Source organism: Arthrobacter sp. Bi26, from assembly GCF_918697925.1.
Lineage (GTDB): Bacteria > Actinomycetota > Actinomycetes > Actinomycetales > Micrococcaceae > Arthrobacter.
In genome coordinates this window covers 1-56,305 of sequence record NZ_CAKKMF010000024.1, presented here as the reverse complement: position 1 = coordinate 56,305, position 56,305 = coordinate 1, and the positions used below count along the sequence as shown (strand labels likewise).

General features: G+C 66.4%; 53 protein-coding genes and 3 tRNA genes (1 of these 56 cut by a window edge). 23 read left to right on the top strand and 33 right to left on the bottom strand.

Translation table 11 applies throughout. The features are described from left to right. The 3 genes from LQV16_RS08715 to LQV16_RS08705 all read left to right on the top strand — a co-directional run. Window positions 1–2,186, top strand: partial view of a PEP/pyruvate-binding domain-containing protein gene (locus LQV16_RS08715; RefSeq protein ID WP_229993495.1) — the 3' portion only. The gene continues 604 nt to the left of window position 1, outside the view; only the last 2,186 of its 2,790 coding nucleotides appear in the window; its start codon lies off the left edge, out of view; its stop codon occupies window positions 2,184–2,186. A 26-nt stretch (window positions 2,187–2,212) separates the two neighbouring features. Continuing rightward, window positions 2,213–3,166 (top strand): alpha/beta hydrolase, encoded by a 954-nt coding sequence (locus tag LQV16_RS08710; RefSeq protein WP_229993494.1) that lies wholly within the window; start codon window positions 2,213–2,215, stop codon window positions 3,164–3,166. A gap of 147 nt (window positions 3,167–3,313) precedes the next feature. Next, window positions 3,314–3,517: a cold-shock protein gene (locus tag LQV16_RS08705; protein ID WP_009357211.1), complete on the top strand. Its 204-nt coding sequence runs from the start codon at window positions 3,314–3,316 to the stop codon at window positions 3,515–3,517. A gap of 135 nt (window positions 3,518–3,652) precedes the next feature. On the opposite strand, the gene LQV16_RS08700 is transcribed toward LQV16_RS08705, so the two are convergent. Beyond that, on the bottom strand, window positions 3,653–5,629 hold the full coding sequence (locus LQV16_RS08700) for an amino acid transporter (RefSeq protein ID WP_229993493.1): 1,977 nt from the start codon (window positions 5,627–5,629) through the stop codon (window positions 3,653–3,655). A gap of 399 nt (window positions 5,630–6,028) precedes the next feature. On the opposite strand from LQV16_RS08700, the gene LQV16_RS08695 reads away from it, so the two are divergent. Then, window positions 6,029–7,087: a magnesium and cobalt transport protein CorA gene (locus LQV16_RS08695; RefSeq protein ID WP_229993492.1), complete on the top strand. Its 1,059-nt coding sequence runs from the start codon at window positions 6,029–6,031 to the stop codon at window positions 7,085–7,087. Window positions 7,088–7,148: 61 nt separating this feature from the next. Here LQV16_RS08695 and LQV16_RS23705 read toward each other — a convergent pair whose 3' ends face one another. The 4 genes from LQV16_RS23705 to LQV16_RS08680 form a co-directional block, all read right to left on the bottom strand. Next, window positions 7,149–7,541: a universal stress protein gene (locus LQV16_RS23705; RefSeq protein WP_356815725.1), complete on the bottom strand. Its 393-nt coding sequence runs from the start codon at window positions 7,539–7,541 to the stop codon at window positions 7,149–7,151. Between the two features lie 164 nt (window positions 7,542–7,705). Continuing rightward, window positions 7,706–7,999 carry a universal stress protein gene (locus LQV16_RS23700; protein WP_356815723.1) on the bottom strand — a complete coding sequence of 98 codons (294 nt, stop codon included), beginning with the start codon at window positions 7,997–7,999 and terminating at the stop codon, window positions 7,706–7,708. 196 nt (window positions 8,000–8,195) lie between these two features. Beyond that, window positions 8,196–9,374, bottom strand: a complete 1,179-nt coding sequence (locus tag LQV16_RS08685; protein WP_229993490.1) for a magnesium and cobalt transport protein CorA — start codon at window positions 9,372–9,374, stop codon at window positions 8,196–8,198. Between the two features lie 297 nt (window positions 9,375–9,671). Further along, window positions 9,672–9,932 carry a hypothetical protein gene (locus LQV16_RS08680; protein ID WP_229993489.1) on the bottom strand — a complete coding sequence of 87 codons (261 nt, stop codon included), beginning with the start codon at window positions 9,930–9,932 and terminating at the stop codon, window positions 9,672–9,674. A gap of 408 nt (window positions 9,933–10,340) precedes the next feature. On the opposite strand from LQV16_RS08680, the gene LQV16_RS08675 reads away from it, so the two are divergent. The 8 genes from LQV16_RS08675 to LQV16_RS08640 all read left to right on the top strand — a co-directional run bounded on the left by LQV16_RS08675 (window position 10,341) and on the right by LQV16_RS08640 (window position 21,083). Then, on the top strand, window positions 10,341–10,958 hold the full coding sequence (locus LQV16_RS08675) for a hypothetical protein (protein ID WP_229993488.1): 618 nt from the start codon (window positions 10,341–10,343) through the stop codon (window positions 10,956–10,958). Window positions 10,959–11,304: 346 nt separating this feature from the next. Further along, window positions 11,305–11,403 carry a potassium-transporting ATPase subunit F gene (locus LQV16_RS08670; RefSeq protein ID WP_084475820.1) on the top strand — a complete coding sequence of 33 codons (99 nt, stop codon included), beginning with the start codon at window positions 11,305–11,307 and terminating at the stop codon, window positions 11,401–11,403. Window positions 11,404–11,410: 7 nt separating this feature from the next. Beyond that, window positions 11,411–13,078: a potassium-transporting ATPase subunit KdpA gene (gene kdpA / locus LQV16_RS08665; protein ID WP_229993487.1), complete on the top strand. Its 1,668-nt coding sequence runs from the start codon at window positions 11,411–11,413 to the stop codon at window positions 13,076–13,078. Continuing rightward, window positions 13,075–15,213: a potassium-transporting ATPase subunit KdpB gene (gene kdpB, locus LQV16_RS08660; protein ID WP_229993486.1), complete on the top strand. Its 2,139-nt coding sequence runs from the start codon at window positions 13,075–13,077 to the stop codon at window positions 15,211–15,213. The genes kdpA and kdpB overlap by 4 nt, the downstream gene beginning before the upstream one ends. 10 nt (window positions 15,214–15,223) lie before the next feature. Then, window positions 15,224–15,853, top strand: coding sequence for a K(+)-transporting ATPase subunit C (gene kdpC / locus LQV16_RS08655; protein WP_229993485.1), 630 nt, complete (start codon window positions 15,224–15,226; stop codon window positions 15,851–15,853). A 12-nt stretch (window positions 15,854–15,865) separates the two neighbouring features. After that, on the top strand, window positions 15,866–18,544 hold the full coding sequence (locus LQV16_RS08650) for a DUF4118 domain-containing protein (RefSeq protein WP_229993484.1): 2,679 nt from the start codon (window positions 15,866–15,868) through the stop codon (window positions 18,542–18,544). After that, window positions 18,541–19,212, top strand: coding sequence for a response regulator (locus LQV16_RS08645; protein ID WP_229993483.1), 672 nt, complete (start codon window positions 18,541–18,543; stop codon window positions 19,210–19,212). Before LQV16_RS08650 ends, LQV16_RS08645 begins: the two co-directional genes overlap by 4 nt. A 38-nt stretch (window positions 19,213–19,250) precedes the next feature. Beyond that, window positions 19,251–21,083: a diguanylate cyclase gene (locus tag LQV16_RS08640; protein WP_229993482.1), complete on the top strand. Its 1,833-nt coding sequence runs from the start codon at window positions 19,251–19,253 to the stop codon at window positions 21,081–21,083. Here the strand turns inward: LQV16_RS08640 and LQV16_RS08635 are convergent. Continuing rightward, the gene (locus tag LQV16_RS08635; RefSeq protein ID WP_229993503.1) at window positions 21,080–22,213 is read right to left on the bottom strand and encodes an acyl-CoA dehydrogenase family protein; all 1,134 of its coding nucleotides are present in this window, start codon (window positions 22,211–22,213) and stop codon (window positions 21,080–21,082) included. The two genes, LQV16_RS08640 and LQV16_RS08635, sit on opposite strands and share 4 nt — an antisense overlap. Before the next feature lie 308 nt (window positions 22,214–22,521). On the opposite strand from LQV16_RS08635, the gene LQV16_RS08630 reads away from it, so the two are divergent. Further along, on the top strand, window positions 22,522–24,261 hold the full coding sequence (locus LQV16_RS08630) for an AMP-binding protein (RefSeq protein ID WP_229993481.1): 1,740 nt from the start codon (window positions 22,522–22,524) through the stop codon (window positions 24,259–24,261). 2 nt (window positions 24,262–24,263) lie between these two features. Then, on the top strand, window positions 24,264–24,770 hold the full coding sequence (locus LQV16_RS08625) for a MarR family transcriptional regulator (protein WP_229993502.1): 507 nt from the start codon (window positions 24,264–24,266) through the stop codon (window positions 24,768–24,770). Between the two features lie 24 nt (window positions 24,771–24,794). Here LQV16_RS08625 and LQV16_RS08620 read toward each other — a convergent pair whose 3' ends face one another. Continuing rightward, window positions 24,795–25,565, bottom strand: coding sequence for an AraC family transcriptional regulator (locus LQV16_RS08620; RefSeq protein WP_229993501.1), 771 nt, complete (start codon window positions 25,563–25,565; stop codon window positions 24,795–24,797). Here LQV16_RS08620 and LQV16_RS08615 point away from each other — a divergent pair. Further along, entirely contained in the window at window positions 25,491–25,742 is a 252-nt protein-coding gene (locus LQV16_RS08615) for a hypothetical protein (RefSeq protein ID WP_229993480.1), read from the top strand. The genes LQV16_RS08620 and LQV16_RS08615 overlap by 75 nt on opposite strands. A gap of 50 nt (window positions 25,743–25,792) precedes the next feature. On the opposite strand, the gene LQV16_RS08610 is transcribed toward LQV16_RS08615, so the two are convergent. Together LQV16_RS08610 and LQV16_RS08605 are read right to left on the bottom strand one after the other, a co-directional pair. Next, window positions 25,793–26,017, bottom strand: a complete 225-nt coding sequence (locus tag LQV16_RS08610; RefSeq protein WP_229993479.1) for a hypothetical protein — start codon at window positions 26,015–26,017, stop codon at window positions 25,793–25,795. Continuing rightward, window positions 26,014–27,453 carry a glycosyltransferase family 2 protein gene (locus LQV16_RS08605; RefSeq protein ID WP_229993478.1) on the bottom strand — a complete coding sequence of 480 codons (1,440 nt, stop codon included), beginning with the start codon at window positions 27,451–27,453 and terminating at the stop codon, window positions 26,014–26,016. The genes LQV16_RS08610 and LQV16_RS08605 overlap by 4 nt, the downstream gene beginning before the upstream one ends. 187 nt (window positions 27,454–27,640) lie before the next feature. On the opposite strand from LQV16_RS08605, the gene LQV16_RS08600 reads away from it, so the two are divergent. Further along, window positions 27,641–30,820 (top strand): cytochrome P450, encoded by a 3,180-nt coding sequence (locus tag LQV16_RS08600; RefSeq protein ID WP_229993477.1) that lies wholly within the window; start codon window positions 27,641–27,643, stop codon window positions 30,818–30,820. A gap of 48 nt (window positions 30,821–30,868) precedes the next feature. Here LQV16_RS08600 and LQV16_RS08595 read toward each other — a convergent pair whose 3' ends face one another. From LQV16_RS08595 to LQV16_RS08580, 4 genes are all read right to left on the bottom strand, one after another. Beyond that, the gene (locus tag LQV16_RS08595; RefSeq protein WP_229993476.1) at window positions 30,869–31,648 is read right to left on the bottom strand and encodes an enoyl-CoA hydratase; all 780 of its coding nucleotides are present in this window, start codon (window positions 31,646–31,648) and stop codon (window positions 30,869–30,871) included. 73 nt (window positions 31,649–31,721) lie between these two features. Then, the gene (mmsB, locus tag LQV16_RS08590; protein ID WP_229993475.1) at window positions 31,722–32,666 is read right to left on the bottom strand and encodes a 3-hydroxyisobutyrate dehydrogenase; all 945 of its coding nucleotides are present in this window, start codon (window positions 32,664–32,666) and stop codon (window positions 31,722–31,724) included. After that, entirely contained in the window at window positions 32,659–33,759 is a 1,101-nt protein-coding gene (locus LQV16_RS08585; protein WP_229993474.1) for an enoyl-CoA hydratase/isomerase family protein, read from the bottom strand. The genes mmsB and LQV16_RS08585 overlap by 8 nt, the downstream gene beginning before the upstream one ends. Further along, entirely contained in the window at window positions 33,759–35,258 is a 1,500-nt protein-coding gene (locus tag LQV16_RS08580; protein WP_229993473.1) for a CoA-acylating methylmalonate-semialdehyde dehydrogenase, read from the bottom strand. The genes LQV16_RS08585 and LQV16_RS08580 overlap by 1 nt, the downstream gene beginning before the upstream one ends. A 131-nt stretch (window positions 35,259–35,389) precedes the next feature. Between LQV16_RS08580 and LQV16_RS08575 the strand changes: the two genes are divergently transcribed. Both LQV16_RS08575 and LQV16_RS08570 read left to right on the top strand, forming a co-directional pair. Beyond that, window positions 35,390–36,196: an exodeoxyribonuclease III gene (locus tag LQV16_RS08575; protein ID WP_229993472.1), complete on the top strand. Its 807-nt coding sequence runs from the start codon at window positions 35,390–35,392 to the stop codon at window positions 36,194–36,196. 30 nt (window positions 36,197–36,226) lie between these two features. After that, the gene (locus LQV16_RS08570; RefSeq protein WP_229993471.1) at window positions 36,227–37,144 is read left to right on the top strand and encodes a hypothetical protein; all 918 of its coding nucleotides are present in this window, start codon (window positions 36,227–36,229) and stop codon (window positions 37,142–37,144) included. A 71-nt stretch (window positions 37,145–37,215) separates the two neighbouring features. Here LQV16_RS08570 and LQV16_RS08565 read toward each other — a convergent pair whose 3' ends face one another. The 15 genes from LQV16_RS08565 to LQV16_RS08500 all read right to left on the bottom strand — a co-directional run bounded on the left by LQV16_RS08565 (window position 37,216) and on the right by LQV16_RS08500 (window position 48,914). Next, window positions 37,216–38,283, bottom strand: coding sequence for a LacI family DNA-binding transcriptional regulator (locus LQV16_RS08565; protein ID WP_229993470.1), 1,068 nt, complete (start codon window positions 38,281–38,283; stop codon window positions 37,216–37,218). Window positions 38,284–38,385: 102 nt separating this feature from the next. Further along, a complete protein-coding gene (locus LQV16_RS08560; RefSeq protein ID WP_229993469.1) occupies window positions 38,386–38,640 on the bottom strand; it encodes a hypothetical protein in 255 nt (84 codons plus the stop codon). A gap of 10 nt (window positions 38,641–38,650) precedes the next feature. Next, entirely contained in the window at window positions 38,651–39,550 is a 900-nt protein-coding gene (locus LQV16_RS08555) for a carbohydrate ABC transporter permease (protein ID WP_229993468.1), read from the bottom strand. Further along, complete coding sequence (locus tag LQV16_RS08550; protein WP_229993467.1) at window positions 39,547–40,581, bottom strand: sugar ABC transporter permease; 1,035 nt, start codon at window positions 40,579–40,581, stop codon at window positions 39,547–39,549. Before LQV16_RS08550 ends, LQV16_RS08555 begins: the two co-directional genes overlap by 4 nt. Window positions 40,582–40,588: 7 nt before the next feature. Then, window positions 40,589–41,872: an ABC transporter substrate-binding protein gene (locus LQV16_RS08545; RefSeq protein WP_229993466.1), complete on the bottom strand. Its 1,284-nt coding sequence runs from the start codon at window positions 41,870–41,872 to the stop codon at window positions 40,589–40,591. 149 nt (window positions 41,873–42,021) lie between these two features. After that, window positions 42,022–42,633 (bottom strand): hypothetical protein, encoded by a 612-nt coding sequence (locus LQV16_RS08540; protein WP_229993465.1) that lies wholly within the window; start codon window positions 42,631–42,633, stop codon window positions 42,022–42,024. Further along, window positions 42,630–43,193 carry a DUF6286 domain-containing protein gene (locus LQV16_RS08535; protein ID WP_229993500.1) on the bottom strand — a complete coding sequence of 188 codons (564 nt, stop codon included), beginning with the start codon at window positions 43,191–43,193 and terminating at the stop codon, window positions 42,630–42,632. Before LQV16_RS08535 ends, LQV16_RS08540 begins: the two co-directional genes overlap by 4 nt. Before the next feature lie 92 nt (window positions 43,194–43,285). Continuing rightward, window positions 43,286–43,669 (bottom strand): hypothetical protein, encoded by a 384-nt coding sequence (locus LQV16_RS08530; RefSeq protein WP_229993464.1) that lies wholly within the window; start codon window positions 43,667–43,669, stop codon window positions 43,286–43,288. Continuing rightward, a complete protein-coding gene (locus LQV16_RS08525; RefSeq protein ID WP_229993463.1) occupies window positions 43,666–43,857 on the bottom strand; it encodes a hypothetical protein in 192 nt (63 codons plus the stop codon). The genes LQV16_RS08530 and LQV16_RS08525 overlap by 4 nt, the downstream gene beginning before the upstream one ends. After that, window positions 43,854–44,387, bottom strand: coding sequence for an Asp23/Gls24 family envelope stress response protein (locus LQV16_RS08520; protein WP_229993462.1), 534 nt, complete (start codon window positions 44,385–44,387; stop codon window positions 43,854–43,856). The genes LQV16_RS08525 and LQV16_RS08520 overlap by 4 nt, the downstream gene beginning before the upstream one ends. A gap of 203 nt (window positions 44,388–44,590) precedes the next feature. Further along, window positions 44,591–45,049 carry a hypothetical protein gene (locus LQV16_RS08515; protein WP_229993461.1) on the bottom strand — a complete coding sequence of 153 codons (459 nt, stop codon included), beginning with the start codon at window positions 45,047–45,049 and terminating at the stop codon, window positions 44,591–44,593. 310 nt (window positions 45,050–45,359) lie between these two features. After that, entirely contained in the window at window positions 45,360–45,494 is a 135-nt protein-coding gene (locus tag LQV16_RS23560) for a hypothetical protein (protein WP_290369352.1), read from the bottom strand. 287 nt (window positions 45,495–45,781) lie between these two features. Continuing rightward, window positions 45,782–47,290, bottom strand: a complete 1,509-nt coding sequence (locus LQV16_RS08510; RefSeq protein WP_229993460.1) for a tripartite tricarboxylate transporter permease — start codon at window positions 47,288–47,290, stop codon at window positions 45,782–45,784. Next, complete coding sequence (locus tag LQV16_RS08505; protein ID WP_229993459.1) at window positions 47,290–47,937, bottom strand: tripartite tricarboxylate transporter TctB family protein; 648 nt, start codon at window positions 47,935–47,937, stop codon at window positions 47,290–47,292. Before LQV16_RS08505 ends, LQV16_RS08510 begins: the two co-directional genes overlap by 1 nt. Next, window positions 47,934–48,914: a tripartite tricarboxylate transporter substrate-binding protein gene (locus LQV16_RS08500; RefSeq protein WP_229993458.1), complete on the bottom strand. Its 981-nt coding sequence runs from the start codon at window positions 48,912–48,914 to the stop codon at window positions 47,934–47,936. The genes LQV16_RS08505 and LQV16_RS08500 overlap by 4 nt, the downstream gene beginning before the upstream one ends. A gap of 240 nt (window positions 48,915–49,154) precedes the next feature. Here LQV16_RS08500 and tcuA point away from each other — a divergent pair, with 240 nt between their 5' ends. From tcuA to LQV16_RS08485, 3 genes are all read left to right on the top strand, one after another. Beyond that, a complete protein-coding gene (gene tcuA / locus LQV16_RS08495) occupies window positions 49,155–50,648 on the top strand; it encodes an FAD-dependent tricarballylate dehydrogenase TcuA (RefSeq protein ID WP_229993457.1) in 1,494 nt (497 codons plus the stop codon). Between the two features lie 58 nt (window positions 50,649–50,706). After that, complete coding sequence (locus LQV16_RS08490; RefSeq protein ID WP_229993456.1) at window positions 50,707–51,390, top strand: GntR family transcriptional regulator; 684 nt, start codon at window positions 50,707–50,709, stop codon at window positions 51,388–51,390. Window positions 51,391–51,681: 291 nt separating this feature from the next. Then, complete coding sequence (locus tag LQV16_RS08485; protein WP_229993455.1) at window positions 51,682–52,014, top strand: hypothetical protein; 333 nt, start codon at window positions 51,682–51,684, stop codon at window positions 52,012–52,014. 247 nt (window positions 52,015–52,261) lie between these two features. On the opposite strand, the gene LQV16_RS08480 is transcribed toward LQV16_RS08485, so the two are convergent. The 3 genes from LQV16_RS08480 to LQV16_RS08470 all read right to left on the bottom strand — a co-directional run bounded on the left by LQV16_RS08480 (window position 52,262) and on the right by LQV16_RS08470 (window position 52,647). After that, window positions 52,262–52,337: transfer RNA gene (locus LQV16_RS08480), tRNA-Phe, on the bottom strand. Between the two features lie 48 nt (window positions 52,338–52,385). Beyond that, window positions 52,386–52,459, bottom strand: a tRNA-Asp gene (locus tag LQV16_RS08475). 115 nt (window positions 52,460–52,574) lie between these two features. Next, window positions 52,575–52,647, bottom strand: a tRNA-Glu gene (locus LQV16_RS08470). A 178-nt stretch (window positions 52,648–52,825) separates the two neighbouring features. Here LQV16_RS08470 and LQV16_RS08465 point away from each other — a divergent pair. Further along, window positions 52,826–53,845: a PHP domain-containing protein gene (locus tag LQV16_RS08465; RefSeq protein ID WP_229993454.1), complete on the top strand. Its 1,020-nt coding sequence runs from the start codon at window positions 52,826–52,828 to the stop codon at window positions 53,843–53,845. Window positions 53,846–53,914: 69 nt separating this feature from the next. On the opposite strand, the gene LQV16_RS08460 is transcribed toward LQV16_RS08465, so the two are convergent. Together LQV16_RS08460 and LQV16_RS08455 are read right to left on the bottom strand one after the other, a co-directional pair. Further along, on the bottom strand, window positions 53,915–54,460 hold the full coding sequence (locus LQV16_RS08460; RefSeq protein WP_229993453.1) for an isoprenylcysteine carboxylmethyltransferase family protein: 546 nt from the start codon (window positions 54,458–54,460) through the stop codon (window positions 53,915–53,917). 131 nt (window positions 54,461–54,591) lie between these two features. Beyond that, window positions 54,592–55,197, bottom strand: coding sequence for a LysE/ArgO family amino acid transporter (locus LQV16_RS08455; RefSeq protein ID WP_229993452.1), 606 nt, complete (start codon window positions 55,195–55,197; stop codon window positions 54,592–54,594). 65 nt (window positions 55,198–55,262) lie between these two features. On the opposite strand from LQV16_RS08455, the gene LQV16_RS08450 reads away from it, so the two are divergent. Then, window positions 55,263–56,144, top strand: coding sequence for an ArgP/LysG family DNA-binding transcriptional regulator (locus tag LQV16_RS08450; protein ID WP_229993451.1), 882 nt, complete (start codon window positions 55,263–55,265; stop codon window positions 56,142–56,144). Window positions 56,145–56,305: the final 161 nt, after the last annotated feature.

The following is a 56,305-nucleotide window of genomic DNA, read 5'->3' as shown; positions in this document are numbered from 1 at the left end:
CCGTCGTCGTCCAGGACGTCGTCGCTGCCGCCACCGCCGGCGTGCTGTTCACCGCCAATCCGGTGACCGGCACCCGGACCGAAACGGTCATCGATGCGAGCGCCGGGCCCGGCCAGGCGGTGGTCTCCGGCAGCGTGAACCCGGACCATTTCGTCGTGGATACGGCCACCGGACGCATCCTGCTCCGCTCCCCGGAAAGGACCGCGGCCAGGCGGCGGCCGAGCCTGGACGACGCCCGGATCCGCGAACTCACGGCGCTGGGCGATACCGTCCAGCGGCTCTTCGGCGCACCCCAGGATATGGAATGGGTGATTGACGCCGCCGGCAAGATCTGGGTGACCCAGTCGCGGCCGATCACCACGTTGTACCCGCTGCCGGACCCGGCCGCTCCCGAACCCCTTGGCACAGAGTCGGCGGCCTTGGCTGAAACCCGTGTGTACCTGTGCGGCACGCTGCTCCAGGGCCTGACCCGGCCGCTCACCCCGATGGGGCTCTCGGTGCTGGGCTCCATGAGGAACCGAAATGGGCCGTGGCAGTACGTAAACCCAGGGCTGCGCATGTACATAGACATGACGCCCCTGGTTCACAACAAATACGGCCGCCGCTACCTGCTGCGAATGCTCCCGCTGGCGGACGGGAGGTCCGGCGCGGTTTTCCCGGCGCTCCTGGATGACCCGCGGTTCGGCGTGCGCCCACGGCCGTCCCGGCGAACCCGTCCGGCCGTACCGGGCGCGCCGGTCCCGCGGAAGCCCGGGAAGGTCGGCGCTGCAGCGAACACTGCGGCACGTATGGCCAACCTGGGCATGACGGTCCGGCTGATTCCAGCCATGCTGCGGGCCGCGGTACGGCCCGCCGCCGAACTGCGCAGCGCCTTCGACTACGGAAATCGCCTCGAAGCGGAGCTCGTACTGCCGGAACCGGCAACCACCTTTGGCCGGCTCGATCACGCCCAGCGCATCCTGGATAACACCGTGGACGGGTTGATCCAGGCGACGCTGCCCGGACCGTCCGTTGGCTACCTCCTGCTGGCGGGTGCCCGGAGGCTGCTGCGCGGCATCGCGGAACCGCGGGAACTCGAGGCGGTGTTGCGGGGGCTGCCCAACAACGTCACCACTGAGATGGACCTTGAGCTCTGGCAACTGGCCGTCTCCATCGGCGCGAATGACGCATCCCGTGAGGTTTTCCTGGCCCACGCTCCGAAGGAACTGGCTGCCAGCTACGCGGCCGGCGCGCTGCCCGCGGTGGCGCAGACCGGCGTGCACGGGTTCCTGGACCGCTACGGCCACCGCGCCGTAGCGGAGATAGACCTTGGCATGCCGCGGTGGTCGGAGAAGCCGGACCATATCTTCGGAATGATCTCGAACTACCTCCACGTTGAGGACCCCGAACAGGCCCCGGACCGGCAGTTCGCCCGCGCTGAGGAACATGCCGAGGCCAGGATCCGCGACCTTGTGGAACGGACCAGGGCCCGCAGCCGGTTCCGGGCGCATCAGGTCGAGTTCTGCCTGCGCCGGACCCGGCAGTTGTCGGGGCTGCGCGAACTGCCCAAGTTCTACATCGTCCTCGCGCTCGCGGAAATGCGCCGCCAGCTCAAAGAGGTCGGTACCGAACTGGCCCGGACCGGTTCGGTTGCCGCCGCGGACGATGTGTATTTCCTCGAATTCGACGAGGTCCGGGTGGGCTTGCGGGGGGCCGACCTCAAGGGCATCGTCGCGGACCGCCGCCGGCTCTACGACGTCGAACTGCGCAGGCGCCGGATTCCCCGGCTGCTGCTCTCCGACGGCACGGACGTGGAGGCCGCCGTGATGGCCAAGTCCCCCGCCTCCGGCGCCCTCGCCGGGACACCGGCGTCGGCCGGTACCGCCACCGGAACGGTCCGGGTCATCCTGGATCCGGTGGGCGCCCACCTGGAGCCCGGGGAAATCCTCGTGGCACCTTCCACCGACCCTGGGTGGACACCCCTGTTCATGACCGCCGGCGCCCTGGTGATGGAGATGGGCGGGGTGATCTCGCACGGCGCAGTGGTGGCCCGCGAATACGGCATCCCGGCCGTGGTGGGCGTGCCGGACGCTACCACCCGGCTCCGGACCGGCCAGAGGGTGACCGTGGACGGATCCGCGGGAACGGTGCGCCAGGTGGATGCCCCGCGCTCCCCCGCGAAAGCCGCCGGCAGCCTGGCCGGCTAAGCAGATGAAGGGGCTATGTTAGGTCTATGGTGTCTGTCGGCCGCAACGCAGAGGGCACACCATTTCCCGAGCCCGAGGGCTTCGGTTCGGGACTGGTGGACGATGCCGCCCGCCGGGACGCCGCGTTGCCCGACTTCGACTGGGCCGAACTCCCGAAAGGCGTGGTGCGCGGTGAGTTCGCGGCGCCCAGCGGCACGCTGGCGACCATCTCCACCGGAGATCCCGGGAACCCGCGGGTCGTGCTCATCCCGGGTGCAACCGGCTCCAAGGAAGACTTCATCCTCATGCTGCCCGAGCTCGCAGGGGCCGGCTATTTCGTCCTCAGCTGCGACATCGCCGGGCAGTATGAATCCGCCCCGGCCGGGCCGGAAAACCTCGTTCCGCCCCGGCGCCGCTACGATTACGAACTCTTCCGCGACGACCTCCTCGCCATGCTGGATGCCGAAGAAGGCGCGGTGCACGTCGTGGGATACTCCTTCGCGGCGATCGTAGTCCAACTGGCCTTCGCCCACCGGCCAGAGAAATTCCGCAGCCTGACCTTGATCAGCTGCCCGCCCGAGCCGGGTCAGAGTTTCCGCGGCCTGCGCCTGGCCGGCTGGTTCAGTCGCTGGGTCAGCAGCAGGGTCGGCACAGCGTTGATGATTTGGGGTATCCGCAGGAACGTTGCCCGTGTGGCGCCCAAACGGCTGCGGTTCGTGAAGAGCCGGTTCGCGTTTACGCGCCGCGCCTCCGTCATTGACATCATCGGCCTCATGAAGCACACACCGGATCTGCGGCGTGTCCTGGCCGCCGCGACGCTTCCGAAGCTTGTCGCCGTCGGCGAACACGACCTCTGGCCGCTGGCGCTGCACCGCAACTTCGCGCAGTCGATCGGGGCGCGAATTGCGGTCTACCGCGGCGGCCACAGCCCCAGCGAAACCTCGCCGTACCAGATAAGCCGGGACCTGATTGAGCTCTTCGACGCCTCCGTCTCCGCATGACTGAAGCAAGCGGCCGAGACGAAGACCGTCGCTAGACCCTTGCACCGCGGCCCGTCGCACCGTACGTTGGGGACAGCGGACGAATGTCTCCGCAGCCGTTGGCCGCAGGGCCGCCGGAGATCAGCAGCATTTCAGAAGGATAAAGGCATGGCTACAGGCACAGTTAAATGGTTCAACGCCGAAAAGGGTTTTGGCTTCATTGCCCCGGATGACGGGTCGGCCGACGTTTTCGCCCACTACTCGGCAATCGCCACCAGCGGCTACCGCTCGCTGGACGAGAACCAGAAGGTTGAATTCGACGTCACGCAGGGCCCGAAAGGCCCGCAGGCTGAGAACATCCGCCCGCTCTAAGTACGTTGGAATTGCCCCGGCCGCCTGGCCGGGACACTTCCCCGAAGACCACAACGCCCCTCCGGAGGACTCCTCCGGAGGGGCGTTTGTGTTCCCCGGCCCCTGCTGCCGGGCGCCCGGCTCAAGGGCCCGGCGTCAGCCGACGTGGACCCACGGACGCTTTGTGACGTCCGGCTCGGCCTCGCGCAGCACTTCACGGGTGACCGGCGCGATTTCGCCTTCGCCGAACGCCAGGAACCGCAGGAGGTTGGTGAACGGGTTTCCCTCCGTCCATCGGAAGTAGATGTGCGGCATCAGCCCGGTGACATCGCGGATGTGCAGCAGCACGGAGGCGATCGTGTTCGGTACAACAGGCCCGTGGACCTCCAGGATCTGGTACCCATGCCGGATCACCCCGCGGACCTCGAGCGCGGTCTCAAAGTCCGACGAGTCGTCCACCACGACTTCGAGGAATATCGCCTGGTAGTCCACCGGGAGGTGGCTGACCTCAATGGCGGACGTGAGCTTGTCCCGGTACGCCTCGGCGCTCAGCCGCAGCGGTTCGTGGGCAATGATCGCGATGGGGCCCGATTCATTGGCGGCCAGGAATTCCAGGGCAGGGGTGTCCATCCGCACGTGAGTGGCGTGGAGCTCGAAGGAGCGCCGGAGGCGGGAGAGCAGGGAGATCACGATGATCCCGACGATGAAGAGCGCCGCGATCCGAATGCCTTCGGGCCGTTCGAAGATGTTGGCCACCGTGGTGTAGATAAACACGACGGCGATGACGCCGAAGCCGATACTGCGCTTACGCTGCCGCCGGCTGCGCGCGGACAACGTCACGGCAATCGCCGCCGATGTCATCAGGACCAGGACGCCGGTGGCGTAGGCGCCGCCCTGGGCGTCGACGTCGGCGTCGAACAGCCAGGTGATCAGGAACCCCACGAGCGTGAACACCAGGACCAGCGGCCGGACCGCGCGGGCCCATTCCGGAGCCATGCCGTACCGGGGCAGATAGCGCGGCACGAGGTTCAGGAGCCCGGCCATGGCCGAGGCGCCGGCAAACCACAGGATGGCAATGGTACTGATGTCGTAGACGGTGCCGAATCCGTCGCCCAGGTATTGGTGGGCGAGGTAAGCCAGGGCACGCCCGTTCGCCTGCCCGCCCGGCTGGAATTCCTGCGCCGGGATCAGCACCACCGTGGTGAAGCTGGTCGTGATGAGGAAGGCACTCATGATGAGGGCCGCCGTCGTCAGCAGTCGGCGGGCCCCCTTGATCCGGCCCTCAGGGTTCTCCTCGGTGTCCGTGGCGTGACCGCGGATCTGCGGCATGACGGCGACCCCGGTCTCGAACCCGGAGAGTCCCAGGGCCAGCTTCGGGAAGACCAGCAGCGCGATGCCCACCACCATCAGCGGGCTCCCGTGCTGGGTGGTCAGGGCCAGCCACCAGTTGTCCACGGCCACCGGGTGGCTGATGACCTCGAAGATCGTTGTTATGACCACGATCACGTTCAGTCCGAGGTAAATACCCACGAGGACGACGGCGACGCCGATCGCCTCCTTGAAGCCGCGCAGGAACACCGCGGCGAGCAGGGCCAGGAAGACGAGCGTGACCGCGACGTTCTGGCCTTGCATCCAGTCGGGGGCGAAGGGGTTTTCGATGGCGTGAGCGGTCGCGTCGGCGGCGGAGAGCGTCATGGTGATCATGAAGTCTGTGGCGGCGAAGCCGAGCAGCACCAGGACGAGCAGTTTCCCGCCCCAGCGCGGCAACAGCCGCTCCAGCATGGCGATGGACCCTTCACCGCGCGGACTTTCGCCAGCGACACGTCGGTACACCGGCAATGCGCCCAGCAGGGTGACGGCGACGAGGACCAGGGTGGCCAGCGGCGAAATCACGCCGGCCGCGAGCGCGGCAATGGCGGGCTGGTAGCCCAGGGTGGAAAAGTAATCCACGCCGGTCAGGCACATGACCTGCCACCACGTGTGTTTCTTCAGGTGGCTGTCGCTCACGGCCCCGGGCCCTTGGTGGATTCCCTTGGCGTCCTGGAGGCCGAACAGCAGCCAGTTCCTGAAGTGCTCCCCTGCGCCCGGCCGGGGCGCCGAAGGATCTGCCGGGGGCCGGCTGAGCGTGGTCATGATGTCCTTTCTACGCGGCGCACCGCGCCGCTTCCGTCCGCGACAGTACCAGCCCCGGCAACCGCCGCTACCGCCAGGCGAACAATCCTGACGGTTCCTTAACGCGGGCAAGGTATAGCCCACCGCGAAGGCGAAGTGTTCTCCGCCGACGTCCGCGGCCCCCGCCTCATCGATCTCACCCGCGTTGCCTTCGTCAAGGCCTACGACGTCCAGCGGCGGCGTTGGGGACTCGGACCCGGAACGCGTCCGGCACCCTGCGCGACTAGCTGTCTGGACTCTGAATCGTGCGCGCATCCGCGCGATCCTGCGGGGTTGTCCCGCGTCCGGATACAGTGGACCCGCCGGCGCCTTGGCTGTGGGATCGGCCAGGGCTGCATGCAGGAGCGAGGGACAGACATCATGACCATGATCGACAACGCCGTCTACGTTGACGGTCTGCGGACGGACAACCCCAAGAATCTGGATGAAACGTATGAGGTCATGCGGGCACGCGGGGGGATGGCGTGGATCGGGCTGTACCGTCCGGGCCTGGATGAACTGACATCGGTTGCGAACGAGTTCAGCCTGCACGAGCTTGCCGTTGAGGATGCCCTCCACGGTCACCAGCGGGCCAAACTTGAACGCTACGGGGACACGCTGTTCACCGTGCTGCGCCCGGCACGGTATCTGGACGATGTAGAGAAGGTTGAGTTCGGCGAGCTGCACGTCTTTGTCGGTCCGGACTTCGTGGTCACGGTCCGACATGCGGAGTCCCCTAACCTGGCCAAGGTCCGCCGCCGGATGGAGGCCGCCCCGGAGCTGCTGGCGCTGGGCCCGCAGGCCGTGCTGTACGCAATCCTGGACGAAGTCGCGGACCAGTATGAACCCGTCGTCGCCGGCCTGGAAAACGACATCGACGAGATCGAGGACGAGCTGTTCAGCGCCGGCCCGGACGTGGCCCGCCGGATCTACGAGCTCTCCCGGGAAGTCATCGAGTTCCAGCGCGCCACGCACCCGATTCGGCCCATGCTGGAGGCTCTTGAACGCGGTGCGGAGAAATACCATCTTGATCTGGAGCTGCAGCGCAGGCTGAGGGACGTCCATGACCACGTCATCCGCGTCGTGGAACGCGTCGACGCTTTCCGTGTTCTGCTTCAGAGCGCGCTGACCGTCCACGCAACGCTGGTAGCCCAGCAACAGAACGAGGAGATGCAGCGTCTCTCTGAATTGAGCCTGGCCCAGAACGAGGAGATGCGGCACCTCTCCGAAGCGGGCCTGAGCCAAAACGAGGAAGTCAAGAAGATCTCTGCTTGGGCGGCCATCCTCTTCGCCCCCACCCTCGTGGGAACCGTATACGGGATGAACTTCGACGTCATGCCCGAACTGGCCTGGTCGATGGGCTACCCGTTCGCGCTCGGCCTCATGCTCGCCATGGGTGTCGTCCTGTACCTTTCGTTCAAGCACCGCAAGTGGCTCTGAACTGCCAGGCGAGATCCCTGCAAGTGTCATCGGACGTGCTCCGGGCCGGCACCCCGGACCTTCAGGTGCCGGAAGACCGCTGGTGCTGCCCCGGGCGGGTGATAAGCGTCGGGCATTGAACATCCATGAGGACATCCCGGGCGACCGAACCCACCAGGACGTCCAGGCCACCGCGGCCTTTGCATCCAATGACGAGGAGCACGGCATGCGCGCCGGCCCTGACCAGGGCCGGCGCCGGGTACCTGCCGCTCTCCAGCACCGGGTTAACCCGCAATCCGGGATGGTCCTGGGCCAAACTGGCGACGGCTTCAGCCAGAACCGAGCAGGTATCCGTGGCCATTCCGTCAGCTCCGGAGCCTGCTGGCCCGCCGCCGGGTTCTTCCTGACCGTTGCAGACATGGACCACCATCAGGTCCTGGCCAAGGCGGAGCGCTTCCGCGGCGGCCCATTCCACAGCGACGGCCGCGTCCGCGGACCCGTCGGTGCCGACGACAACACCGGACCGGTCTTCATCGCCGGCCGCGGGCACGACCGCCACCACGCAGTTGCTGATGGCGGCCGTCTGAAAACTGACCGACCCGAAGCCCTCACCGTGCCTGTCCGGGCGCCTGTCGGTTCCTACACGACCATGTCCGAATCCCCAGAGAGCCGCCGAAGGGTCCTGGCTGTCTCTCCTGTCCCGAGAGTCGTGCTGACCGGGACCGCGGGGTCCAGCGCCGACACCCGCTGGGCTTCCGCAGCCAGCAGCTCAGCGGCCCGGTTCATGGCCTCCTGATACCGGTCGGCGTGCCGGAAGGACCACGGACCAGGAACGACACGCACCAGATTCAGGGGTACATGAAACTGGGCGGCCCGCCTGGCCGCCCACTCCAATGCGGCGTGACCGGCCTTGGAATTATCGACACCAACCACGATCCGGCTGTGCACGATTCCATGCCCTTCGGGGAACTTGCCAGTACATCCAATATCCCGGCGTTGTCCTCGCGCAGCCTAGGGCCGGAAGGCCCCCCGGCACGGGTCCAGGGGATCGCAAACAGCCGCGATGACGGCTTTCAAAAGCAGGTGCCGCTGCGATGAACGGCACGCCGGCAGCTGAGGCTAATTCAGCTTAGATCCAGCTGCGCTTTCTGAAGATCCGATACAGGATGGTGCTGACGGCGATCATCGAAGCGACCGAAAGCGGATAACCGTACTCCCAGTGCAGCTCGGGCATGTTCTCGAAGTTCATGCCGTACACAGTGCCCACGAGGGTCGGGGCGAACAGTATGGCGGCCCAGGCGGAGATCTTCTTCACCTCTTCGTTCTGGGCGTTGCTGGACTCCGCGAGGTGTTTCATTTCCTCATTCTGGCTCTGTGCGACGAGGGTCGCGTTGACAGTAAGGATGTCCCTGAGCATGAACCGGAAGCTGTCGATGCGTTCGTTGACCTGGGCTGTGTGGTCGGCGACGTCGCGCAAGTATTGCTGCAGGTCGTCGGCGATCCCGTATTTCGTGAAGCCGCCGGCTAGGGCCTCAAGGATGCGCGTCAGCGGGTGGGTCGAGCGTTGGAATTCGATCACTTCGCGGGAGAGCTCGTAGATGCGCCGGGACACGGCGGGGTCGCCGCCGAAGACTTCGGTTTCGATTTCGTCGATATCGTTCTCCAGGCCCGAGACCACAGGGGCGTAGTCGTCCACGACGGCATCCAGGATCGCGTAGAGCACAGCCTCCGGGCCCAGCCGCAGCAAAGTTGCGTCGTGCTCGAGGCGCCGGCGGACCTGCACCAGATCCGGCGACCCGCCGTGGCGCACGGTGATGATGAAGTTCGGGCCCACGAAGACGTGGAGTTCGCTGAATTCGATCTCTTCGCGCGAATCCAGATAGCGGGCTGCCCGCAGGACCACAAAGAGGGTGTCGCCGTAGCGTTCGAGCTTGGATCGCTGATGGGCCACGACGGCGTCTTCCACGGCGAGTTCATGCAGGTCGAATTCGGCGGCCAGAGACTGCAGCTCAGAAGCCTCCGGCCGGACGAGACCGATCCACGCCATGGATCCCTCGAAGCGGCCCAGTTCCTGGAACGTCTCCTGCAGCGTCATCGGCGAGGACACCCGCCTGCCGTCCAGATAGATGCCGCTGTCGACAAGGCTGGGCCGGCCCGCGGCTGCCAGGTCCCGGGTCCCGGCAGGGGCCGCAGCGGGGACTCCGATGTCCGGGCGGGGGCGGGAAGCGAGCTTGTACAGGCGCGTGGAAATGCGGCGAGCATTCATGGTGGCGGTCCAGACGTAGGAAGTGCAGGGTGAGATGGCCAAGATGGCCTCTCCCGCCGTGGGCTACGTTCGGATGACGTGTGGAACCCGGGACACGGGGTTCAGGCGGGAGAGGAGATGTCCCCGGCGCCGGTACTTGGAGGCTCGGTGTACACGCGACACGTCCTCTCCCTCAGGTGAAACCCTACAAAATCCTGCCCATTACATCACGGCCGGTCCCGGCCGGACAAAAAATCCCCAGGCGGCAAGTCAGAGCCACCTGCGGCGCTTGAACATCGCACACAGCACGATGCCCCGAGTACCGCAGCAAATTCTTGCTAAGGCTGGCGCGCCTCATTCTCAGACGACTTCCACCAGTCTGATCGTCTCGTTGGTTCGTTCCAGCTCTTGGGACCAATAGCCGGGATCCTTGGCCATCTGCCGGTATTCATGTGCGAAGTCCCGGAAGAGCTCGCTCAGTAAGGTGTCATCGCCTTCCACCACTTGGCGGACAGCCTCGATGTTGAGAGGAACATTCAAAAGCCGTTCGGCAGGGACGACGACTTGGTGAATGTCGTCCTGGAACCGGAGCCGAAACGAGTATTCGATGGCCAATTTCATTGGGTTGCGCCAGCCTTTCGGTCGAGTTCGGTGGAGAACGAAGCGTACCGGGGAGACATTGTAGATCTGCGCCTAATGTAGCGGGGACCAAACCGTCGAGGAAGACCGCTCGGAATCACCGCAGGAGATGATCGCCGGGCCCCGGAAGCTCGCCTGCACGGGAAAAGGGGGCCGCTCGCCAACTCGATGACATGCTGCTGCCTCGGGTCGACGCCCAACGGATTCCCATGCGAGCCCATCTCCGGGCGGCTGCATCTGGGGCGCATTAAGATAGCGCAAATTTGTGGCCTCCCGCCATATGGAAAGCGTTAGGGCCTGTTCCGGTGACGCTCCGCCGGTGCTGTCATGAAACAAGGAACGCTGCAGCCACCGTGGCCGCAATCCGATCCCCAGCAGGAGTCAACCAGCATGCACACCACGTCCCGGCGGATACAGGACACATCCGGTCTTCCCGCCGGAGCCGGTCCCACCCGGGATTTCGTCGCCGTCGATGACAGCGGGGAGTTTTCGTATCACCGGTCGGAACAGGATTTTATGGGGGCCTTTGAATACATCGAAGAAGCTGCGTGCATCATCGACCGCAGCGGCAGTGCCTACCGCCTGGCCTTGGATCCGAATCGTCACCTGATCCTCGGGCGCTCCCATGGCCCAGTGGAATTCCAGTGGCTCCGCCACGCCTGGATGGACGCGCAAAGCGCGCACCCGGAAGGGCACCGGCTCCGCCGCTTCTACCCCGCTACCCGTTACGAAGTGGTCTCGGACCTGTTCGAAACCCTCGCCCTGGAAAGCGGGACAGCACCGGCCGCGGGCGCCTGGTCTCTGGACATCGACGGCTTTGCATCACGCCCGTCCAACATTGAAGAAATCGACCGCCTGCTCGCACGTCAGGACCGGCTGGAGCATGCCCGTGTGAAGGACCCCTTCGGACACATCTACCGGCCCGCAAGACACCGTAAACACCGGTACCTGCCGGCTGCCGGATCCATCCTCTACGTCGAAATCCCCGCCACCGCCGCAGCTCACTGAGACCGATCCTCCGCCGCCGGAATCAATTCGGCCCGGCACCGCCTGCGCTTCCCGCACCCGTTAGGTGCGCTTTTCGCGCCCGTTAAGGTGCGCTTTTCGCGCCCGTTAAGACAGCGTCAAGATCCGCCCTCAAGGCGTTAAGAAAGCATCAGGACCGGGTTTTTTCCCTTTGCGAAGGCGTTGACTTTCAGTAGCCCCGCAAACGGGGCGCAGATGAAAGGAACCCTGCAATGGCCGACCTGGCTGTTATCGGAATCCTCATGGTTGCCATGGGGTTCGTTATGTGGATCGGCCACGTCTTGGCCGGGATGGTCGGCGGTGCCGATGACCGGCCGGAGGGTGGCAAGTGAGCGCCGACGCGATCATGTGGCTCGTCCTACTGATTGCCGGATTGTGCCTCTTCGGCTACTTGCTGGCCGTCCTGATTCATCCGGAAAAGTGGTGAGCGGATCATGACCTTCAACTCTGCATCTTTTGTTGTCCAGGTGGTGGCGCTGCTCATTGTTCTGGCAGCCCTGCACAAGCCTCTGGGCGTCTACCTGGCCCGGGTTTTCGAGGGCACGACGTCCAGCCGGCCCGAGCGTCTGTTCTACCGGCTGGCCGGGGTCGATGCCGACACCGAGCAGACCTGGTCCGTCTACCTTCGCAGCGTCCTGGCGTTCTCGGCCGTGTCCATTCTGGCGGTGTTCGGCCTCCAGCGGCTGCAGGGCGTCCTGCCGGGCAGCGGTTCCCTGCCCGGCGTGGACCCTTGGGTGGCCATGAATACGGCCATTTCCTTTGTGACCAACACGAACTGGCAGACGTACGTCCCGGAGACCACGGTAGGCATCTTCGTGCAGATGACGCTGCTGGCGGTGCAGAACTTCCTCTCCGCCGCCGTCGGGATCGTCGTCGTCGTCGCGCTCATCCGCGGCATCGCCCGCACGAGGACGCAGCGGCTGGGCAACTTCTGGGTGGACCTGGCCCGGACGTCGTTCCGGGTCCTACTGCCGCTCGCGTTCGTCGCGGCCGTGCTGATGGTCCTCGGCGGAGTGGTGCAGAACTTTTGGTTCACCGAGGTCACGAACCAGGCCACCGGCGTTTCGCAGCTCATCCCGGGTGGCCCGGTCGCGTCCCAGGAAGCCATCAAGATCCTCGGCACCAACGGCGGCGGCTACTTCAACGCCAACTCTGCCCACCCGTTCGAAAACCCCAACGCCCTGATCAGCTTTTTCGAGGTGTTTCTCCTCCTGCTCATCCCCTCCGCGCTGCCCTACGCTTACGGCAGGATGGTGGGCGACCAGAAGCAGGGCTACACGGTAGCCGCCGTGATGGGCACGCTGTGGCTGGCTTCGATTTCGCTGATGGGCTGGGCCGTGGCGTCCGGTCAGGGAACCGCGACGGCGGCCGCCGGCGGCCTGGGCGAGGGTTTTGAGCAGCGCTTCGGCCCTGTGCCGAGCGCGATCTTCGCCACGTCCACCACGCTGACCTCCACCGGCGCCGTCAATGTCGCCCACGATTCCCTGCCGCCGCTGGCCGGCGGAGTGGCCATGGTGAACATGATGCTCGGCGAGGTCGCCCCCGGCGGAACCGGTTCCGGGCTCTACGGCCTGCTGATCCTCTCTATCATCTCCGTCTTCATTGCCGGGCTGATGGTCGGGCGCACCCCGGAGTACCTGGGCAAGAAGATCGGGCCGACGGAAATGAAGCTCGCCGCCATGTACATCCTGGTCACCCCGACCCTGGTGCTGGCCCTGTCCGGCATCACCGTGCTGCTGCCGGACATCATGGCCAATGCGCCGGCCACCGGTCCACACCAGTTCAGTGAAGTGCTCTACGCTTTCACCTCCGGGGCCAACAACAACGGCTCCGCGTTCGGCGGCATCACCACCTCGGGCCCCTTCCTGTCGGTCATGCTGGGCCTGGGCATGCTGCTGGGCCGCTTCCTACCGATCGTCTTGGTGATCGCCCTGGCCGGTTCCCTCGCCCGTCAGGGCAAGATTCCGGCCTCCGCCGGCACCGTCCCCACCCACGGCCCGCTGTTTGGCTCGCTGCTGCTGGGCGTGACAGTGATCATGACCGCCCTGAGCTACTTCCCGGCCCTTGCCCTGGGCCCCCTCGCAGAAGGACTTCTCAAATGACCCGGTCTCACACGGCATTAGCCACGGACACCGACGCCCAGACCTACGCCGACGGCAACCCCCTTGGCACTCCGGGCGAACATAAGCACCACACCAAGGCCCCGGCAAAACTCACGCTCGCGTCCGTCGTCGCCGCCCTGCCACTTGCGGTCCGGAAACTCTCGCCGCGGCAGATGATCCATTCCCCTGTCATGTTCACCGTGCTGGTGGGGGCCGCCCTGTGTACGGCGATCTCGGTGTACCGGCCGTCGGTGTTCGGCATCGCCGTGACGGTCTGGCTGTGGCTCACGGTCCTCTTCGGCACTTTGTCCGAATCCATCGCCGAGGGCCGGGGCAAAGCCCAGGCGGACAGCCTCCGCGCCAGCCGCAAGGGCGTCCAGGCCCGGCTCCGGCAGCCAGACGGCTCCACCAAGGACGTCCCCGGCACGGAGCTGCGTCTCAATGACGTGGTGATCTGCGAGGCCGGGGACGTCATCCCCTCGGACGGCGAAATCATCGAAGGCCTGGCGAGCGTCGACGAATCGACCATCACCGGCGAATCAGCCCCGGTGATCCGCGAATCCGGCGGTGACCGGTCCTCCGTCACCGGCGGTACGAGGGTGCTCTCGGATCGGATTGTCATCCGCATCACGGCCGAGCCGGGACAGACGTTCATCGACCGGATGATCAAGCTGGTCGAGGGCGCCGTGCGGCAGAAGACCCCCAACGAGATCGCCCTCCACGTGCTCCTGGTGTCACTGACCATCGTGTTCCTGGCCGTCACCATGTCGCTGGCACCGTTCGCAGCCCTCGCCGGCGCCACGCCTTCCCCGATCGTGCTGGTCGCCCTGCTGGTCTGCCTGATCCCCACGACGATCGGGGCGCTGGTCCCGGCGATCGGCATCGCCGGCATGGACCGCCTGGTCCAGCACAACGTGCTGGCCACCTCCGGCCGTGCCGTGGAGACCGCCGGGGACATCACCACACTGTTGTTGGACAAGACCGGAACCATCACGTATGGCAACCGCCGCGCTGTTAATTTCTTCCCCGCCAACCAGGTGGAGCGGACCCGGATGATCGAAGCGGCCCGGGTCTGCAGCCTGGCCGACGAAACCCCCGAGGGACGCTCCATCCTGGACCTCGCCGCGGACAAGGGCGTGACCGGGTCCGATCTGACCACACTCGAACGCACCTCCGGCAAGTTTGCCGTGGTCCCCTTCAGCGCCGGCACCCGCATGAGCGGGCTGGACCTTGACGGGCTGCAGATCCGAAAAGGGGCTGCCTCCACGGTGGCGGCATTCGTTGCCGAATTCGGCGGGCACACTCCGGCGGAGGTCGACCACCGGGTACAGGAAATCTCGGCCCAGGGCGGCACGCCCCTGCTGGTCGCCCAGGTGGACAAGGACGGCCGGGCGGACATCCTGGGAACCATCCACCTCGCCGACGTCGTCAAGCCCGGCATGCACGCCCGCTTCGCCGAACTGCGGCAAATGGGCATCCGGACCGTCATGATCACCGGCGACAACCCGATCACTGCCAAGGCGATCGCCGCCGAGGCCGGCGTCGATGATTTCCTGGCGGAAGCAACCCCGGAAGACAAGCTCGCGGTCATCAAGAAGGAACAGGCCGCAGGCCGGCTCGTGGCCATGACCGGTGACGGCACCAACGACGCCCCGGCCCTGGCCGCGGCAGACGTCGGCGTCGCCATGAACTCCGGCACCCCGGCCGCGAAGGACGCTGCCAACATGGTGGACCTCGACTCCGACCCCACCAAACTCATCAACATCGTCGGCATCGGCAAGCAGCTGCTCATCACCCGCGGCGCCCTGACCACCTTCTCGGTCGCCAACGACGTCGCCAAGTACTTCGCGATCGTCCCGGCGCTTTTCACCGCCGCATTCCCGGGGCTCGGACTGCTGAACATCATGGGCCTGGCCACCCCGTCTTCGGCCATCCTGTCCGCGGTGATCTTCAATGCCCTGATCATCATCGCCCTGGTGCCGCTGGCGCTCCGCGGCGTCAAATACCGTGCCGTCTCCGCCAACCAGGCGCTGGCCCGGAACCTGCTGATCTACGGGCTCGGCGGCCTGATCGCACCATTCATCGGCATCAAAATCATCGACCTCATGATTTCGCTCATCCCCGGAATCGGCTAGGAACATCCCCATGAACATCCTCACCGGCTACCTCCGTCAGCTGGGCACCGCCCTGCGGTTCCTCCTCTTCGCCACGCTGGTCCTCGGCGTGGCCTACCCCCTGGCAGTCTTTGGCACCGGGCAACTGATCGCCCCGTACCAGGCCAACGGCTCCATCCTCAAAGACAGCTCCGGGGCCCCGGCCGCGTCCGCCCTGATCGCCCAGGCCGCGGCCGACGATTCCGGCGCCCAGGACCCGCGCTGGTTCCACGCCCGGCCCTCGGCCGTGAAGTGGGACCCGGCATCGTCCTCGGCCACCAACCTGGGGCCCAACGACCCGAAACTGCTCGACGCGGTCGCCGCCAACCGGTCCGCCGTCGCCGCGGCTGAAGGCGTGGATGCGGCAGCGGTTCCGGCCGACGCCGTGACGGCCAGCGGTTCCGGGCTGGACCCGGACGTTTCACCCGAGTACGCCAAACTGCAGCTTGCGCGGGTGGCGGCAGCGAACGGCCTGAGCACCGACGCCGTCGCCGCCATGGTGGAGCAGTACACGAGCAGTGGGGTAGTCGCGTTTCTCGGCCAGCCATCGGTCAACGTGACTGCCCTCAACCTCGCCGTGGCGGCGGCCGCACGGCCGTCGCAGCCGGCTCAAACCAAGTGAGAGAATGACGGCATGGCACGTGGAACGCTGCGGATCTTCCTGGGGGCCGCGCCGGGGGTGGGCAAGACCTACGAGATGCTTGAAGAAGCCCACCGGCTCGGCGAACGCGGCGAGGACGTCGTGGTCGCGTTCGCCATGGACCACGGACGCAGCGAGACGCGGGCGCTCCTGGCGGGACTTGAGGTCATCCCGCCCCAGCGCCTGCCCTACCGGGGCACGGAGTTCGAGGAAATGGACCTTGACGCCGTCCTGGTGCGGGCCCCGGGGACCGCGGTCGTGGACGAATACGCCCACTCCAACGTTCCGGGCAGCCGCAACGAGAAACGCTGGCAGGACGTCGATGCGCTCCTTGATGCCGGCATCAACGTCCTCTCCACCGTCAACGTCCAGCATCTGGCGTCCCTGGGCGACGTCGTCAGCGCCATCACCGACGTCCATCAGGCGGAGACGGTGCCCGACGACGTCGTCCGGAAGGCGGACCAGATCCACCTGGTGGACATCTCCCCCGAGCTGCTCCGCCAGCGCCTGAGCGACGGCAAGATCTACGCTGCCGAAAAGATCGACGCCGCCCTCTCGAACTATTTCCGCCTGGGCAACCTCACGGCACTGCGTGAACTGGCATTGCTGTGGCTGGCCGACCGGGTGGACGAGGGCCTGGCCAAGTACCGGGCCGAACAGGGCATCGATGCCAGCTGGCCGGCCCGGGAACGCATCGTCGTCGGGCTGACCGGCAGCCCCGAAGGGGAAGTCCTGATCCGCCGCGGGGCCAGGATCCTCAACCGCGTCAACGGCGGGGACCTGCTGGCGGTCCACGTCCGGTCCGCCGATGGCCTCGCCGAGGAGTCGCCCCACGCGCTGGAAGCCCAGCGCCGCCTGATCCTGGACCTTGGCGGCAGCTACCACATCGTGACCGGCGAGGATCCGGCCGCCGCCCTCCTGGACTTCGCCCGCAGCGTCAACGCCACCCAGATCGTCGTCGGCATCTCCCGGCACAAAAAGCTCGCCGGCCTGATCGGAAACCTGCTCGGCGGTGGGGTTGGCACCCGGGTGGTCCGCGATTCCGGGGACATCGACGTCCACATGGTCTCCCATCCCCTGGGCGGCCGCGGCGCCGGGCCGCGCCAGCACCGGGACCTTGGCCGCGTCCGGGTCGCCGTCGGGTTCGCCCTCGCTGTGCTGCTCCCCATGGTCCTGCAGCTCCTGCTTTCGCTCCTGAACCCGGAGCGGAATGTCGCTGCGGCCATGCTGGTGCAGCTCACCGGCTCGGTGGCGGTGGCGCTGATCGGCGGGTTGTGGCCGGCCATCCTGGCCGCACTGTGGAGCAGCCTCCTGGTGAACTACTTTTCGACCCCGCCGCTGGGCACGCTCACCATCAGTGATCCGCAGAACTTCCTGGCCCTGCTGGTGTTTGTAGGCGTCTCGGCCGCCGTTGCCGTTGTGGTCGACCTATCGGCCCGCCGTTCCAAGGAGGCCGCGCGGGCCCGCGCCGAAGCCACGACGCTGGGGGACCTGACGCGCAGTGCCGCCGGCTCGGAGGACACGGTTCAGGCATTGCTGGAACAAGCCCTGAGCGTCTTCCAGGTGCGTGGTGCTGCCGTTTTCAGCCTTGGCTACGGCCCCGCGGACGGCGACAGCGGCGCAGGACCCGACCGGCGATGGCAACTTCAGGCCGCCGTGGGAGAAATTCCAGCCCTGTCCGCCGGCGCGCCAAGGAACGATGGCACCGGCGACAACGTGGAAGAAATCGACGCCGTCACACGCCTCGTGTTGTTCGGACGGATCTTGCCGGCAAGCGACCGGCGCCTTCTGGGGGCGTTCGGAGTTCATCTGGCGGCACAGCTGGAACGCCAGCAACTGGTCGCCAGCCGGCGGGAGATGCTCCGCTTGGCCGAGAGCAACACGATGCGCACCTCCATCCTCCGCGCTGTCTCGCACGACCTGCGCACCCCTCTGGCCGGGATCAAGCTTGCCGTCGGCGGACTGCGGCACGACGACGTCCATTACACCCAGGCAGAGGAGCAGGAACTGCTGGCAACGATAGAGGAGTGCTCGGACAGGCTGGACGCGCTGGTGGGCAATCTGCTGGACATGTCCCGGATCACCTCGGATGCCGTCAATCCCCTGCTCAAACCCGTGCGGTGGTACGAGGTCATCCCGGGTTCCCTGAGCGCCGTCCCCGCGGGGCGGGTGCGAGTGGACCTGCCTCCCAACATGCCCGAGATCGACGCCGACCCTGGAATGCTGGAACGAGTGATTGCGAACATCGTCGAGAACGCCGTGAAATACGCCCCCGATTCGGATATCGTCCTGGTCGGGGCGGCCGGCGGGCTCAGCCCGGCGACTCTCGGAGGGCGCCCTGCCGGCGAGCTCCGGGTCATCGATCACGGCCGGGGAATCCCGGCGGAGAGGGTCATGGAAATGTTCCGGCCATTCCAGCGTCTCGACGACGCCCCGCAAACCACAGGAATCGGACTCGGGCTTGCGGTGGCGAAAGGGTTCACGGATGCCATGGGTGGCAGCCTGAGCGCCGAAGCGACACCGGGCGGAGGGCTGACGATGATTATCCGGCTTCCATTGTCCACGGGGACCCCGTATGACGGACACCGCGCCCAGGCCCCGTTCGAGCCCCGGTCGCTGGTGGCGCGCCGCGCTCATGCGATGCCCCTTTCGTCCGGACCGGACGCAACATGACGGCGGTCCTCGTCGTCGACGACGACCCGCATCTGCTCAGGGCCCTCCGGATCACACTCCAGGCCCACGGCTACGCCGTCACCACCGCCGTAGACGGGACCTCAGCGCTGCTGGCGGCCACCCAGAACCCGCTCTCACTCATCATTCTGGACCTCGGCCTGCCTGACATTGACGGGACCAGCGTCCTCAAAGAGCTGCGCGGCTTCAGCAGCGTGCCGGTCTTGGTGCTGTCCGCCCGGCACGGCTCCGAGGACAAAGTTGAGGCGCTCGACGCCGGCGCGGACGACTACATCACCAAACCGTTCGGCCTGGACGAGCTCCTCGCCCGGCTCCGCGCCCTCCGGCGCCGCAGCGTCGAACCGGACGAATCGCTGGTCGTGACCGAGGCTTTCACCATTGACCTGGGCAAGCACCGGGTTACCCGGGACGGCGAGGACATCCGGCTGACCCCGACTGAATGGAAAATCCTGGAGGAACTGGTCCGGAATCCGGAAAAACTCATCACACAGCAGCAGTTGCTCGCCAGAGTCTGGGGTCCGGCGTACGCCAAGGAGACCAACTACCTCCGGGTCTACATGGCCCAGCTGCGGCGCAAACTGGAGCCGGACACCGCCAACCCCCGCCACCTGCTCACCGAAGCCGGCATCGGCTACCGGTTCATGCCCTGATGGTTTCCGATGCCGGGCCGGCAATGGATACTGGGGCAATGACTAATCGCAGCCCGCTCAACAGGGACGATGCCGGCCCGTCGGCGCTGCAGGAGATCCCGGCGCAGCTGCGGGCCGTCCTCAACGGGATCCCGGCCATGGTGGGTTACTGGGACATGGGTCTCCGCAGCCGCTTGGCCAACGATGCCTACTGCGAGTGGTTCGGGATCGAGCCGCAGCAGTTGAACGGCATGCACGTCCGGGACGTGCTCGGTGACGTGGCCTTCGAAGCGACCCGGCCGCTCATCGAACTGGTGCTCGCCGGAGAGGCGCAACACTTTGACCGGACCCTCGTGAATGCCGCGGGCGAGTCACGCTACACCGAGGTCACGTACACTCCCGATACCCGCGACGGCGCGGTGCAGGGCTTCTTTGTCGTGGTCACCGACATCACGGAGCGGGTGCTGGCCGACCGGCGCCGGCAACGGGACATGGACCGGTACCGTGCCTTGGCGCGCAGCGTCCCCGGCGTCTTCGTGCTCCTCTTCGACGCCGAGCTGCGCTATCTGATCGCCGAAGGCCAGGAACTGGAGACCTTCGGCTACCGCACGGAAGAGCTCGAAGGCCGGCGCATCCAGGACGTACTCAGGGGCAATCTCGCCAGCGAGCTCGAACCGCGCTACCGCGCAGCCCTCGCCGGCCGCGAGGTCTCCTGGAGCCGGCAGATCGGCCACCGCACCTACCGGCTCAAGGCCGGACCGGTCTACTCCGACGAAGACGGCGCGGCCGGTATGGTGGTGGCCGTTGACGTCACTGAGCGCTTGCAGCAGCAGCAGGTATGGGAGGCCTTGCACGAGATAGCGACCGCCGTTGCCCGCAACGCCGCCCCTGCAGACATTTCCGAGCGGGTCGCCGCCATTGTCCGCGAGCTGTTCAACGTGGACTCCGCCGCCGTGGTCCGTTTCACGGGCGCGTCCTCGGCGGAAATCGTCGCCATGGCCCCGAGCCTCCCGCCGACGCTGAGCCGCCGGCACATCTTCGCCCCGACAGACGAGTCCGCCACCGTCCGGGTGGCCGTGACCGGCAAGCCGGCCCTCGTTGTGTACGGGCCGGAGGGCGGGCCGGCGGCGGAGCAGATGCGCGCCGGCGGGTTCCAGTCCGCGGCGGCAGCACCGGTCCGCGTCCGCGGAAGCCTCTGGGGCGTGGTGAGCCTGACCTCGAAATCCCGCACGGGCGTCACGGAAGCCATGATGGAGCGGCTGGCCCAGTTCGCGGAACTCGTCGAGATCGCGATCGGCAACACGGAGGCATGGACCGATCTGGAGCTCCAGGCGACAACCGACGCCCTCAGCGGCCTGCCAAATCGGCGGGCGCTGGAACAGCACCTCGACGAACAGGTGGCGCTGGCCGGGAGACGTGGGACCAGACTCAGTGCCGTCGTCCTGGATATCGACCACTTCAAGAGAGTCAACGACACCCATGGTCACTTGATGGGCGACGTCGTCCTCGCGGAGATCGCGGCCAGGCTCCGGTCGGTCGCCCGCGCCAACGAGATCGTGGCCCGCTTCGGCGGCGAGGAGTTCGTGTGGCTGCTCCCGGAGACTGACGGCGCCGAGGCCCTGTTCGCGGCCGAACGGGCCCGCGAGGCCATCGCCTCCGAACCGTTCGGGGAAGTCGGTTTCCTGACGATCTCCGCCGGAGTCTGCGAGCAGGGCGACGCCACGGCCGGTTCCCTCCTGGATTGCGCGGACCGGGCCCTGTACGAGGCCAAGAACGCCGGCCGCAACCGCACGTCCCGGTACGGTCACGCCAGCCCGGCGGGCCGGACCGCTTCGGCCGGCCAGGCTCGGAACGGCCAGGCGCGGGACGGCACGGACACGCGCGGGGCCTAGACGAAGGCGGACTTCCCCGTCACGGCCCGGGCCACGATCAGCGAATTAATTTCGTAGCTGCCCTCATAGGTATAGAGGATTTCGGCGTCGCCGAAGAGCTTGCCCATCTCATAGTCGCTGCTGATGCCGTTGCCGCCCATGAGGGACCGGCCCATCGCCACCGAGGCACGCGCCAGCCGCGTCGTGGTCGATTTGGCCATCGCGGCCTGGACCATCTCGAGCTTGCCGTCTTCCTGGATCCGCGCCAGCTGGGCCATCAGGGCCAGGGAGGCCGTCGCGTTGCCCAGGATCTCGGCGAGCTGCTGCTGGATGAGCTGAAAGCGGGCCAGTTCCTTGCCGAACTGGCGGCGCTGCAGCGAATAGGCGCGTGCGACGTCGAACGCGGCCAGCTGGATGCCGGCGCCCTGCCAGCCCACCCAGGCCCGTGAATCCCGCAGGAGCTCATTGGCCTTGGAAAAGTCGGTGGCGCCGGGAAGGAGGTTGGCCGCCGGGATGCGGACCTCGTCGAGGACAATGTCGGCGTTCTGCATGATGCGCAGGCCGATCTTGTTGGCGATCTTCGTGGCGGTGTAGCCGGCACGGTCCGTCTCCACGATGAAGCCCTTGATGTGCTGGTCAGCAACGTCCCGGGCCCACACAAGGGCGAAGTCCGCGATGGTGCCGGCGCCGATCCATCGCTTGGCGCCGTTGAGGACCCATTCGCCGCCGTCCAGCCGCGCGGTGGTTTCCAGGCCACCGGCGATGTCCGAGCCGTGGTCCGGCTCCGTCAGGGCGAACGCTCCGAGCTGGGTGAACGCGGTGAGGCCGGGGAGCCAGCGTGCCTTCTGTTCCTCCGAGCCCAGCTCATCGATCATGCCGACAATCAGCTCGTTGTGGATGCCTACGAGCGCCGAGAGGGAGACGTCGGCGCGGGCCACCTCGACGTACATGAGCCCCTTGAAGAGCTTGGACGTGCCGTCCGTTTGCAGCCCGCCCAGACCGTATTTGCCGAGTTCCGCGAGCAGGCCGAAGGGGAACTCCTCGCGGTTCCAGTAGTCGATCGACGCGGCCCGGATCCGGGACTGCAGGAACTCCCGGACCTCCTGGTAGCGGAGCTGTTCGTCCGGCGGCAGCAGGTCCACGATGTACATCAGGTCGGCGTCGGGGAACGGCGGCTGCGCAACTGCTGCTGCGGCGCCTGTCTCCGCCGTGTTTGATTCCGTGTTTGTTTCGGCTGGCGCCGGCTGTCCGCTGGCACGTCCTTGTGGCTGCACGGGCACGTATCCCTTCCTCATGCGCGCCGCCTGCAGAGCAGCGCCGCTCTTCCAAACCCTTGGATGTCCTAGTATATTGCACAGTGATGGGGATCACTAGGCAGGCACCGTGCCGGACCGGCGGGATCCCAGGCAACGGCGCCACGCCCGGAACGGCAGCGCCAGAGTACTTCGAAAGGTGCACCATGACCGTGACTGAGGAATTCCGGGCCGCGCGGGACCGGCTGCTGGCCCTGCGCGGGGACTACGACGGCGCCCGCAGCGAATTCCAGTGGCCGCGCTTCGAGGAATTCAACTTCGCACTGGACTGGTTCGACCAGCTCGCGGCAGACCCGGCCAGGGCGGACAAACCGGCGCTGGTGATCGTCGAACAGGACGGGTCCGCGACCCGGCGCAGTTTCGCGGACCTCTCCCGGCGCTCGTCCCAGGTGGCCAACTGGCTGCGCGCGCAGGGCGTGCGGCGCGGGGACCGGATGATCATCATGCTCGGCAACCAGGTGGAGCTCTGGGAACTTATGCTCGCCGGCATCAAGCTGGGCATCGTCATGATCCCCACCACCACCCTGATGGGACCCGCCGACCTGCAGGACCGGGTGGAGCGCGGCGGCGCATCCTGGGCCGCCGTCGGCAGTGCCAACATCGCCAAGTTCGCCGACGTCGCCGGTGACTACACGCTGATCGAAATCGGTGGCAGCCCCGCGAGTCCCGCCGCAGCCCCGGACAATGTCCGGCAGTACGCCGACGCTGCCGACGCCGGAGTGGACTTCACCCCGGACGCCCCCACCCTTGCCGACGAGACCCTCCTGCTGTACTTCACCTCCGGCACCACGTCCAAGGCCAAACTCGTCGAACACACGCACACCTCCTACCCGGTGGGACACCTGTCCACGATGTTCTGGATCGGGATGGAACCGGGCGACGTGCACCTCAACGTGGCCTCGCCGGGCTGGGCCAAGCACGCCTGGTCTAATGTGTTCACCCCGTGGATCGCCGAGGCGTGCGTGTTCATCTACAACTACGAACGCTTCGACGCCAAGGCCCTCATGGAACAGATGGACCGCGAATCCGTGACCAGCTTCTGCGCCCCGCCGACGGTCTGGCGGATGCTGATCCAGGCCGATCTCACCCGGCTGTTGAACCCGCCCACCAAGGTGGTGTCCGCCGGCGAACCGCTCAACGCCGAGGTGATCGACCAGGTCCACCGTGCCTGGGGCCAGAGAATCCGGGACGGCTTCGGCCAGACCGAATCGACGGTGCAGATCGCGAACACCCCGGGCCAGCCAATCAAGATCGGCGCCATGGGAAAGCCGCTGCCGGGCTACGACGTCGTGCTCGTGGACCCCGCTACGGGTGCGGAGGCCGACGACGGCGAGCTCTGCCTGCGCCTCGACCCCCGCCCCGTGGGGCTCATGAAGGCGTACTACGGCGACCCGGACAAGACGGCGGAGGCTTTCCGGGACGGTTATTACCACACGGGGGACATGGCGAGCCGGGACGAACGGGGCATCATCACGTATGTGGGCCGCGGCGACGACGTCTTCAAGTCCTCCGACTACCGGCTGTCCCCCTTCGAACTGGAGAGCGTGCTCATTGAGCACCCGGCGGTGGCGGAGGCCGCCGTCGTCCCCTCCCCCGACCCGCTCAAGCTGTCGGTGCCGAAGGCGTTTGTGGTCCTGGCGGCCGGGCACCAGCCCGGCCCGGAGCTGGCCGAGGATATCCTGCGGTACTGCCGGGACCACCTGGCCCCGTTCAAGCGGATCCGCCGGCTGGAGTTTGCCGAACTCCCCAAAACGATCTCGGGCAAGATCCGCCGGGTGGAGCTGCGGCACAGCGAGGAGCTGCGCCACGGCGGCGGGCCTGTTCCCGAAGGCTTCGGCGTCGAGTACTCCGACTCCGATTTTCCCGGGCTCAAGAGTCAGGGGTGAGCGTGGGAACACCGCTGCCGCGAGATCCGATCGCCGACGCCCGGCTGAACTGGGAGCGCCACGGCTGGTCCGACGTCGCCGCCCCGATGGCCGCGATCACCGCCATCATGCGAACCCAGCAGATCCTGCTGGGCCGGATCGAGGCCGTTCTCAAGCCGTTCGGACTCACGTTTGCCCGGTACGAGCTGCTGGCCTTGCTCAGCTTCGCCCGCAGCGGGGCGCTGCCCATGAACAAGGCGAGCGCGCTGCTGCAGGTCCACCCCACATCGGTCACCAACGCCGTGGACCGGCTCCAGGACGCCGGGCTGGTGATGCGCTCACCGCATCCCACGGACGGCCGCACCACCTTGATCGAGCTCACCCCCGACGGGCGCGCCCTGGCCAAACGGGCGACGGCGGTGCTGAACTCCGAGGTCTTCGGCCAATCGGGTTTCGGGGACCAGGACGTGGACCAGCTGATCCGGATCCTGGGCACGTTCCGCCGGAACGCCGGGGATTTCAGCGGCTGACTGGCCGTCTTGCCCGACACATTCCTAGACGGCCTGTGGTGTCGGCGGAGCATATTTGAGATGGCGGTAGGCCGTCGGGCTGAGGCCGAAACGGCGTTTGAAGGCCGCGCTCAGCGCAAACGGGCCCCCGTACCCGACCTGGCCGGCGACCTGGGCGGTGGTGAGGTTCGGGTCCGCGAGCAGCTCGCTGGCGAGCAGCATCCGCCAGTTCGTCAGGTAGGTCATCGGCGGCTCGCCGACGACATCGCGGAAGCGGCTGGCCAGCGTGGCGCGGGAGACGTGCAGGCGGGCGGCGAAGGTCTCGAGCGTCCAGGCTTCGGCGGGGGAATCGTGCATAAGCTCCAGCATCGGGGCCACCAGGGAATCCGTGCCTGCCGCCAGCCAGCCGGTGGCCCGCCCGGGATGCTCGGCCGCCCAGGCGCGCACGGCGTGGACCAGCAGCACATCCAGCATCCGGTCGACCACGCTTCCTTGTGCCGGGGCGTTCGTGGTGATCTCGCCGCCGAGGAACCGCGCCAAGGCTGCATCAACGCCGCCGGCGGGGATGATGGCGACACGGGGCAGCACGGCTGTTACCGCGGAACCGATTTCCGCCTCGGTGGTGTAGGTGCCGACGAGCACGACCGTTTCCCCTGCCGACGCATTGCCCCAGGTGCGAACGCCGTGGCTCATGCTGAGGTGGACAGTCTCGCCGGAAGACGTGGTGCATTCCTGACCGGGATGAATGATGATGGTCGCCGCCCGTCCGGGGTCGTCGGCCAGAAGATAGGGGTCAGGCCCGCGGACGACGGCGATGTCACCGGATTCGAGGAGGACCCGCTCGTTGTCCGCGGCACCCGGATCGACGCCGCTGGAGCAGGCGCGGCGGACTCCTGGCGGACGTTCGAGCGGGCCTGGAACCGGGCCAACACCGTGCGATGCGCATTGTCGATCGCTGGCGCGGCAGCCCTGGCCGCTTCGCTGGCCCGGTGATGCCGCGGCTTCCCGGGCAGGTTCACGGCAGGCCCGCCTGGTGGAAATCCTCAGCGGGGCGCGTCGGGGTGGATGCTCCGGGTCTCGCCGCGTTCATGCGGGGGCCGGAGCCAGCCGGGACGGTGGACCTTTGGCAGCACTTTGGTCACCGCCAGGGCCGCGTACATGACCGTATTGATGGCAACAAACGTCGCCAGGATGGCGAACCACTCCGAGTTCAGGAGCGCTTGCGGGAAGAGAACGCCCGTGGGGACGGGCACGCCGGTGAGGCTCATGCGGACTCCTTGACGGCCTCGGCGGCGTTGGTGCGGGTGACGTGTTTCCAGTTCGCGGTCCGGCCCAGCGAAATGTCGATGATGCCCTTGATGTAGACGACGTTCAGGAACATGTCGAAAAAGAGTTCGGGGAAGAGAGTGAGGGCCAAAATCCTGGCCCGCCAGCCGCCCTTCCAGACGGTGGCGACGCGTTCGATCATGAACACCCCGCCAAGTCCCAGCCAGAACGGGAACCAGATCCACACGTCCAGGGAGAACATCATGAGGAAGATCAGCAGCAGGTAGGCGCTGAGGGCAATCACGCCATAACCGATGCCGAGCTGCTGCACCCAGTAGCGCATCGTCTGGGACGTGACCCCGTACGCGCCAATGTTCTCCAGCGCTCCCCGCTGCCATCGCAGCCGCTGCGCCCACAGCGTGGACCAAGTGGGCATGAGTTCGGTAACCACGGTGCATGCCGTCGGTGAAATCATCAGGGCGCCAAGCGACTTGAGCGCTATGGTCAGTTCGTTGTCCTCAGTCAGCGCCGCGGTATCGTACACGTCGCCCTTCGTCCCGGGAAGCGAATCGCCCCGCTGCTCGGCGATGGTGCGCAGGGCGACCGGGCGAAAAAGCGACGCGGTCCCGGTCAGGACGAAAACCCTCCCCCGCCGGCGCTTGATTTCCCGGCCGTAGCGGAGGTACTCGTTGCGCTGGAACTGGCCGAGTACGCCGTGGCCTTCCTCCCCGTAGAACAGGCCGCCCACCGCCATCAGGGCGCGGTCGTCCACGAAGCGGTTCACGGCCGCGCCGAGGAAGCCGTCATCGAGCTGGGTGTCGGCGTCCATCACCATCATTAGGTCGTTGGCACCGAGCCTGGGAAGGATTTGCTTGAGCACCTGGTTCAGGGCGCCGGCCTTCTTTTTCGTGTTGTCGACCGACTCATAGAGCTCGACGCCGGCGTCGCGGGCGATCTCCACGGTGCTGTCGGTGCAATTGTCCGCCACCACGATGATTCGTTCGGGGCTGTGGGACTGTGCCCGCAGGGAGGCGATCGTGGAGGGCAGTGAGACTTCCTCGTTGTGGGCCGGGATGAGCACGGTGACGGTAACAGGGCCCGCATAGACTCCGCGGGTGGCTCCCATCACGATCTTCGGTGCCAGCGGAGCGATCCGAACGTTCGCCGACCGCCGCGACCGGGTGGTGATCCGGCGCTCCAGCAGGGCGACGCCGGCGGCCAGCAGCACGGCGAGCGCGACCGCCGCGCCCAGGATCCGGGCTCCGGGCGCGTTCGTGCTGTAGAGCACGTTCCACACCCCCAGGATGAACCCGTGCGGCTCCCCTTCGGCTTGTGCGCGTCCCCCCGCGGCGACGGCGGCCCACAGGATCGCCGCCGCGGTGCCGGCGATTACTGCGATGACCAGACCTACAGTCCGGTGAAGTTGTCCTCTGCCCACCGTTGGGATAGTAGCAGGGAATCATTGGCACCACCTGTCACATGAGAATCACCCGCCCCGCCTTGATGGGTGCCTATTTTGCCCGGAATCTGACGGGAGTATCGTGGTTCGGAGCCGGACGGTGCCGTCCGGCCAGGCAGCAATTAGTGCTCACAGAGCGTCGATTGGCGATCGCCTAGGAGGGGCCATGACTTCGCCCAGCATCCCCATACCGCAGCCTCCCACGAAGCCGGTGGTCGGCAATTTGGCCGACATCGACTCCAGCAAGGGAATCCTGGGAATAGTCGAGGTGGCCGAGCGGTACGGCCCCATTGTCCGCATCCAGTTCTTCAACCGCAGCATCATCGCCATCTCGTCCCAGCAGCTCGTCAACGAAGTCTGCGACGAGTCCCGGTTCGGCAAGGTACTGGGCGTTTCCCTGCGGCAGGTGCGGGATTTCATCGGCGACGGACTGTTCACCGCACGAACAGAAGAACCAAACTGGCAAAAAGCGCACCGGATCCTGATGCCGGCGTTCGGGCCGGCGGCGCTGAAGCGGATGTTCAACGGCATGGACGACATCGCCGAGCAGTTGCTGCTGAAGTGGGAGCGACTCGGCCCCGCGGCCCGGATCGATGTACCGGACAACACCACCCGGCTGACCCTGGACACCATTGCCCTGTGCTCGTTCAGCTACCGTTTCAACAGCCTCTACCGGGAAGACATGCATCCCTTCGTCGGGGCCATGGTCCGCGGCCTGGTCGAATCCGGGGACCGGGCGCGCAGGCTCCCGGTCCAGAACAAGATCATGCTGCGCAAACGCCACCAGCTCGAGGAAGACCATGCCCTGATGTTCGAGGTCGCCGACCAGATGATCAGCGACCGGCGGCGCAACCCCAGCCCGGCTGGCAGCGAGGACATCCTGGACACCATGCTCAATGCGGCGGACCCGGTGACCGGCGAGCGGTTGAGCGAGGAAAACGTCCGCTACCAGATGGTTACCTTCCTGGTGGCCGGGCATGAGACCACCAGCGGCCTGCTGTCCTTTGCGCTCTACGAACTGCTGCGCCATCCGGATGTCCTGGCCAAGGCTCGCGCCCAGGTGGACGAGGTCCTCGGCACCGAGAGCGCCCGGTTCGAGCACCTGCCCCGGCTGGGGTACCTGGACCAGATCCTCAAGGAGACGCTCCGGCTGTGGCCCACCGCCCCGGCCTTCAACGTCGCCCCGTTTGAGGACACCACGCTTGGCGGCCGCTACGAGGTCCCGGCAGGCCAGCCCATTATGGTCCTGATCCCGCAGCTGCACCGGGACAAGGCGGCCTGGGGCGAGGACGCCGGGATCTTCGATCCGGACCGATTCTCACCTGTTCGGGCCGCAGAAATCCCTGCCAATGCCTGGAAGCCCTTCGGCAACGGGCAGCGCTCCTGCATCGGCCGGGGATTTGCCCTGCAGGAGGCCATGCTGTTCCTGGCCAAGCTCCTGCAGCGCTTCGAGGTCACGGCGGCGGACCCGGGCTATGAACTTCAGATCAAGCACACGCTGACGATGAAGCCTGAGGGGCTGTTCATCCACGTGCGCAGGCGGGACGTCACGATCGCAGCCGGACCCCCGGCCGCCGTCCAACAAGCCGCGCAGGCTGAAGCGGCCGCGGCGGCCGCCGCGCCCAACGGCGTCCCGATTCGTGTGCTCTACGGTTCCAACGCAGGCACGTCCAAGGACTTCGCCCAGCGCATCGCCAACGACGCCGGACGGCGCGGCTACAGCCCCACCATCGGTCCGCTCGACGAGGCGGCCGGCGGGCTGCCGACGGGGGGCCTCGTCACCGTCGTAACGTCCTCCTACGAGGGCCAGCCGCCGGACAACGCCCGAAAGTTCGTGGCCTGGACCGAAGGCCTGCAGCCGGGCAGCCTCGCCGGGGTGCGGTACACGGTCTTCGGCAACGGCAACAAGGACTGGGCGCGAACGTACCAGGAGGTGCCCAAGGCCATCGACGCCCGGTTCGAGGCTGCCGGCGCGACACGGATCTATGACCGCGGCGAAGCCAACGCCCGCGGCGACTTCTTCGGCGATTTTGACGAGTGGTACGCGGGGTTCTGGCCCGCGGTGGACGCCGCCCTGGGGCAGAGGACCAGCCCGCCGACCGCGCAGCCCCAGCTGGAACTCCAGTTCATCGGCAACGTCCGGGATCCGCTGCTGCGCCAGAACGGGCTGGCACTCGGTACCGTCGTCGCGAACCGGGAACTGGTCGATCTGGCCAAGCCCGGCGCCCGGTCCAAGCGGCATGTCGAGATCGCACTGCCCGAGGGAATGAGCTACCGGACCGGGGACTACCTGGCCGTGCTGCCGCTGAACCCCAGCGCCCTCGTGCAGCGCGCACTGGCCCATTTCAACCTCGACTACGACTCGCACGTCCAGCTGAGCATGGAGCGCGGGGACACTTTCCTGCCCACCAGTGCGCCTGTGGCCGTGGGCGAACTGTTGAGCAGCTACGTGGAACTCGCGGTCCCCGCCACCCGCACCCAGCTCGAGGACCTGGCTGATGTCGCGGCGGATCCTGCCCACCGCGCCGAACTCGAGGCCCTGGCCCAGGACCGGGGGCGGTACGCGGCCGAGATTCTCGACAAGCGGGTCTCCCTCCTGGATCTGCTGGAGACGTATCCGTCATGCCAGCTCTCGTTCACCTCGTTCCTGCAACTGCTGACTCAGCTGACCCCCCGGCGGTACTCCATCTCCTCGTCCCCGCTCTGGAGCCCCGACCACGCGACCCTGACCTTCGCCGTCATCGAGGCTCCGGCGTGGTCGGGCCGCGGCGTCTTCGAAGGCGCCTCTTCCACCTACCTCGCCCAGGCCAGGCCCGGGTCAAGGGTGGCGGTTACTGTCCGGCCCTCGAACGCGGCATTCCACCCGCCACCGTCCCTGGAAGTCCCGCTCATCATGGTCTGTGCAGGGACCGGGCTGGCACCCTTCCGCGGATTCGTCCAGGACCGGGCGCTGCGGGCCGAAGCCGAGGACACGACGCCGGCGCCTGCCCTGCTGTTCTTCGGCTGCCGGGCCCCGGACACCGACTTCCTCTACCGCGCGGAACTTGCGTCGTGGGCCGAGCAGGCCAACCTCGATCTGCGGCCGGTCTTTTCCACCGCCCCCGAAGACGGCCTGAAATATGTCCAGGACCGGCTTTGGGCAGACCGGGCCGACGTCGTCGAGCTGGTCCGGCAGGGCGCCACGGTCTACGTCTGCGGCGACGGCAAGAACATGGCGCCGCAGGTCCGGGACACGTGCGCCCTCATCTACCAGGAAGCGACAGGTGCCTCCAAGGAGGAGGCCGAGGCGTGGATGGATGAAGTTGAACGCACGCATGGCAGGTACGTGGCCGACATCTTCACGTGATGCCGACGTACCGGCTTTTGGCGCCGCCGCGCCCTCGCCGGCAGCTAACTAGCGGTGGTTGAACTCCGGCTGCCGCTTCTCCGTGAAGGCTGCCATGCCTTCCTTCTGGTCCTCGGTGGCGAACAGCGAGTGGAACACGCGCCGTTCAAACAGCACGCCCTGGGCAAGCCCGGTCTCAAACGCCGCGTTCACCGCTTCCTTGGCCACCATCGCCACGGGCTTGGATTTGGAGGCGATCACCTCGGCAGCCTTCAGCGCTTCCTCGACGACGTCCGCGGCCGGGACCACACGGGAGACCAGGCCCGCGCGTTCGGCCTCCTCGGCGTCCATGAAACGGCCGGTCAGGATCATGTCCATCGCCTTGGACTTGCCCACAGCGCGGGTCAGGCGCTGCGAGCCGCCCATGCCGGGGAGCACGCCGAGGTTGATCTCCGGCTGGCCGAACTTGGCATTGTCCCCGGCGATGATGAAATCGCACATCATCGCCAGCTCGCAGCCCCCGCCCAGCGCGAAGCCGGACACGGCTGCCACGACGGGTATGCGGAGCCGGGTGAAGTCCTCCCAGCCGCGGAACCAGTCCGCCGCGTACATGTCCATGTAGCCCTTGGACTGCATTTCCTTGATGTCCGCGCCGGCGGCGAAGGCCTTCGCGGAACCGGTAACCACCACGGCACCGACCGCCGGGTCCGCGTCCATCCCGGTGACGGCCTTCACCAGCTCGTCCATCGTTGCCTTGTTCAGGGCGTTGAGGGCTTCAGGCCGGTTGAGCGTCACGAGGCCCACGCGGCCGCGGCGCTCCACCAGGATGTTCGCGTACTGTTCCGTCATGAGTGGTCCCCTTCGGTGGTGCTCGTCTGGTGCTGTTTCTGGTTCTGTTTCTGCGTGTGGCTTCGGTCCGGGACTAATCCCCGGCCGTGCCGGCTTCTGATTTGTCCCGGATGTCGGTGATGATGCCGGAGAAGTCCCGGCCGGCACCGCCTTCCGCGGCAAAGGTATCGTAAATTTCGGCGGCGAGCGGGCCGAGACGGGCCGCGACGCCGGTGCTCTGGAGCGCGTTCAGGGCCAGATTGAGGTCCTTGGCCATGAGCGCCCCGGCGAAGCCGGGCTGGTAGTCCCGGTTGGCGGGGCTCGTCGGGACCGGCCCGGGCACGGGGCAATTGGTGGTCAGCGCCCAGCACTGTCCCGAGGCGGCGGAGGCGACGTCGAACAGTGCCTGGTGGGTCAGCCCGAGTTTCTCGCCAAGCACAAAGGCCTCGCTGACAGCGATCATCGAGACGCCCAGGATCATGTTGTTGCAGATCTTGGCCGCCTGGCCGGCACCGTGCGCGCCGCAGTGGACCACGCGCTTGCCCATGACTTCCAGCAGAGGTTTGACGGCTTCGAAGTCCTCGGGGAGGGCACCGACCATGAACGTGAGCGTGCCGGCCTCTGCCCCCACCACGCCTCCGGATACGGGGGCGTCGACGGCACGGTGTCCGGCCGCGACCGCGAGTTCGGCGGCCTCGCGGGCCTCGTCCACGTTGATCGTGGAACAGTCCAGGAACATGGTGTCCGGGGCGGCCAGTTCAAGCAGGCCGGGCGCACCGCCGGTCCCGCGGTAGGCATCGAGGAGGTGCTTGCCGCTGGGCAGCATGGTCAGCACGACGGCGGCGCCCGCCGCCGCCTCGGCTGCCGTCCCGGCGGTTGGAATGCCGTGCTCCCGTGCGGCGTCCAGGGCCGCCGGCACCACGTCGAAGCCGGTCACCCGATAGCCGGCCTTGACCAGGTTGACGGCCATCGGGCCGCCCATGTGCCCCAAGCCCAGGAAGGCGATGGTGCCGGTAACAGAGGCTCCTGCCTCAGACATTGTTCTTCTCCATGTTCTTCTCCTTCGGAGAAAGCTTCAGTTCGCGCCCGCCCAGCGGGGCGAAGTAGGCCGCGACGTCCGCTCGGGTGACCTCCGCGAGAGTGGCGGGCTTCCAGCGGGGATTGCGGTCCTTGTCCACCACCTGGGCGCGGATCCCTTCGCGGAAGTCCGGCCCGGCGAGGAAGCGCAGGCCCACACGGTACTCCTGCTCCAGTGCCTGCTCCAGGCTCAGTCCGCGGACGCGGCGCAGGGACTCCAGTGCCACTTTCACCGCCGTCGGCGACTTGGCCTCGATAGTGTCCGCGGCGCCGGCGGCCTCCCCGCCCACCGTCCGCAGCCGGCGCAGGATCTCCTCGGCGTCGTCGCTGGAGTAGCAGGCGTCAATCCAATCCTGCTGCCCGGCGAGGACTGACTGCGGAGCCGGTTCGGCGAACCGGGCGACGGCGGCTTCCACCGCCCCGGTCTCGAGTGCCACCGCCAGATCAGCCAGGGCGGCGGAGGGCACAAAGCAGTCGGCGAGACCCAGGAACAGCGCGTCCGCGCCGCTCAGGTGGGCGCCGGTCAGGGCCGCATGCGTGCCGGCCTCCCCCGGCGAGCCGGAGAGCAGCAGCGTGCCGCCGACGTCGGGCACGAACCCGATCGTCGTTTCGGGCATTCCAGTGCGCGTGCGTTCGGTGACGATCCGCACGGAGCCGTGCGCCGAGATCCCCACGCCGCCACCCAGGACCAGCCCGTCCATGAACACCACGTACGGCTTGGGGTATTCAGAAATGAGCAGGTTCAGCCGGTACTCGTCGGCCCAGAAGTCCGCGGTAGCGTCCCCGCCGTCGAGCATGTCCCGGTAGATGGCGACGATGTCGCCGCCGGCGCAGAGGCCCCGGTCGCCGGCGCCGCGGACCAGCACCGCGGCGATCGCGTCGTCGTCGGCCCAGAGCGTGAGCTGTTCCAGCATCGCGGCGGCCATCGCGGCCGTCAGGGCGTTGACGGCCGCGGGCCGGTTGAGGGTCACGACACCCAGACGGCCGCGCCGTTCAAACAGGACTTCCTCGCTCAAGGCCTCGCCGGCCGCTTCCTGCGCAGCCTCCGCCCCCATCAGCTGCCTTCCGGCATGACGAAGCTGGCGCCCTGGCGGATGCCGGATGGCCAGCGGCTGGTGACCGTCTTGGTCTTCGTGTAGAAGCGGAAGGCGTCGGCCCCGTGCTGGTTGAGGTCGCCGAATCCGGAGGCCTTCCAGCCGCCGAAGGTGTAGTACGCGATCGGCACGGGGATGGGGACGTTGATGCCCACCATGCCCACCTGGACCCGGCTGGCGAAGTCGCGGGCGGCGTCGCCGTCGCGGGTGAAGATGGCCACGCCGTTGCCGAACTCGTGTTCGCTGCAGAGCCGGAGGGCTTCGTCGTAATCTTCGGCGCGGAGCACGCTGAGGACCGGGCCGAAGATCTCCTCTTTGTAGATCTTCATGTCCTTCGTGACGTTGTCGAACAGCGTGGGACCGACCCAGAAGCCGCCGTCATAGCCTTCCACCTTCAGGCCGCGGCCGTCGGTCACGAGGCTGGCGCCTTCCTCGACGCCGGAGGCGATGTAGCCTTCGATCCGCTCCTTCGCGGAGGCCGCCACAACCGGGCCGAAGTCGGAATCCTTGGCCAGGCTGTGGCCGACCTTGAGGCCGGCGATCCGCGCCTGCAGCTTCTCCACGAGGACATCCGCGGTCTTCCGGCCGACCGGAACGGCTACCGAGATCGCCATGCAGCGCTCGCCCGCGGAGCCGAAGCCGGCCCCGATCAGGGCGTCCGCTGCCATGTCCAGGTCCGCGTCGGGCATGATCACCATGTGGTTCTTGGCGCCGCCGAAGCACTGGGCGCGCTTGCCGTTCGCTGCGGCGGTGGCGTAGATGTACTGGGCAATGGGTGTGGAGCCGACGAACCCGATGGCCTGGACCCGGGGATCCTCCAGCAGCGCATCCACGGCCTCCTTGTCCCCGTTGACCACGTTGAAGACGCCGTCGGGGAGGCCCGCCTCGGTGAAGAGCTCGGCCAGGCGCAGCGGCACGGAGGGGTCACGCTCGGAGGGCTTGAGGATGAAGGCGTTGCCGGCGGCCAGCGCCGGCCCGGACTTCCAGAGCGGAATCATGGCCGGGAAGTTGAACGGCGTGATGCCGGCAACGACGCCGAGGGGCTGGCGCATCGAGTGCACGTCGACGCCGGTTCCGGCGCTGTCCGAGAACTCGCCCTTGAGCAGATGCGGGGCACCGGCGGAAAACTCGACCACTTCGATGCCGCGCTGGATGTCACCCTTGGCATCGAGGAAGGTCTTGCCGTGCTCGGAGGACAGCAGGGTCGCGAGCTCGTCCATGTGCTCGTTGACCAGGTCCACGAACTTGAGCAGGATCCGGCCGCGGCGCTGCGGGTTCATCGCGGCCCATTCCACCTGCCCCTTTTCCGCGCTGGCAATCACATTGCGCACTTCCTCTGCGCTTGCCAGCGGCAGCCGGGCCTGGACCTCGCCGGTGCAGGGATCAAACACATCGCTGAACCGGCCGGAGGTGCCGTCCACCCGCTGCCCGTCAATGTAATGGGATAGTTCTCGAACCATGACCGAATGCTCCTTTGCATGTGACCTAGATCATCTCTGCAGCAGAATATACTCGGACTTCCTACTAATTTCCAGAGGACAGAATCCGCTGGCGGCTTCGTCCGGGGGCCAAGTTCGGTAAGTTAGGGACTGTGAAGATAGCTACCTGGAATGTGAATTCGCTCCGCGCCCGCGCCGACCGCGTGGAGGCCTGGCTTCAGCGCACGGACTGTGACGTCCTGGCCATCCAGGAAACCAAGTGCAAGGACGAGAACTTCCCCTGGGAGCTCTTCGAGAGCATGGGCTACGAGGTGGCACACTTCGGCCTGAGCCAGTGGAACGGCGTCGCGATCGCCTCCCGCGTGGGACTGGACGACGTCGAACGCACCTTCCTGGACCAGCCCATGTTCGGCAAGAATGGCAAGGACGCCGTGCAGGAGGCCCGCGCCATCGGCGCCACGTGCGGCGGTGTCCGGGTCTGGAGCCTCTACGTCCCCAACGGCCGCGCCCTCGACGACGAACACATGCCCTACAAACTCAACTGGCTGGACATCCTGAAAACCCACGCCGGCACCTGGGTCAAGGAGGACCCCGAGGCGCAGATTGCGCTGATGGGCGATTTCAATATCGCACCCCAGGATGACGACGTCTGGGACATCGACTACTTCCGCGCCGAACGCCTCACCCACGTCAGCGAGCCCGAGCGGGCCGCCTTCCACGCCTTTGAGGAGGCCGGCTTCCAGGATGTGGTCCGCCCGCACACCCCGGGACCTGGCGTCTACACCTATTGGGATTACACGCAGCTCCGCTTCCCGAAAAAGGAAGGAATGCGGATCGACTTCATTCTTGCCTCCCCGGCCCTGGCGGCACGGGTCACCGGTGCGATGATCGACCGCGAAGAGCGCAAGGGCAAGGGCGCCTCAGACCACGCACCGGTGCTTGCGGAACTGGCGGACTAATGGCTGCCGCCCAGGAAGCGTCGTGATCCAATGACGGGGAACATTTACCATGGACAGGCCGGACTGCCGTTCTCTTCCGCGCTCCGGATCTATGAGCCCCTCGAGGCGTTCCCCGAGAAGCAGCAGGAAACCCTGCGGGCCGCCGGCGCCGGGCAGGCGTCCCGCGCTGCTGTGGAGAACGCCGAGCTCCTGGCGTCCCTCGGCCGCATCACCCGGTCCGACGGGGACCCGTTTCCCACCGGCCGGACCGACCTCGTCCGCGTCGTCCCGGCCCCGGCACGGCGGGCGCCGTCCGGCGCAGCGCACAACGACGCCGAGTCCGGTCCCGGGACTTCCGCCGCACCCCAGGCCGACCGGCTGCTGTACTGCCCCAGCCAGATGGTCCTCCGCGCCGGGCTGGCCGCCAATGCCCTGATGGAAGGCATCCACGGGCCCCTGGCCCAGCTCCTGATCCCGGAAGAACAGCGGGACAAGCACCAGGAACGCATTGATGAGGTGCGGGCCCACGATGGCCTGAGCCGGGTCCATACCCGGGCGTCCACGTGGGGCATTCCCTTCAGCTGGTTCTGCCTCTTCCAGGAATCGGATCCGACCGACGTCGTCGAATCCGAGGGCCACATCGTGACGGTCCGCATCCGTGCGGGCATCGGCAAGGCACTGGAGCGCGTGAGCTACGCGGTGGCGCACCTGGCCCTCGCCGCACCTGATCTCGACATGCTCGAGGACCTGACCCAGCTCACGGAATGGCTTGAGCTCTTCCACCCGGATTCGGCAGTGGAACTCGATTACGGCGGAGTGGCAGACAAGGTCTATCCGGACGATTCGCCCCTGGACGTGCGCCTCGGCATCGAGTGCCTGGCGGAGGGCGACATGACCGGCGCCGCCGCGGCCTACCGCCGGCTGGCCTCACGCTGGGTGCCGATCCGCCAGCTGGCCCGCGCTTCCTAGGCCTCACCGGACCGCAACCCCCTGCGGCGGGCGCGGGACAGCTGACACAGCTGATCCGCCGAACGCCGTCGCTAGCGGAGCCGAGCGGACTTCCGCAGCGGCGGCGCCGTCGTTGTCCGCACAATCAGCCGGTGCGGCGCCACGGCGGACTGAACGGCCCCGGCAATTCCGTCGAGCTCGTCCAGCAGCATCTTGGTGCCGAGTTCGGCTTGCAGGTCCGGCCGCTGCCCGACCGTGGTGAGCCCCATGGCCTCGGCGAAGTCGTGGTCATCGATGCCGATGACCGACAAATCCTCCGGGACGCGCACACCGGCCTTGTTCGCCTCGAAGATGACGCCCATGGCCATCTCATCCGAGGCGCAGAAGATTGCTGTGGGCTTGGACCCGTCGGCGGCCCAGAGCCGCCGGAACGCCTCCTGGCCGCTGCGAACGGTGAAGTCCCCCCACACGTCCCATTCGGCCCGGGCGGGCAGCCGCGCCTCGCGCATGATGTCGTGGAAGGCCTGGATCCGGACCCTGGGGACGTCGAAGTTGAGGTCGGTTTCGTCATCGCCGTGCAGGAGCGCGATGTCGGTGTGGCCCAGCCCGATCAGGTGGCGGACTGCGGTCGCGGCCGCGGCGTAGTCGTCAATGCCAATGTAGGGACACTCCTCGACATGGCCGCCCACCACCACCAGCGGGATATCGATCTTCTGGAGATGCTCGATTTCCTCGTGGGTGAGCGCCATACAGAGGACCAGCAGTGCGTCGATCTGCTTGTAGACCATGGTCTTGCTGAAGAGCCGCTCACGGTTGCTGCCGTGGCCGCCGAGGTTGAAGAGGGAAAGGTTGTACTGACGGGAGTGCAGTTCCCGGTCGGCGCCCTCGATGGCCTTGGAGAAGAACCAGCGGCTGACGAACGGTGCCAGCACCCCAATGGTCTTGGTCCGGCCCGTCGCCAGGCCCGACGCCGAGGACGACGCGACGTAGCCCAGGGATTCGGCAATGCCGAGGATCTTCTCCCGCGTTGCCGGGGAAACGCGGGGCAAACCGCGGACGGCCCGGGATACGGTGGCCGTGGATACGCCGGCAGCGGCGGCAACATCCTCAATGCTGACGCCGGAGTGGCCGCCGCGCTGCGCCCTTTCTGTCCGTGCCACTTGTGTCCCCTTGTTGACGGTCCGCGGAAGCCGGTCGGCTGCCCGCAGACGTGTTGCACCCGCCTCGCCGCGGCGGATAAATAGTCCTGGCCCCTGGGCTGCCTAGGCGCGCCGGCTGGCGGTCCGGCGCGGCAAGCGCCGGCGCAGCCGGATCATGCCGTAGAGGGCCAGCAGCATGGCGAGCAGACCCAGGGCCCAGAAGAGGGCCGGCTGGGCGGTCACCTCCATCCAGACGGTGACCACCAGCAGCACTACGGCCCAGAAGCCCAGGAACCCGATAATGATGTCGAAGTCCTCGCCGGAACGCACCTTTCGACGCGTCGCCGGCACGTGGCCCTGGTTCTGCTCGTCAGTCATGGCGCCGCAGTCACTTAACCGCGCCGGCGGTGAGGCCCGCAACGATCTTACGCTGGAACACGAGCACCAGGATGACCAAGGGAATGGTCACAATGGTGCCTGCAGCCATGATCGCGGTGTACGGAATCTGGTTCGGCTGCGCACCGGCGAAGCTGGCAATGGCCACAGTGACCGGCTGCGTTGCGTCGGACGAGAGCTGGCTGGCGATCAGGAATTCATTCCACGAGGAGATGAACGCCAGGATGGCCGTCGTGAAGATGGCCGGGGCGGCCAGCGGCATGATCACCTTCCGGAACGCCTGTCCCTGCGTGCAGCCGTCCACGCGCGCCGATTCCTCGAGCTCCCACGGCATCTCCCGGAAGAAGGACGTCATGGTGTAGACCGTCAGCGGCAGCACGAACGAAATGTTCGGGATGATCAGTGCCTGGTAGGTGCCCATCCAGCCGATGTTCGTGAACAGCTGGAACAGCGGCGTGATGAGGGCGACGCCCGGGAACATGGAAGCCCCCAGGATGAAGCCCAGCACGAGGTACTTGAACTTGAAGTTCAGGCGGGCCAGGGCATAGGCGGCAAACACGCCAATCACCAGCGAAACCAGGGTGACCACGGTGCCGATGAACAAGCTGTTGAGCAGCGCCTGGCCGAAGTGGTTGCCGAAGGACGTATCGAATGCTGTCTTGAAGTTGTCCAGCGTCACGTGGGTCGGCAGGATCGAAGTGTCGTAGGTGTAGCCGACGTCGCGGAACGCCGTCACCACCATCCAGTAAGCCGGAGCGAGGCACCAGAAGAGGATCACGACCGCACTGATGTAGGTGCGTCCCTGGGCCCACTTCTCGCGGTTCTGCGCGACCTTCCGCCCCCGGTCCTGCTCTGCGCGCAGCTCGGTTGCGGCGCTCGTCGAGGCGGTCATTTCTTCCCCTTACCTGCGCCGGTCTGCTCCACGACGTTCGCTCCAAGGAAGCGTACGAAGATGAAAGCCACCAGAAAGATGATGATGAATGTGATGGTGGACAAAGCCGCCGCCGCGTTGAAGCCCTGCCTGATCTGGTTGATCACCAGGATGGACAGCGTGGTGGTGTTGTTCGCCCCGCCCGTCAGGATGTACGGGAGGTCGAACATGCGCAGTGCGTCCAGGGTGCGGAACAAGATGGCCACCATGAGCGCCGGCTTCACCAGCGGCAGGGTGATCATGCGGAACCGCTGCCAGGCTGAGGCGCCGTCGACCTTGGCCGCCTCGTACACTTCCGCGGGAATCATCTGCAGGCCGGCAAGAATCAACAGCGCCATGAACGGCGTGGTCTTCCAGACGTCCGCGATGATCACGGCCCACCTGGCAGGCCATTCGCTGCCGGTCCACAGGACGGTGGTGTTGAAGAGTTTGTTGCCGATGCCTTCGAAGGCGAAGATGAACAGCCACAGCTTGGCCGTAACGGCGGTGGGGATGGCCCACGGCACCAGGACGGCTGCACGGACCAGGCTGCGGCCCTTGAAGGCCCGTGCCATGATGACGGCCATCCAAAAGCCGAGCACTGTCTCCAGGGCCACCGTGACGATGGTGAAGAAGAAGGTGGTGCCGGTGGCGGACCAGAACTGCGCGCCGAGGGTTCCCGGCGGGCAGTCTACGGTCCCGCCGTCCGGAGCCGGGCATTGCTGGAAGATCCAGTTGTAGTAGTTCGAGAAGCCGGCCGGGCCGCCCTCGACGAAGAGCCCCGTGGCGGGGTCCAGACCGGCATCCTTCTGGAATGACATCACAATGGCGGTGATGATCGGGTACACGATCACTACTGACAATGCGAGGATAGTCGGCGCCAGGAGCCAGGCTGCCCAGCGCCCCTGCGTCGCGATGCGGTTGTCCTCCCCAACACCCTTGGGTGCGTGGTGGATCGGTGCCCCGCCCGACGCCGGTGCCTTGACCGACGTCGGGCCTACTTCAGTTGCCATGATGGACCTACTGTCCCGCGCTAGCGGACTCGATGGACTTCTGCATGTCAGACAGGGCCGCGTCTACGGTCTTCTCGCCCTTGATGGCCGAGTACGCGTTTTCCTGGATGGCCTTGGTGACGGCCGGGTAGAACGGGGTGACGGGACGCGGCACGGCGTTCTCGATCGAGGTCTTCAGCACCGGCAGGTACGGCAGCTTGGCGACGAGCTCCTGGTCATCGTAGAGCTTGCCGAGCACCGGGGCGAGCGAACCCTGGGTGGCGAAGAACTTCTGGGTTTCTTCCGTGGTGAGGAACTTCAGGAAGTCCACTGCGGTGGCCTTGTTCTTCGAGTAGACGCTGATCGCGGCGCTGTGGCCGCCCAGGGACGAGGCGCCCGGGCCTTCCTTGCCGGGGAGGGCGGTCATGCCCAGGACGTCCTTGACCTTGGAGGATCCTTCGGTGGTGGCCAGGTTGTAGACGTAGGGCCAGTTGCGCAGGAACAGCAGCTTGCCGTCCTGGAACGCCTGGCGGCTTTCCTCTTCCTGGAAGGTGATGGCTTCCTTCGGGATCTCGCCATCTGCGTAGGCCTTGGTCAGGTTGGCCATGCCAGCCTTTGCTTCCGCGGTGAGCAGGTTGGGCTTGCCATTCTCGTCCAGCACGGCTCCGCCGGCGGAGTTAATCGCCTCGGAGGCGTTGACGGTCAGTCCCTCGTACTTCTTGAACTGGCCGGAGTAGCAGCCGATGTTGTTGGTCTTGGCGATGGAGCACATGCCCATCATCTCGTCCCAGGTTTTCGGGGGCGTGGGGACCAGGTCCTTGCGGTAGTACAGGATGCCGCCGTCGGAAGATTCCGGTGCCGCGTACAGCGTGCCTTTGTAGGAGGCGGCCTCGACGGTCGGCTTCAGCATGGCCGAGGTATCCAGCGCCATCTTGTCCTTGAGCGGCTGCAGCCAGCCCTTGGCGGCAAATTCGGCGGTCCAGACGACGTCGACGCTCGCAACGTCGTAGCCGGGGTCCTTGGCCTGGAAGTGCTGGACGAGGTCGTCGTGCTGCTGGTCCGCCTGGTCGGTCTGCTCCTTGAAGGTGACCTTCTCGTTCGGGTGGGCAGCGTTCCACTTCTCGATCAACGGGCGGACCACGTTGCTGTTGTCCTTGCCCTGGACGTAAGTGATGGGGCCGCGTCCATCCAGGCCCTGCGAGGCGGCGTCGCTGCCGCTGGTAGTGCCGCCACCTCCGCCGCCACACGCCGAAAGGGTGATGGCCAAAATGCCTGCCGTGGCGGCGGGAAGTAGGAAATTGCGGGTTTTCATACTGGAGTGCTCCTCGCTGAGTACCGGTGAAAAACGGCCGTACTGATGGTGTGCCGACCATCACAGTAATCAACACGTCATGCAGAATGCAAGCGTTTACATGAAACCTTTATGCAAAGGAGATTCCGTGGCCCCGTCGGGGAGCCGCCTCAGCGGACCCGCTCGGCACGGCCAAACCGCGACCGTGCCCCGGATCCGATGTGGATCAGGACGGGGGTGCGCTTGCCGATCACGGCGTCGAGCGCCTCTACCAATGAAGAAACCTCGGAGGCAAGCGCCTGCGGGGCGACGCCCTGTCGGGGCTCCACCCGGATCTTGAGGGCCGGCTCCCCCTTGATCTCGTAGGCGGTTACCGAGACTCCGGTCAGGTCGGGCCGATCCGCAAGGGCCGCGCGGATCGTCTGCTCCGCCACGCCGCCGCCGATTCCGACGTTGCCCGGCACGTCGCCCGGGTCCTCCTCGGCCACGATCAGGCTGGTCCGGCCCTTGCCCTGCTGGGCAATCCAGGCGACCATCAGGCCAAGCACCACCACCAGCACAAAGCAGATGACGAGCCACAGCCAGCTCTCCTGGCGGCGGGGGAACTGCGTCCGTTCGAACAAATCGAGCCAGAAGTTCAGGACGCCGCCCGCCCAGTCATGCCACCACACGCCGACGGCGGGGACGCTCGCCAGCAGCACCACAAGCACGCCAATGGCTAGAAGCTTGATGCCAAGGATGCCGATCAGGATGCGGTTCAGGACCCTGGGAGTGTTGTTCATGCCCCCACCACCCCTGCCGTGGAGACCTGGATCCGCACTTCCGGCATGGGCCAGGGGCCCATTTCCTGCAGCTCACGCCGCACAGCGTCCAGGACGGCGTCCGGGCGCAGCGGCACACCGGAGGTCGGCCGGACGTTGACCATGACCCGGTTCCGCGACACGACCACCATCACCTGTTCCTGAGTCACGTTGGCGGCCAGCCGGGCTCGGCGCGCCAGGGCCGCGGCGATCACCTCATCGTCAACCACGACGGCGGCCCGGCGGTCCGGGAGCAGGTGGCGCGCCCGCCGTCCGGGCAGCACGGCGTTGAGGAAGAAAAACAATCCGGCTATGGCGATCACGACGCCTATGACGAGCAGTAGAAGCGGGCCGATTCCGGCCGGGAGCGCGACCACCCGCTCGGCCGCGGTCTGCGGATCCACGAGCCACGGCGGCTGCCCGACCGCACGGACCGCAGTTTCAAGCAGCGCGTAACCGCACACCGCCATGACCAGGGCGGCGGCCAGCACGGAGACGACGGCCCGCGATGAGTGCGTCTCCCGTTTCAGAATCCGGTCCATGCCCGCGGCACCGGAGCCCAGGGGGTCGCTCCCCGCCACCGCATCTGCGTCGTGCGGGCCGGAGCCGATACCGGTGTTCTGGGTGTCCTGGCTCAACGCACCCGACCTCCCCCGCGCACGGTGGCCCCGCTGATGCGGATGTCCACCCGGCTCAGCTGCGCGCCGGTCAGTTCGGTCACGCGTCGCAGGATCTGGGCTTTGGCGGCGACGGCACGCTCCCAGATGGAACCGCCGAAGCCGGCGACGCGGCCGGGATCCCGGAGAACCACCCTGAGATTCGGGACCGCGACGGGCATGACGAGCGAGAGCGCGAGCAGCCCGTCATCGTCCGACCACTCGGCGCGCACATCGTGCGCCGGCACACCGAGGGCCTCACCCGCGGCGGCCCTCGCCACACTCGTCAGGGCCTGTGTGCTGATGCGGTTATGCCCGGCCATTGCGGCGCCGCGGATCGGCGTTTCAGCCGTCATGTTCATGAGGAGGAACGCCGGCCCGTGAGGGCGTCAAACACGCTGCGCAGGTCCAGCTTCCCGTCTGCGGCCCGGCCCAGGAGAGCGCCGATGCCCATGAAGAACAGGGCACCGAGGAAGCCCCAGACGCCGAACTGGAAGGACATGAAAGCCACAAAGGCCCCCATGGCGATTCCCACTACCGTCAGACTCATTGGATTGCCTCCCTGACCGGACGGGCCTCGGCGGACGGGGCCGGTTTGGCCGGGCCGGGCACATAAACGTCATTGATCTCGATATTTACCTCGATCACCTCGAGCCCCACCAGTTCCTCGACGGCGGAGTAGACGGCGGTGCGGATCTGGTCCGCGAGGGCATGCAAGGGGGTACCGTACACCGCGACGAGATCGATGTCCACGGCCACCTGGGTTTCGCCGACTTCCACGCGGACGCCCGCTGCGTGATCGGCGCTGCCGACGGCGTCGCGGATCGCCCCCAGGGCGCGTGACGGCCCTGATCCCAACGAGTAGACCCCTGGTACCGATCGGGCGGCGATGCCCGCGACCTTGGCGATTGCGGCTTCCGATATAACCGTGCGGCCGGTGCCCGCCGGCACGGACAGACCTGCACCGGGCAGCCCGGCAACGGGACCCGAAACGGGCTGACCGGCAACGGGCTGACCGGCCGCGGCAACGGGCTGACCGGCCGCGGGACCGGCAACGGGTTGAGAATTCTGGTATTCCATAACGCACTCCCCCTTCTCTTTGACACAACCCTAGTCCCTGCCTTGGGCCGCGCGGGGGAATCTTGCAGCGCCCGTTCCCACGGCCGGCGCAGGTGCGGGCCGTGGGAACCGGCGAAGTGCATCGCGGAGCAGGACTGGCGTCCGCTTGTCAGCTGCGGGACGTCAGCCGGGAGTCGATGCGGGCGGTGGCCTGATCTGACTCCCTACTTGCAGTTGGTGGCGATCCAGGTTGTTACGGGTGCCATGGCGGCCTGGAGCTTGCCGCTGGAGAAGACGGTCTGGTCGGTGACGCCCGCGACGGCCACTTCCTTGAGGTTGGCGAAATCGGCCTTCAGGCTGTCAGGAACGCGCTCGGCCGTCTCGGCCAGGTCGGCTTTGAACTGTTCCAGCTCCGCCGTCTTGCCTTGGGCGGCCGAGAGGGGAAGGAGCGTGGCGCCGGTGGCCTGCTCCGAGATCTTGGTGCAGGCCTCGCCGGCGCTGGCGAAACCGCCGAACGGCCCGGAGGTCTTGCTGGGGCTCGGCGTGCCTGAGGCTGAAGCAGTGGACGGGCCCGCGGCGGACGACGGCGCGCTGCCGGCCTGGGGTGCCGAGCAGCCGGCGAGGGCGAGGGCTGCGAGGAGGGTGGCGGCGGTGAGAGGACGGGCAATATTCTTCGAAATCACGTTGCAGAATCACTTTTCGGTTGAGATTGCGCCGCCTGCCCGGACCGGGCTTCCGACGGCCTTGGTGTTCTTTCCCCAGCGTGCGAGTCTAGCCCGGCCAGCGGCCCGGCCCCCAACCGGTCGCCGCCGTCGGCCCCCGTCGATGCGGCCGTCCGTCTCCCTGTCGATTGCTCCGTAACTGCCCTTTTGACCCTTCAGAAGGGCCGTTACGGAGCGATCGATGGTGTTAAAGAAGAAAAGCACCAGTTCTCAATGAACTGATGCTTCCCAGTGGTGGCTCCGACCGGCGTCGATCCGGTGACCTTTCGATTCATTTGGTCAGCGAATCCAGCCCGGCCGCAGCCTTGAAGAAATCGTCATCGAACAGTGCGCCGTAGGTGTTGATCGTCGTCGTACCGTCCTTGTGACCGGCAATACGCTGCACATGCTTGACGTTCTTGGTCACGGACAGATACAGGCTGACGGCGGTGGCCTCAGGTCATGGAACACCGGCGGCCGGAAGTCCATGTCCCCAAATTCGAGCACGATACCGGCGGACCGAAGCAGCAAATCGCGCCTGGTGGTTTGTAGCGGAAACGGTCGTATTTGAAGCGGCCGGAACCCGGTTTACTTGAACTGAGGACAGATGGTCGGCTTGCGGTTTTGTCAGTCCGAAAGATGACAGGCCCCTGGCTTCTCGATTGTCCGTGCGGGCAATCGAGAGGCCAGGGGCCTCGTTTGCGGCTCAGGTGACTAGACCTTCCGGCTGGCCCGGTGGCGGAGGTGCTGGACGGCGCTGAGAGCGAGGGCGGCGGCCAGGACCAGGTAGAGAGTGATGGTGATGGGGCTGTCGATCAGGATGCCCAGGTTGCCCTCGGAGACTGCCAGTGCACGGCGGAGTTCAGTCTCGGCCATCGGGCCGAGGATCACTGCGATCAGAACGGGTGCCAGCGGGATGTTGTAGCGGCGCATCAGGAATCCGACGAGCCCTATGGCGATCAGTAGCCACAGATCAAGCACTGCGGAGCTCACCGCGTATACGCCGAGCATGGAGAAGACGGTGATGCCGGCGTAGAGGTAGTGCTTGGGGATGCTGAGCAGCTTTGCCCAGACGGAGGCGAACGGGATGTTGATCATCACGAGGATGACCAGGCCGATGAACAGTGAGGCCAGCAGGGCCCAGACCAGGTCACCGCTTCGTTCGAAGAGCAGCGGGCCTGGCTGCATGCCGTATTGCTGGAATGCTGCAAGCATGATCGCGGCCGTGGCCGACGTTGGCAACCCCAGTGCGAGCAGGGCGCCCATGGCGGTGCCGGCCGTTGCGTTGGCTGCGGCTTCCGGGGCTGCGAGGCCGTGGATAGAGCCGGTGGTGCCGAAATCCGGATCGTTCCGGCGCTTGGCCAGTTGTTTTTCGGTTCCGTAGGCCAGGAATGTGGGGACTTCTGCGCCGCCGGCGGGGATCAGCCCGAAGGGGGCGCCGAAGGCGGTGCCGCGCAGCCAGGCCGGGAGGGCCTTTTTGAAGTCTGCGAGGTTCAGCCTCGCCCGGCCCTTCGTTTCGATCCGGGTGGCGATCGGGTCGCGGTGGATGCGGGATGCGATGTGGAAGACCTCGCCGAGTGCCAGGAGCCCGACGGTGATGACGATGACGGAGATTCCGTCGAAGAGCTGGGGCATGCCGAGGGTGAAGCGGGCGGTGCCGCTGGGGCCGTCAATGCCGACGAGGGCCAGGGCGAGGCCGATTCCGAGGGCCGCGATGCCGCGGATCACGGATTCGGAGACGACGGCGGAGATGGCGAGGAAGGCGAACACTGCCAGGGCGAAGTACTCGGCCGGGCCGAAGACCGTGGCCATTTTGACCAGTGTGGGGGCGAAGAAGACCACCAGGGTGGTGGCGATTAGGCCGCCGATGAAGGCTCCGATGGCGCAGGTGGCAAGCGCTTTGGCCGCCTGTCCGCTTTTGGCCATCCGGTGTCCCTCGAACGTGGACGCGATGGCCGAGGAGTGGCCGGGGGTGTTGAGCAGGATTCCTGAGGTGGAGTCGCCGAAGAGGCCGCCGAAGTAGATGCCGGCGAACATGATGAATGCCGCGGTCGGTTCCAGTGAAAAAGTCACCGGGAGCAGCAGCGCCACGGCCATGGCGGAGCCGAGCCCCGGCAGGACGCCGACGGCGGTGCCGAGGAGTGCGCCGATTAGCACCCAGAGGAGGTTGATGGGGGTCAGGGCGCTGGCGAAGCCACCCATGAGGAGTTCGAGTTGTTCCATTAGAGGATCCCTCCTATGAAGCCGGAAGGCAGGCTGAGGCCCAGCCCGGCGCCGAAGGCCAGTTGAATGATTGAGGAGAAGAGCAGGCCCACGCCGATGTCGAAGAATCGTCGGTGGCTGCCGAGGGCGTAGGCAACAACCCAGAACAGTATCGTCGCGCTGATGATCCAGCCCAGCGGTTCCAGCAGCGCGACGAAGGCCACGACCCCGGCCAGCATCAGGCCGACCGTCCGCCAGTCCGAGTACGTCTTCCAGGTTTTGGCTGGGGTTTTGGATGGCGCATCGTCAAACGCTTCGGCTTCTTCCTTCCCCAGGTGACCGAGGTCGTGCAGCATGTCCGCCGAGAACTGTCCGTGTCCGGGGTGGATGGAATTGTCAGGGATCTGCGGTGAGCGGAGGATCTGGATGGCCAGGAGGGTCGCCACCAGATACAGCAGGATGCACACGATGATGGGGAAGAACTGCGGTCCGGGGGATGATTTGCCCTGCACATGCATGGTCACGGTGCCGATGGTGAGGAGGATGGCCACTGCATAAAGCACGGCGACGACAACGAATTCGCTGCGGCCTGTCCCAAAGCGGCGCTTCGGTTTACCGTGCGGCTCCAGGGCGGATCCTGCTTCTGGCTGGTTCTGGGTGATGCTCATAGGCCGAGGTCCTTTACGATTTCTTGGGCCGTTGCAACTTCGTTGTTGATGAACTGTTCGAATTCTTCGCCCGTGGTGAAGGTGTCCGTCCAGTCGTTGCGCTTCAGCGCTTCCTGCCAGTGGTCGGTGCTGCGCATCTCGGTGACGATCTTGATGAACTCCGCTTTCGCCTCATCGGTGATGCCTGGCGCGGCCACAAATCCTCGCCAGTTGGACATCGCCGCGTCTACGCCCTGCTCCTTGAAGGTGGGAACGTCTACGCCTTCCAGCCGCTCTTCCGAAGAGATGGCCAGGGCGCGCAGTGTTCCGGCCTCGATCTGGTCGCTGACTTCGTTGTAGCCGGACATGCCGGCGGACGTGGTGTGGGACAGGAGCGAGGTCAGGGCCTCACCGCCGCCGGAGTAGGCGATGTAGTTCACTTCCTGAGGATCGATGCCGACCGTTTTGGCGACCATGGCGCTCAGAAGATGGTCGATCGAGCCCAGGGATCCGCCGCCGATTGAGGTTCCGCCGGGGTTTTGCTTCCATGCGGCCAGGAAATCGTCGAGGGTCTTGAACTCAGAGTCAGCCGGGACCACCAGCGCCGCGTAGTCATCGGCCAGCCGGGCGATGGGAACAACGTCAGCCATGGACTCCGGGTTGTCTCCGAGTTCGATGGCCCCCACCATCACACCACCGGTCGCCAGGAGGGCGTCTTCGCGCCCGGGCATCTGGACAAACTGGCTCAGGCCGATGGTCCCGCCGGCTCCGGGCACGTTGACCACCTGAGCGTTATTGACCACGCCGCCGCTCTTGAGCGCCTGCTGCCCTTCACGGGCAAATCCGTCCCAGCCGCCACCAGGTGCTGCCGGGGCGATCAGGGTGAGCTTGTTCCGGGCCGTGCTCGTTCCACCGGCCGTGCCGGCATTGATGAACGCCAGCGTGGCCACGACGGCCACGACCAGGCCGAACACGGCATTGCGTAGGGGATTTTTCATGGTTCTCGTTCCGTAACGACGTTGTTGGGCGGTGCGAAAGTACTCTGCTGGGGCCTTGGCCTCAGCCGCATCCCGGTGATCCAAGACTCTCAGAGCACTCAGGGATACTGTTGTACACAATGAAATACAGTTATACCTGTGATGGCAGTCACGGGCAAGTTTTGATCTGCAATATCGATCTTGCGCCATATGCATACGTTTGTATACAGTTGGATTCATCAACCAGTGAAAGGACAGCCAATGTCGATCGGTAATGGAGCCGGACCGCGGATTACGGACAGCGTTGACGTGATTGTGGTGGGCGGCGGGAACGCCGGTTTTACGGCGGCGCACGCTGCAGCGGAGCGCGGGCGGCGCGTTGTACTGCTGGAAAAAGGCGAAAAGGACATGGCAGGCGGCAACAGCTTCTACACCGCCGGCGCCACCCGGATAGTGCATAACGGTCTGGATGATTTGCAGGGCCTGGTGGAACCGGATGAGCGGCACGGCCGCACTGTTGTTCCTTCCTACAGCGCTGAAGAATATGCAGCGGACCTGGAAAAGGTCACGGAGGGCCGGAACGATCCCGCACTGACGGAGGTTCTTATCGCGGAGAGCCAGTCCACTCTGCGGTGGCTCAACAGCCTGGGTCTGAAGTACCGCCTGATGTACGAGCGTCAGGCCTATGAGCGCGCCGACGGGTCCTACCTTTTCTGGGGCGGCTTGCATGTGGGGAACGTGGGCGGCGGTGAGGGCCTGATCGAGGACCACACCAGGCTTGCCGCAGAGCTCGGCATCGATGTCCGCTACGGCCACGAGGCACAAAGCCTCGTCGTCGAAAACGGCCGCGTTGCCGGCGTCGTAGTCAAAACCGCCGAAGGCGAACTGCGCCTGACGGCAGAGTCCGTCATCCTCACCGCCGGCGGCTTCGAGGCGGACCCCCAGTGGCGCCAGGAGCACTTGGGCGAAGGCTGGGAAAACGCCAAGGTCCGCGGAACCCCGTACAACACCGGTGACATGATTGCCGCGGCCCTGGCGATCGGCGCGACCAAGGGCGGCGACTGGGGCACCTGCCACAGTGTCCAGTGGGATGCCTTCACGGCCACCAACGAGAGCAACCGCGAGCTCACCAACCGGCTGACCCGGCAGAGCTACCCGTTTGGCATCATCGTAAACACCGACGGCAAACGATTCCTGGACGAAGGCGCGGACTTCAGGAACTACACCTACGCCAAATACGGCAAGGAAATCCTCAAGCAGCCCGGGTCAGTGGCCTACCAGATCTTCGACGCAACCCTGCGACCGATGCTGCGCGGCGAGGAATACGACATGCCCGGCATCTCCGTCGAGATCGCGGACACCATCGAGGACCTGGCCGCCAAAATCGGCCTGAACCCAGAGAGCCTGTCCAAGACCATCACGGACTTCAACAACTCGATCGACCGCTCCGTCCCGTTCGACCCCACCATCAAGGACGGCCGGAAGGCCACCACCGAACCGGTCAAAAGCAACTGGGCCGCCCCCATCGAAACCGGACCGTTCTACGCCTACGGCGTCACGTGCGGGATTACGTTCACGTTCGGTGGCATCAAGTCCGACACCCACGGCCGCGTCCTGGACGCAGACGGAAAGCACATCGACGGCCTCTTCGTGGCCGGCGAAATGCTCGGCGGACTCTTCAGCACCAACTACCCCGGCGGCACCGGACTTGCTGCAGGCTGCGTCTTCGGACGGCGCGCAGGCGTTCTGGCGTAAAGTTCCTTTCGAACAAGCACTCTGCGATGACCACTCCAACGCCTCAAGGACCAGCCACGTGACGGACACAGCAACTCCACGTATTGATGGAGAGAGCATCTTCCAGACCCTGCGCAGCGAAATCCTGTCCGGAGTCCATCAGCCTGGCACCGCCGTTCGGGAAACATCGCTTGCCACGCGTTTCGGCGTCTCCCGGACACCTGTCCGGGAGGCGCTCTCGCGCCTGCAGCAGGAACGGCTCCTCGAGCGCGTGGCCAGGGGCCTCCAGGTTCCCCAAGTGGACCCCCAGCAGGTCATCCAAATCTATGACATGCGGATTCTCCTCGAAGAGGAGGCCGCGCGCCAGGCAGCCCGTGCCAGGCAGTTCCCCGACCTGATGCGGCTTGAGGCGTTGCTGCAGCGGGACCGGGAACTCCAGGAACCGGATGACCACACCAGGATCACCACCAACCTGGAGTTCCACGCCGCCGTGTGGAACTGTGCCCACAACCCGGTCCTCCAGGACCTGCTGGATAGGTTGTCAACTCACCTCATCCACGCACCGCGTTCCACACTCTCCACCGCTAACCGCTGGGAGGCGGCACTGGACGAGCACGAGGCCCTGATACACGCCATCGAGCAGCAGGACGCCGATGAAGCGGGAAAGATCGCCCGGCAACACATGGAAACAGCCCGTACCCTGCGCCTGCAGCTTCTTCGAGAGACAGCACTGCAACACCCACTGACCGGTTCCCGCCGCTAAAGCAAGCCACCGACACCTGCACGCGCCGGGCCGTCAAGCCCGCGCGACGCGTCTCGTCGAACGTTTAGCCCGCCAGACAGCGCGCAGAATCCGCGTCATCAGGGCCAGAGACTCCACCGACCGCCGGATCCAATTCCGGCATGCGTGAACCCTAATCCTGCATGCCACCGCAACAGGCAACCCGAAAGACGGGGCGGGATAGAGCCAACGCGAAGGAGGCAGGGTGGCTGGAATGCCACCCTGCCACCTCCAACTCACATCCGCCGCAACCGGCTACCCAAGGACAAGAGCTTGACAACCTACCCACACGCGCCCGGGCCAAAGCAGGAAACACCCCAAAAACCGGAACCCATCAGCAACTGGTACAAACTCTCACGATACGACTACGTGGAAATCTACCGTCAGGGCGAGATCATCGCACAAGGAAATATAGACATGCTTGCCCTCGACGGCAGCGTTCTGTGGCTTCACCAGGACGAAGGAAAAGGCCGACTCATGTTCCTGCAAGATGAAGGCCTGCGAGTCTACAAACGGCCGCATGCCGGCCATACCGCCAAACCCCCAGCGAAGAATCGCGTCCGAAACGATCTCGCCACTCTCTATAACTGCCAAACCGAGCTGTGAAAAAACCGCCATCCCCATCGAACAGTCACACCTGCCGCAGAAAACCAGCCCTGCAAAGGAGAAGTGGCGTCCGGCCCCCGGTTCTCACAAATAGTTCTCGAAACAGGTCGATGTACCAAGGGGATACCAGAGGTCCGTCCCAGAATTTGGCTGATTCCGGCTGACACAGGCTGAATCCTGGGCTTCACGCAGCAACGAAAAAACCCCGCCGCTCCCGTGTAAACACTGGGAACTGCGGGGTTCTAGCTGGTGGCTCCGACCGGCGTCGATCCGGTGACCTTTCGATTTTCAGTCGAACGCTCTACCAACTGAGCTACAGAGCCTAGGTGACATGTCACCTTGATGGCCGGAATTTCTTCCGGCAATCAGAGCGACCCTGACGGGACTTGAACCCGCGACCTCCGCCGTGACAGGGCGGCGCGCTAACCAACTGCGCTACAGGGCCTTGCTTGTTTATTGCTTGTACTGCATGTTTCCTGCTGTCTGCGGTATCGCTACCGCAAATTTTCAAGGCCTTTAGCCTACCAGACTTTTCCATCCGGTTTGACCAGTTCCTTGCGTACCCCCAACGGGATTCGAACCCGTGCCGCCGCCGTGAAAGGGCGGTGTCCTAGGCCGCTAGACGATGGGGGCCAGGACGCCATCCGGTTGAACTTGTCGGGGCAAAAATTAAGGGCCGAAGCCTGTCGTTTTTGTCCTTTCGGGTTCCTCCGAACTGGACTATAAAACTATAAGGGCAGACCCCCTGATTATCCAAAATCGGTCCATCCGCCGGTGCAAGTTGGGCGCAAGGTGGGTGCAAGATGGACGGATGGATGCCGTTGATGCCCTCAATGAGATTGCGTTCTGGCTGGAACGCGAGCTCGCCCCCACCTTCAAGATTCAGGCGTTCCGAAAGGCAGCTGGGATTGTCGGCGCCTTGGAGCCGGACGAGGTCGCGGCGCGGGCACGCAGCGGCAGGCTGAAGAGCATGAAGGGGATCGGGGACAGAACCTTCGAAGTCATCAGGCAGGCGGTCGACGGCGGCGTACCCGACTACCTTGAGGGCCTGCGGCAACGCGGGCAGCAGCCGCTCGCGACCGGCGGCGCAGAACTGAGCTCCGCCCTCCGGGGCGACCTGCACAGCCACAGCGACTGGTCCGACGGCGGGTCCCCGATCGGACTCATGGCTGACGCCGCCCGGACGTTGGGCCGGGAGTACCTCGCCTTGACGGACCACTCCCCTAGCCTCAAGATCGCCAACGGCCTGAGCGCGGAACGCCTTCGGGAGCAGCTCGACGTTGTTGCGGACATCAACGGGGACGGCGGGGACTTCAGCCTTCTGGCCGGGATCGAGGTGGACATCCTGGAGGACGGCACCCTGGACCAGTCCCCGGACCTGCTGGACCAGCTGGACATCGTGATGGCGAGCGTCCACTCAAAGCTCCGCTCCGACCGGCGCACCATGACCGAGAGGATGCTGGGCGCCATCAACGATCCGCACACGAACGTCCTCGGCCACTGCACCGGGCGGCTGTTGCAGGGATCGAGGGGAACCCGACCGCAGTCCGAATTCGACGCCGAGCGCGTATTCGCGGCCTGCGCCGAGAATAACGTGGCCGTCGAAATCAATTCCCGTCCCGAACGGCAGGATCCGCCGGACGAGCTGATCCGACTGGCCCTGGACGCCGGCTGCCTCTTCAGTATCGACAGTGACGCCCACGCGCCGGGCCAGCTGGATTTCCTGCAGTACGGCGCCGAGCGCGCGGCCTCGAACGGCGTGCCCGCCGAGCGGATCGTCACCACCTGGCCGCTGGATCGGCTGCTGGAGTGGTCCGGGCGCGGAAAGTAGCGGCCGCACCCATGCCTTAGGTCTCGCCCCAGCCCGGTACCGGCCGTGGGTTTGGCCCTAGCCCCGGCACTAGCCCCGGGACGGTTCCGGACCCTCGGGCCGCCACGGCGTGAGCCTGGGCAGCCAGCGCGGGACGTTACGGCGATACTCTTCGTAGGCCGCACCGAACTTCCGGGTCAGTACCGGCTCCTCGTACAGCCGGACGAAGGCCACAACCGGGACGGCGCCGATGCCCAGGGCCACGAAGAGCTTCGGCGCGCCTAGCAGGAGTCCCTGCCCGGCGACGGCCGCCGCGACGGAGACATACATCGGATTCCGCACGTATCGGTAGAGCCCACCAACCACCAGCTTCTTGGGAGGGGCAAATGGCGCGGGGGTCCCGATGCCCTCCACGGCGAAATGCACAAAAGAGTTCGCGATCACCGCCGCGCCCGCACCGATCAGCAGGGCGCCGGTGATCTGCGCAGGCACCCCGCCGGGGACCGGGGAGGCCACTTCCCAGCGGGTCAGAAGCCACGGCACCAGGCCGGCGGCCGTTGCGGGGGCAACCGCGAAGACGGCCGTACCGATGGCTGCGCGCTTCCTTTCGCCGGCCGACACTGGGGATGCTGTCATACCAGCAATCGTGACCCCGCCACATTGAGCGGACAAGGGCCTACCGACCCCAGACCTGAGGGCCGGCTCCGGACCGGCATGGGTTTTCCACTCCTTGCGCGGTGCTCAGGAACGGGAGGCAGACGCGGTGCTCAGGCGAGCAGCAGCACGGCAAGGGTGATCATCACGACGGCGATTCCGGCGTCGAGCACCCGCCAGGCCGCCCGGCGCCGGAAGAGCGACGTCAGGAAACGCGCCCCCGCGCCGAGGGCGGTGAACCAGGCAATGCTCCCCAGGCCGGCCCCGGCGGCGAACCACCAGCGCCCGGCTTCGCCTTGAGCGGCGGCGAGGGACCCGAGCAGCAACACCGTATCCAAATAGACGTGCGGGTTCAGCCACGTGAAGGCCAGGCAGGTGCCCAGCACGGCGGCCCGGCCACCGGCCGGCTTGTCGCCGGGATTCTCCAGTTGCGACCCCCGGACCGCGCGCCGGGCCGCGAGCGCCCCGTAGACGAGGAGGAACGCGGCCCCGACCCACCGGATCACCACGATGGCAGCGGGCGCCCGGTCCAGGAGGACACCGATGCCCGCGACGCCCAGCAGGATCAGCACGAGGTCCGAAACCGCGCAGACTGCCACCACCATGACGACGTGGGAGCGCTGGATGCCCTGGCGGAGGACAAATGCGTTCTGCGCGCCGATGGCAACGATGAGGGACAGTCCGGCGGAGAGGCCGGAAAACAGTGGAAGGATCACCATTCCACGGTAGGGGTCCGCCGAAGATGAAGCCAGTTAAAGATTCTGCTGATACATAAGATGGTCTAATGATGGAAATTTCCCCCGAGCAGGCCCGGACGCTGGCCGCAATCCTCACGTACGGGAGCTTCGACGCCGCCGCAGCCCATCTGTCCGTGACGCCTTCGGCCGTCAGCCAGCGTGTACGGGCCCTCGAGGCCGCCGTCGGCCGGCCCGTCCTGACCCGAGCGCGGCCGCCCGGGCTTACCGAGTCCGGCGAGGCCGTAGTGCGGTTCGCCCGGCAGCTGGAACTGCTCTCCGCGGACCTGGCCGAGGAACTGCAGCCTGAGCAGCCCCGCGCAGGAACGCGCCTGACGCTGGTGATCAACAGCGATTCCTTGCACACCTGGGCGTTGGCCGGCCTCGCGGCGGCCAGTGAAAACGTCCAGCTGGAGATCCTGCGCGAAGACCAGGAGCACTCGTTGGACCTGCTGCGCGCCGGCGCCGCCGCCGCCGCCATCACTGAGACAGCCAAGCCCGTGCCCGGCTGCTCGTCCAGCAAGCTGGGCATCATGCGCTATTTTCCGGTGTGCGCTCCGGACTTCACCCGCCGCTGGTTTGGGGCAGGGGTGAGCGCCGCGACGGTGGCCGCGGCTCCCGTTGTGGTCTTCGACCGCAGGGACGATCTGCAGGACCGCTGGCTGCGCCGGCTCAGCCACGCACCCCTTCAGCCGCCGCGCCACTACGTGCCGGCCGCCCAGGAGTTTGGCGATGCCATCCGCTGGGGCATGGGCTGGGGCATGATGCCCGAGATCGAAATTGGCGAAGATCTGGAGACCGGCAGGCTCGAGACGCTCTCCCCCCGCGCGCACGTGGACGTCGCCCTCTACTGGCAGCAGTGGCGGCGCGGCTCGGCGGCGCTGACCGACGTCGCGGACGCCGTCCGGGCGGCGGCGCGCGTGCTCCGCTGAGGCCGTCCGGCACCTTGGCGGCCGGCCGTCCGGCAGGTTGGCAGGATCTCGGCTAGACGTGACCGATTCCCGCCAGTCCTGACCGTGCTGTAGCGGCTAGATTGGCAGAATGGCTACAACCTCCGCATCCGGCCCCACTCCGTCCGCACGCCCCCACGAAG

What these genes read in the sequence shown, in the direction of transcription:
- LQV16_RS08710 (WP_229993494.1), top strand. Translation starts at nt 2,213, where the DNA reads ATGGTGTCTGTCGGCCGCAACGCAGAGGGCACACCATTTCCCGAGCCC.
- LQV16_RS08705 (WP_009357211.1), top strand. Translation starts at nt 3,314, where the DNA reads ATGGCTACAGGCACAGTTAAATGGTTCAACGCCGAAAAGGGTTTTGGC.
- LQV16_RS08700 (WP_229993493.1), bottom strand. Translation starts at nt 5,629, where the DNA reads ATGACCACGCTCAGCCGGCCCCCGGCAGATCCTTCGGCGCCCCGGCCG.
- LQV16_RS08695 (WP_229993492.1), top strand. Translation starts at nt 6,029, where the DNA reads ATGACCATGATCGACAACGCCGTCTACGTTGACGGTCTGCGGACGGAC.
- LQV16_RS08680 (WP_229993489.1), bottom strand. Translation starts at nt 9,932, where the DNA reads ATGAAATTGGCCATCGAATACTCGTTTCGGCTCCGGTTCCAGGACGAC.
- LQV16_RS08675 (WP_229993488.1), top strand. Translation starts at nt 10,341, where the DNA reads ATGCACACCACGTCCCGGCGGATACAGGACACATCCGGTCTTCCCGCC.
- kdpA (WP_229993487.1), top strand. Translation starts at nt 11,411, where the DNA reads ATGACCTTCAACTCTGCATCTTTTGTTGTCCAGGTGGTGGCGCTGCTC.
- kdpB (WP_229993486.1), top strand. Translation starts at nt 13,075, where the DNA reads ATGACCCGGTCTCACACGGCATTAGCCACGGACACCGACGCCCAGACC.
- kdpC (WP_229993485.1), top strand. Translation starts at nt 15,224, where the DNA reads ATGAACATCCTCACCGGCTACCTCCGTCAGCTGGGCACCGCCCTGCGG.
- LQV16_RS08650 (WP_229993484.1), top strand. Translation starts at nt 15,866, where the DNA reads ATGGCACGTGGAACGCTGCGGATCTTCCTGGGGGCCGCGCCGGGGGTG.
- LQV16_RS08645 (WP_229993483.1), top strand. Translation starts at nt 18,541, where the DNA reads ATGACGGCGGTCCTCGTCGTCGACGACGACCCGCATCTGCTCAGGGCC.
- LQV16_RS08640 (WP_229993482.1), top strand. Translation starts at nt 19,251, where the DNA reads ATGACTAATCGCAGCCCGCTCAACAGGGACGATGCCGGCCCGTCGGCG.
- LQV16_RS08635 (WP_229993503.1), bottom strand. Translation starts at nt 22,213, where the DNA reads ATGTACATCGTGGACCTGCTGCCGCCGGACGAACAGCTCCGCTACCAG.
- LQV16_RS08630 (WP_229993481.1), top strand. Translation starts at nt 22,522, where the DNA reads ATGACCGTGACTGAGGAATTCCGGGCCGCGCGGGACCGGCTGCTGGCC.
- LQV16_RS08615 (WP_229993480.1), top strand. Translation starts at nt 25,491, where the DNA reads ATGAATGATGATGGTCGCCGCCCGTCCGGGGTCGTCGGCCAGAAGATA.
- LQV16_RS08610 (WP_229993479.1), bottom strand. Translation starts at nt 26,017, where the DNA reads ATGAGCCTCACCGGCGTGCCCGTCCCCACGGGCGTTCTCTTCCCGCAA.
- LQV16_RS08600 (WP_229993477.1), top strand. Translation starts at nt 27,641, where the DNA reads ATGACTTCGCCCAGCATCCCCATACCGCAGCCTCCCACGAAGCCGGTG.
- LQV16_RS08595 (WP_229993476.1), bottom strand. Translation starts at nt 31,648, where the DNA reads ATGACGGAACAGTACGCGAACATCCTGGTGGAGCGCCGCGGCCGCGTG.
- mmsB (WP_229993475.1), bottom strand. Translation starts at nt 32,666, where the DNA reads ATGTCTGAGGCAGGAGCCTCTGTTACCGGCACCATCGCCTTCCTGGGC.
- LQV16_RS08585 (WP_229993474.1), bottom strand. Translation starts at nt 33,759, where the DNA reads ATGGGGGCGGAGGCTGCGCAGGAAGCGGCCGGCGAGGCCTTGAGCGAG.
- LQV16_RS08580 (WP_229993473.1), bottom strand. Translation starts at nt 35,258, where the DNA reads ATGGTTCGAGAACTATCCCATTACATTGACGGGCAGCGGGTGGACGGC.
- LQV16_RS08570 (WP_229993471.1), top strand. Translation starts at nt 36,227, where the DNA reads ATGACGGGGAACATTTACCATGGACAGGCCGGACTGCCGTTCTCTTCC.
- LQV16_RS08560 (WP_229993469.1), bottom strand. Translation starts at nt 38,640, where the DNA reads ATGACTGACGAGCAGAACCAGGGCCACGTGCCGGCGACGCGTCGAAAG.
- LQV16_RS08555 (WP_229993468.1), bottom strand. Translation starts at nt 39,550, where the DNA reads ATGACCGCCTCGACGAGCGCCGCAACCGAGCTGCGCGCAGAGCAGGAC.
- LQV16_RS08550 (WP_229993467.1), bottom strand. Translation starts at nt 40,581, where the DNA reads ATGGCAACTGAAGTAGGCCCGACGTCGGTCAAGGCACCGGCGTCGGGC.
- LQV16_RS08545 (WP_229993466.1), bottom strand. Translation starts at nt 41,872, where the DNA reads ATGAAAACCCGCAATTTCCTACTTCCCGCCGCCACGGCAGGCATTTTG.
- LQV16_RS08540 (WP_229993465.1), bottom strand. Translation starts at nt 42,633, where the DNA reads ATGAACAACACTCCCAGGGTCCTGAACCGCATCCTGATCGGCATCCTT.
- LQV16_RS08535 (WP_229993500.1), bottom strand. Translation starts at nt 43,193, where the DNA reads ATGGACCGGATTCTGAAACGGGAGACGCACTCATCGCGGGCCGTCGTC.
- LQV16_RS08530 (WP_229993464.1), bottom strand. Translation starts at nt 43,669, where the DNA reads ATGAACATGACGGCTGAAACGCCGATCCGCGGCGCCGCAATGGCCGGG.
- LQV16_RS08525 (WP_229993463.1), bottom strand. Translation starts at nt 43,857, where the DNA reads ATGAGTCTGACGGTAGTGGGAATCGCCATGGGGGCCTTTGTGGCTTTC.
- LQV16_RS08520 (WP_229993462.1), bottom strand. Translation starts at nt 44,387, where the DNA reads ATGGAATACCAGAATTCTCAACCCGTTGCCGGTCCCGCGGCCGGTCAG.
- LQV16_RS08510 (WP_229993460.1), bottom strand. Translation starts at nt 47,290, where the DNA reads ATGGAACAACTCGAACTCCTCATGGGTGGCTTCGCCAGCGCCCTGACC.
- LQV16_RS08505 (WP_229993459.1), bottom strand. Translation starts at nt 47,937, where the DNA reads ATGAGCATCACCCAGAACCAGCCAGAAGCAGGATCCGCCCTGGAGCCG.
- LQV16_RS08500 (WP_229993458.1), bottom strand. Translation starts at nt 48,914, where the DNA reads ATGAAAAATCCCCTACGCAATGCCGTGTTCGGCCTGGTCGTGGCCGTC.
- tcuA (WP_229993457.1), top strand. Translation starts at nt 49,155, where the DNA reads ATGTCGATCGGTAATGGAGCCGGACCGCGGATTACGGACAGCGTTGAC.
- LQV16_RS08465 (WP_229993454.1), top strand. Translation starts at nt 52,826, where the DNA reads ATGGATGCCGTTGATGCCCTCAATGAGATTGCGTTCTGGCTGGAACGC.
- LQV16_RS08460 (WP_229993453.1), bottom strand. Translation starts at nt 54,460, where the DNA reads ATGACAGCATCCCCAGTGTCGGCCGGCGAAAGGAAGCGCGCAGCCATC.
- LQV16_RS08455 (WP_229993452.1), bottom strand. Translation starts at nt 55,197, where the DNA reads ATGGTGATCCTTCCACTGTTTTCCGGCCTCTCCGCCGGACTGTCCCTC.
- LQV16_RS08450 (WP_229993451.1), top strand. Translation starts at nt 55,263, where the DNA reads ATGATGGAAATTTCCCCCGAGCAGGCCCGGACGCTGGCCGCAATCCTC.